The organism is Pseudomonas sp. B20(2017), assembly GCF_002113125.1.
GTDB lineage: Bacteria > Pseudomonadota > Gammaproteobacteria > Pseudomonadales > Pseudomonadaceae > Aquipseudomonas.
The window spans coordinates 112,637-169,379 of record NZ_NEJP01000002.1 but is presented as its reverse complement, the minus strand read 5'-3'; the positions used below and the strand labels follow the sequence as shown (position 1 = coordinate 169,379).

Below are 56,743 nucleotides of genomic sequence, written 5' to 3'. Positions count from 1 at the left end.
CTACCGACGCAGTGGTAAACGTCGACAAGCTGACGTATGCCGGTAACCTTGAGTCGTTGGCCGACGTCAGCGGAAGCGATCGTTATGCGTTCGAGCGCGTCGATATCTGCGACCGTGATCAGATTGATCGCGTACTGCGTGAACATCAACCGGATGCAATCATGCATCTGGCCGCAGAGTCCCATGTGGATCGCTCGATCTCCGGTCCTTCGGAGTTTATTCAGACCAACATCATCGGCACTTATACCTTGCTGGAAGCTGCGCGCCATTACTGGGCAGCGCTGGATGATGCCCGCAAGACCGCTTTTCGCTTCCACCATATTTCGACGGATGAAGTTTACGGTGATCTGGAAGGTCCGGAGGATCTCTTTACGGAAACCACCCCGTATCAGCCAAGCTCGCCGTACTCGGCCAGTAAAGCCAGCTCCGATCACCTGGTTCGTGCCTGGGCCCGTACATATGGTCTGCCGACTCTGGTCACCAACTGCTCGAATAACTATGGTCCTTGCCACTTCCCTGAGAAGTTGATCCCGTTGATCATTCTCAATGCGCTGGAAGGCAAGCCACTGCCGGTCTATGGCAAAGGCAATCAGGTTCGTGATTGGTTGTATGTCGAAGATCACGCCCGTGCCTTGTACAAAGTCGTGACCGAAGGTGTCATCGGTGAGACGTACAACATCGGTGGTCATAACGAAAAGCAAAACATCGAAGTCGTTCACACCCTGTGTGCACTGCTTGATGAGTTGCGCCCGGACTCGGCGCACCGTCCGCACGCGGGCCTGATCACCTATGTGCAGGATCGTCCTGGTCATGATCAGCGTTACGCTATCGATGCCAGCAAAATTCAGCGCGAGCTAGGCTGGACACCGGAAGAAACCTTCGACACCGGTATCCGTAAAACCGTTGAGTGGTATCTGAGCAACACTGAGTGGGTAGCGCACGTGAAGAGCGGTGCCTATCAGCAATGGATTGATCAGAATTACGCGGATCGCTCGGGCAAGGCATGAAAATTCTCCTGCTTGGGAAAAACGGCCAAGTCGGCTGGGAGCTTCAACGCTCCTTGGCATCTCTGGGCGAGTTGATCGCCTTGGACCGTCACCCGGTGGACGGTCTGAGTGGCGACCTTTGCGATCTGGATGCGCTGCGTGCGACGATCCGTCAGGTGAAGCCAGACGTAATCGTCAATGCTGCAGCCTACACGGCAGTAGACAAGGCAGAATCGGAGACCGAGCTGGCGGATCGTGTGAACGCTCAGGCTAGTGGTGTCATGGCCGAAGAGGCAGCGTCGTTGGGCGCATGGCTGATTCACTACTCGACTGACTATGTCTTCAGTGGTGAAGGTGTGCGGCCTTGGCAGGAGACTGACGCTGTTGCACCGGTTAATTATTACGGTTCAAGCAAGCTGGCTGGAGAACAGGCGATAACATCCTCAGGCTGCAAGTATCTGATTCTGCGGACCAGTTGGGTCTACGGCGCGCGCGGCAACAACTTCGCCAAGACCATGCTGCGCCTTGCCAAGGATCGAGAAACGCTGAGCGTGATCGCCGATCAGATTGGTGCTCCAACGGGCGCTGATCTGATTGCTGACGTGACTGCTCTGGCCATCGCCAAGGTCCAGCAGCGCCCAGAACTGGTGGGCATTTACCATCTTGCAGCCGCCGGCCAAGTGTCTTGGCACGGTTATGCCAGCCATGTCATTCAGTGGGCCAAGGCGAATGGTGAAGAGCTTGCGGTTACAGCCGTCAATCCGATCAGCACCGTTGATTATCCGACACCGGCGCGCCGTCCTCTGAACTCTCGGCTGGATACTCAAAAACTGCGCGACAATTTTTCTCTACACTTGCCGGATTGGCAAAGTGGTGTAACCCGAATGCTTAGGGAAGTTCTGAACAAATGACCACGACAAATCGTAAAGGCATCATTCTCGCCGGTGGCTCGGGCACGCGCCTGCATCCGTTGACTCTGGGCGTGTCGAAACAAATGCTGCCGATCTACGACAAGCCGATGATTTTTTATCCGTTGTCGGTACTGATGCTGGCGGGTATGCGCGAGATCTTGATCATCTCCACGCCGGATGATTTGCCGTGCTTCCGCAAGCTGCTGGGTGACGGTAGCCAGTACGGCATCGAATTGACTTACGCCGAGCAGCCTAGCCCGGATGGTCTGGCTCAGGCGTTCATTATCGGTGAAGAGTTTATTGGCGAAGATCCTTGCTGCCTGATCCTGGGTGACAACATCTTCTACGGACAACATTTCTCGGACAACTTGCGCTCTGCAACCGAACAAAAGAGTGGCGCGACAGTTTTCGGCTACCACGTTTCCGATCCCGAGCGTTTCGGCGTAGTTGAGTTTGATGCTACCGGTCGAGCGCTGAGCATTGAAGAGAAGCCGCTGAAACCGAAGTCCAACTACGCGGTTACCGGCCTGTACTTTTACGATAACGACGTTGTCGGGATTGCGAAGAGCATCAAGCCCTCTGAACGTGGCGAGCTGGAAATTACCGACGTGAACCGTGCTTACCTTGAGCGTAAGTCGCTCAACGTCGAGATGCTTGGCCGCGGATTCGCTTGGCTGGATACCGGTACTCACGATTCGCTGCTTGAGGCCAGCCACTTCGTGCATACGATCGAACAGCGCCAAGGTCTGAAGGTCGCCTGTCTGGAAGAAATCGCTTATCACAACAGCTGGATCACCGCCGAGCAACTGGGGCGCCAGGCTGATGCGCTCAAGAAGACCGGTTATGGTCAGTACTTGCAGAAGCTGCTGGATGCGTCTTCTCACTAAAGGTGTTTTTTGACCTTTTCGGCGGCAACGCTCGAACAGCTTTTGACAGGACAGGTATGCCAGTTAAACATCCCAAGGTTGCAGTTTTACTGGCTGCCTTCAACGGAATGCAATGGATCGAAGAACAGATAACCTCGATTCTTGAGCAGTCCGCTGTTGATGTGAAAGTGTTTATCAGCATTGATCCGTCAACGGACGGAACTGAAGCCTGGTGCGCTGAATACGCCGCTGTTCATTCGAATGTCGTGGTGTTGCCGCCTGCAGGCAGCTTCGGTGGTGCTTCGCGGAATTTTTTCAGACTGATTCGCGACGTTGACTTTGATGGATTCGATTTAATTGCATTTGCTGATCAGGATGATATCTGGAGTGGCAACAAGCTGCGGCGAGCGCATGAGAAACTCGGTGAGCTGAAGGCGGATGGTTATTCGAGTAACGTCGTCGCATTTTGGGGTTGCGGTAAGACTCATTTGATCGATAAGGCGCAGCCCCAGGTTGCTTGGGACTATCTGTTCGAAGCGGCGGGGCCTGGTTGCACTTATGTCTTCAGTCATCGACTTGCGGCCAATCTCAAGGCGGCAGTGGTTGCCCATTGGCAACAATTGCAGGACGTCAGTCTGCATGATTGGTACTGTTATGCGTTTGCCCGAAGCAATGGTTTTCGCTGGTTCACGGATCCTGTGCCTTCAATGCAGTACCGCCAGCATGAAAGCAATCAAGTTGGCGCGAACATCGGAATCAATTCCCTAGCGGTACGCTATAAAACCATTCACGACGGATGGTGGTTTTCTCAAGTGCAACTGATTGCTGCACTAGTTGATAAGCATCAGGATCCTTTCGTTTGGTCCTGGTTCCGTTTGGGGCGCTTGCAGTTGATTAAACTCTCTTTGAGCGCCTGGAACTGTCGGCGACGTGTACGTGACAAGGTATTCTTTTTCCTGATTTGCTGGGCAACGGCGATCGTAGGGAAAAAGGTTAGATGAATTCCCCGAACGTATTGGTGACGGGGGCCTCTGGTTTTGTCGGTGAGGCCGTCATCCTCAGATTGCTCCTGGATCGCAAGTTCACACCCGTCGCTGCGGTTCGCAGTGTCTCGCGGTTGGCGGGGCTTTGTCGGGTATTGCACTGTCCGCTCGGAGAGCGCTCACAGGTGCCGGACCTCAAAGGCATTCAGGTGGTGGTTCATTGTGCAGCGCGCGTCCATGTAATGAACGAAGACGCGCAGGATGCATTGACTGAGTTTCGCAAAGTCAATGTGGAAGGTACTGTTGCATTGGCCCTCAAGGCGGCTGCCGCAGGTGTTACGCGTTTCATTTTTATCAGTTCGATAAAGGTGAATGGTGAGCGTACTGTCTGTGGATCACCCTTCAAGTTTGATGACGATCCTGCTCCTCATGATCCTTATGGGCGCTCCAAACACGAAGCGGAACAGCGGTTGCGTGAAATCGGCCAGCAAACGGGGATGGAGGTGGTGATCATCCGGCCGCCGCTGGTCTATGGTCCAGGGGTGCGCGCCAATTTTTTAAGCATGATGGACTGGCTGAACAAGGGCGTGCCACTGCCTTTGGGAAGTGTCGAGAACAGCAGAAGCCTGGTTTCGCTAAGCAACCTGGTGGATTTGATTGTCGTTTGTATCGATCACCCAGCCGCACCAGATAATACTTTTCTGGTCAGTGATGGTGTGAGCGTTTCCACCACCCGGTTGCTGCAAATTATAAACAGAGCGCTTGGCCGCCCCGCATTGTTGATACCGGTTCCGGTGTGGGCGTTGAAAGCCTTGCTCACGCTGCTCGGGAAAAGTCTGATCGCCCAGCGACTCTTCGATTCTCTCGAGGTTGATATTGCCAGGACGCAGTCTGTTCTCGGATGGTCGCCTCCCGTGAGTGTGGATCGCGCAATACTGCAGACGGTCAGACACTATCTGGATACTCAAATAAAATGATTTTTTGCGTGTTGTTACTTTCAGTGTTCTTCGTTTCGCTACTGCTGACGTATGCCTTGCGCCGGTATGCCCTGGCCAACAGTTTGATCGATATTCCAAACGCTCGAAGCTCTCACACCCTGCCAACGCCGCGAGGCGGCGGGGTGGCAATAGTCGTGTCTTTCCTGCTGATGCTGCCCGTGTCTTGCTACTTGCTGCTGATCGACTTGCCGACGATGCTCGGCTTATCGGGAGCGGGAGCCTTGGTTGCGGTGTTGGGTTTTGCGGATGACCACGGACACATTGCGGCCAAATGGCGGCTCTTGGGGCATTTTTTGGCTGCAGGCTGGGCGTTGTATTGGCTCGGTTCTGGAGCGCAGATATCACTATTCGGTTGGCTGCTCGACTGGAAGTGGTTTACCGGCGTGTTTTTTTCGATCTATCTGGTCTGGTTGCTCAATCTGTATAACTTTATGGACGGCATTGATGGGCTGGCAAGCGTCGAGGCTATCTCTGTCTGCCTGGCAGCCTGTCTTGTGTATTGGCTGAGCGGATATCAAATTCTGGCCTGGACTCCATTGCTGCTGGTGGCTGCTGTCTCGGGTTTTCTTTGCTGGAATTTTCCTCCAGCCCGAATTTTCATGGGCGATGCCGGCAGTGGCTTCCTCGGGTTGACCATCGGTTTGTTGGCAATAATCGCTTGCGCAAAGGCCCCCGACTTATTGTGGTGCTGGCTCATACTGCTGGGGGTGTTCATTGTTGATGCTACCTGGACACTTCTGCGGCGATTGCTTCGTGGCGATAAAGTCTACGAAGCGCATCGCAGTCATGCCTATCAATATGCTTCTCGACAATATGGTAGCCACAAGACTGTGGTTTTCGGTGTCTTGGCGATTAACCTGTTATGGCTGACGCCGCTCGCGATTATGGCGGCAATCGGGTTAATTCCGGGGGTTGTGGCCCTGCTGATTGCTTACCTGCCGCTGGTGTTTGCTGCCAAAAAATATAACGCCGGCGTGATGGAAATTCAGCAAAGCCAGCAATGAGCCCGATCTGAAAGTTTATCGACTATAGCTGCAGATTTGCCGTTTGTTCGAATATCGTATCGGTTGCTGAAGGTAAGCTGTTCAGCGATCAGGTTGTAAAAGTTACAGGCAGGCTTGGGCAGGCTTGCGGTCAAGCGGTGTAAAGTCTAAGTTCTCAAAAAATTGAAAAATCGTTTTATAGGATAAATTGTTCGGTATGAGGTCTTCGAAGAAATCATTTATTTCCCGCTGCCTGTCTAGCCTGCGTGAGTTGCTTTCGAACCCCAAAGCGGTTCTTCGGCCGCTTTATCAGAAATTTCCTTTTCTAGCGAGTGTGCGGGTCCGAGTAGGGCTGTTTTCACGAAAAGTTCGATTGTGGCTATTTTCACTCATCGATTCCAAGAATAATGTCAATGCCCTCCAGGCGTTGGCGCAGCGTCGCTTTTCCCACGTATTGCCCTCTTCTGATTGTGTTGAGCGTCCGGCGATAGATATATCTATCGTTACTTACAATAGCTCCAAGTGGGTCGACGGCTTCTTCGATTCTTTGAAAGCGCAAAGTTATCCTTGTGAAAAGCTGAATCTCTATTTTGTAGACAATGGCTCTTCGGATAATACCGTCGAAGAGCTTGAACGTTGGAAGATCGGTTGCGGTAACCTGTTTGGCGGTTTTAATATTATTCGTGGCGACAATATAGGCTTTGGCGCCGGGCATGATCGAGCAATCTCCATAGGTACTGCCGATTATTTTCTAGTGAGTAACATCGATATTCATTTTTCGGTGGAAGCCTTAGAACAAGTTGTGACCTCTGCTTTGGCGTCAGGGCAGGACGATGTCGCATCGTGGGAAATGAGGCAGGCTCCTTTCGAGCATCCAAAGTACTACGATCCGGTAACCCTCGAAACGAACTGGTCGTCACATGCCTGCATCCTGATCAGGCGAGCCGCTTATGTGCAGGTTGGGGGTTATGAAAGTCAGATATTCATGTATGGAGAGGATGTCGAATTATCCTACCGTTTCAGGTCATACGGTTATCGGCTGAAATACTGCCCTGGCGCCGTGGTTTACCACTACACCTATGAACATGAAAATCAGGTAAAGCCGATTCAATACGTTGGTAGCACTTTGGCCAATGCTTATCTGCGCCTGCGTTACGGCAACTGGATCGATAAGGTGGGCGGGCTTGCACTGCAGTTTTTATTGATCCTCAGGCCGGAGGTGTATCCTGGGTCTCGGCGCGATGTAATGGGCAGTGTCCTGCGCATGATAAGAAAAGCGCCACATTTTCTTGGGGGAAAAGGTCGACAAAGTGGTGTCAGTTTTCCTTTCAGGGGATTTGATTATGAAATGATCAGGGACGGGGCGTTCTGGCGCGTGGGTGAGCCTCTCGTCGAGCAGCCGTTAGTGACGATCGTCACGCGTACTTACCAGAAGCGTGACGAGTTTCTACGACAGTCGATCATGTCGGTACTCAATCAAACCTACCGCAATATCGAGTTGATTGTGGTGGAAGATGGTGGGGTAACGATGAAGCCGCTTGTGGACAATACGCCGATCTCGGCGGGGCGCAGCGTTCGATTTTTCGGCCTGGACAAGGTAGGGCGCTCGGTGACGGGTAACTACGGCCTGGAAATGGCCACGGGCAAATACTGCATGTTTCTCGACGATGACGACCTGCTTTTTTCTGATCACGTAGAAGTGCTGGTTGCCGCTCTATTAAAAGATCAAGAGGCTGTTGCAGCTTATTCGCTGGCGATGGAGGTGGGTACTGTCACTGAGAGCAGTGGTCGGTATGTGGAACTCACTCATGAAACGCATGATTCCTTTAGGCAGGAGTTCGATTACGAGACGTTGCTTGATCATAACTACATACCGATTCAATCAATTTTATTTATGCGTGAGTTGTATTTGTCTCGAGGCGGTTTTGAGATTGATATGAGCAATCTTGAAGACTGGAATCTTTGGCTGCGTTATGGTTATAAAAACAAGTTTAGTTATGTTCCAAAAACCACTTCACTGTTCAGGACGCCTGCCCAGTTGGATGTGAGAGTCGCTCGTCACAAGCAACTTCATGAGGCATATTTTCTCGCCAAGAATCGTGCGGTGAAGTCTTGCGAAAATTATCGTTGATTATCGCTCCGTTGGATTTAGTTGTTTTGAAAAAAGCCGCCTGTTCAGGCGGTTTTTTCACTTATTGATCGCTGAAAACGAAAGAAATTAAAGTTTTCCAGCGCGCTGCCGATGGGGTTCTGGCCCTTATTCGGGTCGTGCCGGGCGCGTTTTTTTTCTTCCGATTATGTGAGCTGCAGGCGGCAGGAAGTCTGGCAGATGTTCTGCGTTTCCATGAGCTCCGCGCTCGCGTCTGACGGACGCGCTCCAAGGGAAAACCCGTGTTTCTCCGTCGTATTGAATGATATCATCCGACAAAATATTGACCGCCGTGTCGCAGATCAATCGCGTGATTCCCACTTCCGGGGCGTGCCAGTCATGCCTCGCTCCGGCATGAGACACAGCCATGTCATCGGTGCCATCTGTTGGCTGCGGTGGATGCTTCACTTATGTGTGGCCGTGGCTTCACTTGCTGCGGTTGTGCAGTCATGCAGTTTTGAAGGAAGCGCCCGTTTTGCCACGCTCTCTTTTCAACGAGGCTCCTCGTACGCTGGAAATCACCCGTCCTGATTTTTGCGACCCATCGAGATCTGCGTGGTTTTGTAAAGGAAATGCTTCCTCTCATGAATGGAACTCCCTGAAAATGTTCGACAATGCGCCGACCTGCCTCAAGCCTTGCGCAGAGGAACGCGGTTTTTTTCACAGAAGCTTTGGCTTTTCCTCCTTGGGTATGATCCCAACGCTCGCGGCTCGTGATGCGTGCCGACCTGCATTTTTTTTTGCTGAGGTTTTTGCTTGATGCGCCAGTTTTCTGCCAACCCATTGGAAATGTTCGCCAGCCTCTGGCGCAATACCGCTCTGATTAAAGCGTCGACAATACGGGAGGTGCTGGGCAGGTACCGCGGCTCGGCGATGGGGTTGCTCTGGTCGTTTTTTAACCCGCTGTTGATGCTTGCGGTTTACACATTCGTATTCAGTGCAGTGCTTCGTGCCCGCTGGAGTGTGGACAGTGATTCGAAGACTGAGTTTGCTCTCATCTTGTTTGCGGGCTTGATCATTTTCAATCTGTTTTCCGAATGCATTAATCGGGCACCGGGTTTGATTCTCGGCAAGGTCAACTTCGTCAAGAAGGTGGTTTATCCTCTTGAAATCCTGCCAGTGGTGGTTTTGGGATCTGCGTTGTTTCACGCGGCCATTAGCCTTGGCGTCTGGTTCATCGCTTATGCAATATTTTTCGGCATGCCACATGCGACTGTGTTGTACCTGCCACTGATCGTGATCCCTTTTGTAATGTTTATCATGGGGGTCAGTTGGGCCTTGGCGTCGCTGGGAGTTTATTTGCGCGACGTGTCCCAATTCATCGGTATCTTGACGACTGTTCTAATGTTCCTGAGTCCTATCTTCTATCCTGCGACCGCGCTTCCCGAGGCATACCGTCATTTGCTCTACCTCAATCCGCTGACCCCCGCGATTGAGATGACACGCGATGTCTTGTTCTGGGGGAAACTGCCGAATTTCGAGATATTGGGAATCTATTGGATCGCCACTACTTGCATTGCCTGGCTAGGCTTTGCCTGGTTCCAGAAAACACGTAAAGGATTTGCTGATGTCCTCTGAAGTCGCGATTAAGGTTGAGAACCTGAGCAAGTGCTACGAAATTTATGATCAGCCGCGTGACCGGCTGAAGCAGTTTATCGTGCCTCGTCTCCAGGCAACGGCGCGCATGCAGCCAAGTCGGTTTTACCGAGAGTTCTGGGCTTTGCGCGACGTTTCCTTCGAAGTGAAGAGGGGGGAAACAGTCGGGATCATCGGTTGCAATGGCAGTGGCAAATCCACCCTGCTGCAGATGATTTGTGGCACCTTGAACCCCACGACCGGCACCGTTCAGACCCACGGACGCATTGCTGCCTTGCTTGAGCTGGGATCGGGATTCGATCCCGAGTTTACCGGGCGTGACAACGTTTACATGAATGCTGCTGTGCTTGGGCTTGCCCGGGAAGAGATCGATCAGCGGTTCGACGAAATTGCGGCCTTTGCGGATATCGGCGAGTTTATCGAACAGCCAGTAAAAAGTTATTCAAGCGGTATGGTCGTGCGATTGGCGTTTGCCGTTCAAGCGATGATTGATCCGGATATCTTTATTGTTGATGAGGCGCTCGCGGTCGGCGATGAAAAATTTCAGCGCAAGTGCTTTGCGCGAATGGAAGAGCTGAAAAGCAGGGGTACGTCCATATTGTTTGTTTCGCACTCGGCATCGAGCATCATCGAGTTGTGCGACAGAACCCTGTTGCTCGACCACGGTGTCAGGCTGATGTACGGTGCAGCCCCGCAAGCGGTCAGAGCATACCAAAAGCTGATTTATGCTCCTCAAGCAGAGTACAAACGGCTGGTTGAGGCTTATTTGGTAGCGGACAAGACTGGAGAAAATGTCGATCTCCAGAAAACGGTCGAGAAGCGTCCCGCCTCCCCCACGCAGGTATCGAGTGACTCGTTCGATTCCGGGCTGGTGCCTGAGACTACTGCGGTCTATCCGACTCAAGGGGCGGAAATCACCTCATTCTCCATCCTTGATGCCGACGGACAACAAGTGAACGTGTTAAAGGCGGGAAGTCCTTACCAGGTCCAGGTGGCCGGTCATTTCACCGACAGTCTTGACGCGACCTACTGGGGCATTCATATACGAAATGTTTCGGGTGCCGTCGTAACCGGCCAGCGCTTCCCTGAGGATGGAACCTATTTCGAGCCTGTCGCTGCGGGTAGCGACTTTAACGTCAAATTCTCTTTCCAGATGAATTTACTGCCGGGTGTTTATTTTGTGGGTGGCGGGGTCTGGTCAAATCAGGAACCGAACTGCGCTCACAGGATTATGGATGCAATCATGTTTAGAGTTGTATCCGAGGACAAGCTCAATTCCTTTGGTTATGTGGATTTGATGACGTGCGCACCTCATGCGCAAGTCGGTGGAAAAGCTACGATTTGATGATCGGCCGGCGGCTGAAGGAACCAGCCGTTCGCCCGATTCGAAGTTACGAGTCAAACGCGGTGTTGTTGACTTGTGTAATGGAATAATGGACTTGGAAGTTTGATGCTGCGCTGCAGCATATTCATAAGGTTTATGACGTAAATGCTAAATATCAGTGATTGGCCACCAAGTGACGAAGCCGCAGTATTTAACTATCTCCGCTGGAGTGGCTATCGTTCGGAGCAGCACAAGCTCTTTTACGTAAGCACCCCGAAAGTTGCATGTACATCCCTTAAATGGTGGTTTGCTTCGCTGGTAGGCTGCTCGAAGGCGCTTAGCGAGATCACTGATAGTGCTGAAAGCAACCCGGATCAACTCGTCCACGAGATGCACAGGGTTGCGCCGCATGTTACAGGGCTTGCTCCCGCCGAGCTGCGTGAAGCCCTGACGTCGGACTCGTATTTTCGTTTCGCTGTGGTGAGAAACCCTTACAAGCGAATTTTTTCGGCGTGGCAGTCGAAGTTGCTGTTGCAGGAACCACAGCAGGTTGGGCCTTATCTTCAGCGTGATTTTTATCACCAGCCGCTCAGAGACGCTAATGATATTGCCTTGGCATTTGAGGGCTTTCTTGAGCATCTTGCCAGTCAGGAAGCGCCAACCTACTGGGACCAGCATTGGACGCCTCAGGTCATGTTGCTGCGTCCTGATCTAATCAGCTACACCGTACTGGCCAAAATTGAAGAGGCTCCTCGGCTTAGTAAAGCGTTGGCCGAGCACTTGGGTGAATTTATTCCCGACCCCTTCGCCGACCGTCGTGCAAATGAAAGTCTGATTCCCTATCTTCCCGAGTTCGTGACAGAGCGCAGTGCCAGTTTGATCCGGACTTTGTACGCCGAGGATTTTGCGGTATTGGGTTACGACACCGAGCCGCCGAAAGCCAAGGAAACGTTTACGAATGATGAATTGATGCTTGCTTTGCGAGCGATCAAGCTAATCAGAGGGCGCCACCAATCCCTCGGCGAACGCAGCGCACGTATTGTTGCCCTGGGTCAGACGGTGGCCACGCTTGAGGCGAAAATCGGTTCGCTGGACGCTTACGCCGCTGAAAGTGCAACGCAGATCACCGAATTTCGTCTTGTTGCGGAAAAACGTGAGGCCGAAATCGACAAGCTCACCCGCCAGATCGACAACCTGAAGACTCAGCTTGTTGTGGGTGAGGAAGAGATTGCCAGGATTCAGCTGCAAAAAGATGCTGAAGTGGCTGCCGCCCGACAAGAGCTGCAGAAAGCCTATGAGTCTCGCTCATGGCGGGTAACGTTGCCACTGCGCAGAAGCGGTGTGCTGGCTCGTCGGACATTGCGCCGGTTGAGCAATACCTCACTGGGCAAGGCAATTCAGGTCCTGAGAGAACGTCGCGCGCGGGGTGATGACTCCGCTATCAGTCTGTTGGGCGCCAGTGAGCTGTTTGATAAGAGCTACTACCTTACACAGAATCCTGACGTTAAAGATCAGGGCGTCGATCCACTCTTGCACTATCTTAATGATGGGTGGAAGGAGGGGCGTAACCCTTCCGCTTTGTTCAGTAACGAAAAATACCTCCGAGACTATCCGGATGTTGCCGCTGCTGCTGTAAATCCGCTGGTTCACTATCTGAGCAACGGCCGGTTGGAAGGGCGCTCTATCGCTGGCCATGTCCGTACCTGGACGCGGAAAAAACGTGTAGAGGCAGAGGCCAGGCCTATTGTTTTCCAACAGGTCTCTCCGGAAATCATTGCGGCACAAGCTGAAGCCATCAGAAATTCTGGAATGTTTGATGCCGATTATTATCTGGCGATGTATCCAGAGCTGAAGAAACTCAACCTGGATCCGATTCGCCACTATTGCGGATTCGGCTGGTATGAAGGAAAAAACCCTTCCGATGATTTTGATACTGTTGGCTATCTTGAGACGTATAAGGATATCCAGGCAGCTAATATAAATCCGTTCTGGCACTACGTTGTTTCGGGTGCTTCGGAGCAGCGGATTACGGTGCCTGGTGCGGTCATTCGTTATGAAGATGACGTCCGTTTCGGTTTTTCCGGGAGCAGCATTAAACTTTTTGCTCTATATGTTTTGCCGCATTGGGACAAGTTGCGCGACGCGCGTTCTTCTTCCAAGGGTGGGGCTCAGTTGCTGCCGAATGACTATCTCGGATTTTATGATCCACTCGACAGCGAGGTGTTGGAAAAACAAGTCCGTTTGGCCAAAAGTCACGGGCTTTACGGCTTTTGTTTCCAATGGGATAGTCCTGCTGGTGCTGATTGTCCACAACAGCCTGTGGAAGTATTTCTCGATCACAAGAACATTGACTTCCAATTTTGCGTCCGAATTTCAGCGCAAGAAGAAAACTTGCCTGCTCGTCTGCGAGAAGCTGTTCGTGATCGGCGATATCTGCGTGTCGAAGGGCGTCCGGTGGTTGTTGTCGAATGCTCGACACCCAACAATTTCGAGGCGCTCATCGACTTACGCGATCGACTTTCCCAGCTATACATCAAGGCCTATCTGATTGCTCAATCGGCACAGGTTGACGATGGCATCTGGAACGAAAAACTGTCTCAGCTATGCGATGCCGTTCTGGACCTGCCTGTGGAGCCTCTCAAGGGTGAAATCGGCACTTTTTCGCCACAACAGAAGAACGGGATTGCCGCTGTTCCCTATTCGGTCATAGTGGCGAATGGCATCACGCGAGGGGAAAATGCCCAGTCGCGCTCTTTCCCTGTTTTCAACGGTATTACTCTGGCCAGGGATGAGTCTGCATACGCTGCAAAGTCGCCGCTGGTGTACACACGCTTTTGTGCTCGCGAGTACCGTCGCTGGCTGGATGCTGCGATCACCAGTACCAAGACCAGGCACTCGAAGGATCGGCAGCTGGTGTTCGTCAATGCCTGGAACGACTGGAGTCGCGGGCTGTTTCTGGAACCTGACAGAGTTGCAGGTTTTGGTCGCGTCAATGAGACAAGTCGCGGCTTGCTGGCAATCAAGTCGAAGACGTTAATGCCTAAAGTTTCGGTGATTGTGCCGAATTATAACCATGAGCGTTTTCTGCGTAAGCGTCTGGACAGTATCTATGGCCAAACCTACCGGAATTTTGAAGTCATCTTGATGGATGACTGTTCGTCTGACGAAAGCCGCTCGGTATTGAACGAGTATGCGCAAAAGTTCCCAGATGTAACGACCACATTGTTCAATGACACCAATTCCGGTGGTGTTTTCAGACAATGGTCCAAAGGTATCAAAGCGGCGACCGGCGATCTCGTGTGGGTTGCCGAGAGCGACGATTACTGCGATGAAAACTTTCTTCAGGCACTTGTGCGTTGTTTTGATGATGAAGCAGTCATGCTCGCCTACGCTCGCTGCGAGTTTGTCACCAGCGATGAAGTCGTTCAGGAAGGCGAATTCCATAAGTACGTGAGTGACCTGGAGTGCGCAGAGAAGTGGGCGGAATCGTATGTAGATACTGCTCACAATGAAGTGCGCTACGCATTGGGGATCAAAAATACGATTCCTAATGCCAGCGGTGTTGTATTCAAACGTCCTGTAGATCTGCCTTTGCTCGATGATGAAGAGTGGCTGTCCATGCGAGTGGCTGGCGACTGGGTTTTTTACCTTCATCTGATTCGCGGTGGCAAGGTTGCCTATTCGGTAGACGGTACCAACTTTTTCCGTCGTTACGTTGGCAGCGCTGCCCAGCAGACCTATCAGCGAGAGGTCTTTTATCGAGAACTCGGTATCGCCAGCCGCACCGTACAGGCGTTGTACAACGTACCGCTTTCGGTGCTCGAGCTTTGTGAGGAAAGTAGTCGGCGACTTTACGACATCAACGTCAACAACTCTCAAGAGGAGTTCTACGCCTGGTATGGTCGCGATGCTATTTTTGCGGCGCGTGCCAACCGAACTCCGAACATTATGGTGTCAACCATTGGTTTCTACCCGGGTGGCGCGGAAATTCTGCCAATACGCCTGGCGAACGAATTCAAGCGTCAAGGATACTCGGTGATCCTGCTGAGTGCCGGCCTGACGGCGCGCGAGGACGGGGTTCGCCGTATGTTGCGCGCGGATGTACCGCTGGTCGAAACAAATGATCTTGATGAGGTCAAGTCGCTAATCAGCGAGTTTGGTATCGAAGCCTTGAATAGTCATCAATGGCATATTCAGAAGTATCCGATAAGCCTGCCTGGAGTGTTTTCGCAGTTAGGCTCTCATGTTGCATCGTTGCACGGCATGATTGAGCACGGCGACGCTTTCGCGGTGACTGAGGAGCAACTCAAAGCGGCAAATCGAGAGGTGACTACCTGGGTTTATACCGCTGAGAAGAATATTGGTCCGTTCGTGAATTTCTCGCTATATGAGGAAGACTCCGGGCGTTTCATCAAAGTGCCTAATGGCCTTCAGCCTCCTACCGTCGTGCCAGTCGAGCGTGAGCAGTTGGGCATTGCGCAGGACGCTTTCGTACTTTGCTGCGTCAGTCGGGCAATACCTGACAAAGGCTGGGACGAAGCCATTGAGGCCGTAACCCTGGCGCGCGCGCTTTCGGGAGTGGACATACGTTTATTACTGGTCGGTAACGGGCCTGTGTATGACGAATATTGCCGCGTTGGCGTACCTGACTTTGTCTGCCTGACCGGATTCAGCAAGGACTCGGTCGGACATTACGCGGCGGCCGACATGGGCATTATGCTGACCAAATTCAAGTCCGAGAGCTTTCCTCTGACTATCGTTGACTGTCTCTTCGCGGGTAAGCCCTACATCGCGTCCGAAGTCGGCGACATTCGAAACATGCTGACAATTGGAGATCAGATCGCCGGTGAGGTGATCGCCCTTGAAGATTGGGAAGTACCGATCGAGCAGGCTGCAAAAGTGATCGCCGGTTTTGCTAGCGACAACGCAAAGTACCGCGAGGCGTTCGGGCGGGTGAAAGAGGTTTCCAATCGCTATCGAATCGATGCGGTCGCGGCGCAGTACGTTCGTTTGTTCGAGCGCGATATCAAAGCCCGACAGGAGTGACCAGGCTGGTTGCGAGTCTGTACCGGTTCGCCGTCAGATTTTCAGACGACGTTGGGAGAATTGAGGCCAGCATGCGGGGGCTTGGGTCAAGGGCAGTCAGGCCCAGGCCCGTCATGCGCAACCTCACCTGCGAGTTGCTTTGTTCTGCCTGGGTTGTCACTGCTACATTTTTTATTTGCAGCGCTTTGAACGGGCTGATCTGCGCAGTGCTTGGCCAGCTGCTCACTCCCAAGCAAATCAAGCCTCTAAAGCATTGGAGACTACATTGAACACATCCGAGAACACCTCGACATCCTCAGGATTGCGGACGTTGGTATTGGGCGGTCGCGGCTTCATCGGTACCCACCTGATAGAGGCATTGCTGGAGCAGGGGCATGCTGTGCGCTGCTTTGATCGGCCTAACGTTGTGGCGCTTGGTGAATCGCACACAGCGGATACACGTTTCGAGTTGTATGAAGGCGACTTCACCAGTGAGGCCGATATAACCGAAGCGTTAAGAGACTGTGATGTCTGTTACCACCTTGTGTCGACGACGTTGCCTAAATCATCGAACGCAGACCCAGTGTTTGATATTGAGAGTAATCTCGTGGGAACCATTCGCTTGTTGAACCTCGCCGTCGAGGCCGGTATCAAGAAGATCGTTTTCGTGTCATCGGGAGGAACCGTTTACGGTGATCCCCTGCAGGTGCCGATTCCCGAAACGCATCCTACTGATCCTGCGTGTTCGTACGGGATTGCGAAATTGGCAATCGAGAAATATCTGGCACTTTTTCATCGCCTGCATGGCCTTGATTACACCGTCTTGCGATTGGCCAATCCGTATGGAGAAGGGCAGCGAACCCATTCCAGCCAAGGTGCTGTCGCAGTTTTTCTGGGTAAAGTCCTGCGCGGTGAACCCATTGAAATCTGGGGCGATGGGTCGGTGGTTCGTGACTACATTCATGTCGCTGATGTTGTGCAAGCCTTGCTGGCGTCTATTGAGTGCTCTGCCGATGAACACGTGTTCAATATTGGCTCTGGTCATGGGCACAGTTTGAATGAGTTGCTGGATGCGATTGAAAAGATTACGGGACGTGAGGCGAATCGGCAGTACATGGCCGCCCGAGGGTTTGACGTGCCTGTGAGTGTTTTGTGCATCGAGCGAGCCAAGCGTTCGTTGGGATGGACGCCTGCCGTCACCTTCGAGCAGGGGCTCGAGCGGTTTGTGCAATGGCTGGAAGAGAGCCCATCCTCAAGAATTGCGTGAGAGGCGTGCGCCGATTCGCGGCTGCTGTCAGCTAATCGAACAAACCCGTTGAGTGATCAACGGGTTTTTTTATTCCTGCGAAGAAATGTTCTCACTAGATTACCAATGAATGAGGTGTTTTCAGCAGGGGGCGCGATGGCAGTTTCTGGTTCAGCAGCAAGTTGTTTGTCGGTTTTGCTGTGCAGCAGCACAGGCTTTAGAAGGGGTTCTATCATCTTCGCGTGCGCTGTCTGATCATAGTGATGGTCGTTGGGGTCCGGGTTGCGTAGGGTTTCTTTAAGCTGACCCAACTCATCAGTGGAAAGCTCATCAAAGTTCAGGTGGCTTATGCCTGTTTTAAGGCAAAAATTTTCCATGAGCGAGTTGAACTCTTTAGTCAGTTGCGTCCGTTGGGACAGGGAAGCGGTTACTTCTTTTCGCAAGTTGGCAACATCTCCCCACTGCATGTCGTCACGGATAGTCGGAAGAGGAGTGCTGATGCAGATCACTTGAAATTTCTTCGCTATATCCCGCAGCAGGTTTTGGTAATTGCCAACGGCTTGCGCCAACATTTGCTCGACGGAGCTGCCATATTTTTGTGCCCGGTACCAAATTACAAACCCTGTATCGACCTCACCCAGCATTACGATGACTGTGTTTGCGGTGGTGGCTTGCAGTGCGGCGAGATATTGCGGCATGGCTTGAGTGACGGCATTCGGATTCTTCAATCCGGATACCGTAGCTCCGCCGACGGATATGACCTCGAAGGAATGTTCGGGAAACAAGCCTCTCATTTGTTCGGAGCTGAAAACCAAAGCGTGAGAGTCGCCGAGCACGAGTACAGAGTTCATTGTCCGTTTGGATCCTGATGGAGTTTCTTAGAGATCAACCTGAAGCAGCCGGCTTAGAGAGGGACTCGATCCAGGGTACGCGCACGTAACGTTTGGGCGTCAATGTGCTGGCGTTCCCTGGGGGCGTGGCAGGCTCAAGGTTGTTTGAATTTACCGGATATCCGTCTGGCCAGTGCGCTCGCGTGCACGCGCAGTTCGGGAACTGCGGTGGCTTCCCACAGTTCGGCTTTGAGCATCGGCCCGACATAACTAAGCCACGAGGATGGGTTGCCGTTTTTGCTTTGTACGCAGAGATGCTCATTGACGAGCAAGCCCAAGCCAAGGTCGTCGACAGTTATCAGCCCGTCGCTGATCAATTGCTGGATCAGCGATTCATCAATCAGGTTCGGATTGGAGTTCGGTCCTGTGCAATTGATGATACGATCAATCTGCAGTTTCTCTACATCATGACGACCGCGTCGCTGTAAGGTGATCAGCGTTTTTCCATCGCCTGTCTCAATCGAGCGGATACGCCCGGCGATGGGAATGATTTTTTTGCGGTTGACTGCGTCCGCAAAAAAATCATGGGTTTGCGGTGCTACGCGATGGCGGTGAACATCCCAATAGGGTTGCAGGTGGCGAAGAAACCGTCTGCGCTCCTTCGTCTGCAGGCGCATCCACAGTCGAGAGGTAATCGGGCGAATAGCAGCTACAACATCGCGCCAGTTTAGTCCGAGCGCTTTCCCCGCTTCAACTTGCGCCTTGAGGGTTCGCAAGTAACTCAAGACCGTCGGTTCAGCATTGAGCATTTCATCGCGCCAAGACGTCGGTGGCTGCTGCCCGCTCTTGTGAGCCCGGTGTGACAGTGGCATTAGTCCGCGGCGCGAGAGCAGGTATATCTGACCTGCATCGCTGACTTTTCCAAGACTTGAGACCACGTCAAGTGCAGTCAGGCCACTTCCGATCAGTAGAACCGATTCACTTTGCTTGTCCGAGTCGGTCACTGATCCAGCCCACGGATTGGCGACGTAGTACGGCGATTCGAGCAGGCTCGTCAGTGCTGCCGGCGTACGCGGCGGGAAGTGGCCGAATGCCAAAATGACCTGATCGGCCAAGACCGTCTTGCCTCCAGACAGTTTTATCTGAGCACCTTGCTCCTGGGGTTTGAGTGACACGACTTCTGCGCAGATACGTTCAACCGCAATATGGCTTTTGGTATCTCTTTCGGCACTTTCCAGTAGCGAAGCAAGATAATCGCCATACAGTTTTCTGGATACAAACGAACTGGAGGTCGTATCGGGAATGAGAGCCTGGCAGTAGTTCAGAAACGAGTCTGGATCATCGACGAGCGCGCTCATATTGCCTGCCGGGACATTCAGCAGGTGTTTTGAACTGCTGGTGCCATACGCCAAGCCCCGCGCAACTGCGCCAGATCTATTGATGATGATCAGTCGAGTGTCTTCGGGGGCGGAACGCAGAAACTCGATGGCGGCAACCGTTCCACTGAAGCCTGCGCCAATAATGACTAGGGTTTTCATTGGTTCGATTGCTTGTTGATAAAGTCGATGATGCGCCGGGCTGCAGTCGGAAGATCATCTTCCAGAGTGTTGATTTTGATCTGCGGGTTTTCCGGCGGCTCATAGGCCGAGTCGATGCCGGTGAAGTTGGCGATCAATCCCTGGCGAGCTTTTTTGTACAGACCCTTTGGATCCCGGCGTTCGCACTCATTGAGTGGGGTGTCAATGAACACCTCGATGAAATTTTCCGCACCGATGACTTCTCGAGCCAAGGCGCGGTCACGTTTGAACGGAGATATGAAAGCGGTGATAACGATCAATCCGGCATCGATGAAAAGCTTGGAGACTTCGGAGATGCGACGTATGTTTTCGATGCGATCCTTGTCGCTGAATCCGAGGTCATGGCAAAGACCCAACCGGACGTTGTCGCCGTCGAGCAGATAGGTGTGTCGGCCTTCATTGCACAGCGCCAGCTCCAAAGCGTTGGCAACGGATGATTTACCCGCTCCGCTAAGCCCAGTAAGCCAAATAACGGTAGGTCGCTGGTTTTTGATAATGCTGCGACGCTCGGCATCCACGGCGGTTGTGTGAGCTACAAGATTTTCGGACATGATTTCTCATTAAGCACTGAAAATTGGAAAATGATGTTCGCTGGATGGGAAGACCTTCACGAGTAATGGGATTTCCGTCTCCTGCTCTCCTTGCCAGTGCCTCGGTCGATGCAATGGATTGACCGCGAAGGGATTCGCAAGTCTGAGAGCACTTTACATTTTCGGTAGTTGGGGGATTGTAGCCATGCGCTGGGTAAATTGCTCGCGCAGAATCGGTTGGACTTGGCGGGCGCAGTGTTATCGACGCAGCTGTTGGATCAACTATTCAGCTGATCCTTCAGGTATTGGGAGTAGAATGCCAACCTCGACTGCTGAAGGAGGGAGCTACGTGCTCCAGTGCGTGAATGGATAAGGTGCGGACGGTCTTACTGGGTCTGCCTCGCAAGCAAAAGCGTTTGCTGCAGGTGATTACCGACGTGGTGTTGGTTTGGGTCGCTTTATGGCTCTCTTTCATCGTGCGTTTGGGCGTCGATGATATGTATAACCCGATCGATGCTCATATATGGCTGTTCGCATGCGCGCCAGTTATTGCGATTCCGTTTTTTATACGTTTTGGCATGTACCGTGCTGTCATGCGCTACTTCGGTAACGATGCGCTTATTGCAATCGTAAAGGCTGTCAGTCTTTCTTCATTGATATTGGCCGTGGTCGTTTTCTGGTACAGCAATCATGAGTCCGTAGTACCGCGTTCGATCATCTTCAACTATTGGTGGTTGAGCATGGTCATCATCGGTGGCCTGCGGCTGTGCCTAAGGCAATATTTCATGGGCGACTGGTTCACTGCCGCGCAGCATGTGCCTTTCACCAACCGTGACGATGGGCTGACCAAAGTGGCTATCTACGGTGCCGGAGTCGCTGGTAATCAGCTGGTTGCAGCGCTGCGCATGGGGCGAGTCATGCGTCCGGTGGCATTTATCGATGACGATCCCGGTATATCCGACCGTTCGATTTCCGGGCTGCAAGTGTATAAGCCCAAACACATTCAACAAATGATCGATGTCACCGGGGCTCAGGAAATCCTTTTGGCCCTGCCATCGTCCACCCGGGCGCGACGTCGGGAGATCTTGAATCTTCTTGAAGGTTTTCCACTGCATGTGCGAAGCGTGCCCAATTTCACCGATCTTGCCAGCGGTCGAGTCAAAGTTGAGGATATTCAGGAAGTTGATATTGCCGACTTGCTGGGCCGCGATTCCGTGCCTGCGCAACCCGACCTGCTAGCCCGGTGCATCAGCGGCAAAACTGTCATGGTCACTGGGGCGGGGGGGTCGATTGGTTCGGAACTTTGTCGGCAGATCTTTGCGCTTCGGCCAACGACCCTGATTTTGTTCGAACACAGTGAGTTCAATCTTTACAACATCTTGTCGGAACTGGAACAGCGTGCTTCTCGGCAATCGGTGCCGGTCAGGTTGCTGCCGATCCTAGGATCAATTCGCCACCAGGATAAATTGCTGGACGTCATGAAAACCTGGAAGGTCGAGACGGTTTACCATGCTGCGGCCTACAAGCATGTGCCGATGGTGGAGCACAACATTGCTGAAGGTGTGCTGAACAATGTAATCGGCACGCTTAATACCGCTCAGGCTGCCTTGCAGTCCGGTGTTTCAAATTTTGTGCTGATTTCCACGGATAAAGCTGTCCGTCCAACAAACATTATGGGCAGCACCAAGCGCCTTGCGGAATTGACGCTTCAAGCCCTTAGCCGCGAGTTGGCTCCGGTTCTGTTCGGCGACAAAGCCAATGTGTCCCGGGTGAATAAAACTCGTTTCACCATGGTTCGTTTCGGTAACGTGCTGGGTTCTTCAGGTTCAGTGATTCCACTGTTTCACAGCCAGATCAGAACCGGTGGCCCATTGACCGTCACCCATCCGAAAATCACCCGCTATTTCATGACCATCCCCGAGGCGGCGCAACTGGTTATCCAGGCGGGATCAATGGGGCAGGGCGGCGATGTGTTCGTGCTGGATATGGGCGAACCGGTGAAAATCGTCGAACTGGCAGAAAAAATGATTCATCTGTCAGGCTTGAGTATCCGTTCCGAGCGTAATCCTCACGGTGACATTTCCATAGAGTTCACCGGTTTGCGCCCGGGCGAGAAGCTCTACGAAGAGTTGCTGATCGGCGATAATGTCGCCGCTACCTCGCATCCGATGATCATGACGGCCAACGAAGATCATCTGTCTTGGGATGTGCTGAAGGCGCGATTGCATGAGCTGCTGATTGCCGTCGAGAAAGACGACTACTCCCGCGTTCGCCAGCTATTGCGTGAAACCGTGAGCGGCTACACCCCTGACGGCGAAATCGTTGACTGGATCTACCAGCAACGCCGTCTCGAGCCCTGATTGTTTCACATCCTGTAACGGACACGTTTTTGACAGGTGGCCATCGTGATCTAAGTTTGGGGAGCAGCTTCGGAAAAGCTGCTTTCTCAAATGATGATGGAGCGTCACTTATGCGTAGCAGTTACTTTTACTCCCTGGTTTTTGCCTTGCTCACCAGCGCCTCGATCGCGGCGGTTGCGGCGCCTGTGGTCACAGCTGAACCACCGAAAACCTCACAGGTGATGGATGCTGCATCCGTTTCCAAAGGTGGGAAAGTCGATCTCAACGGGGCAGATGCGGCGACGCTGCAAAAGGAGCTGGCAGGCGTGGGTGAGGCGAAGGCGAATGCCATTGTTGCGTATCGCGAAACAAATGGTCCATTTGCGTCGGTGGATGAACTGCTCGAAGTGAAGGGTATCGGCAAGGCGATTCTGGATCGTAATCGCGACAAGCTGGAAGTGAACTAAGCTGATTGTTCAACGCCAGAGGGCCGGTCATTGACCGGCCCTTTTTGCTTCCAGGTGGAGCACAACGCAGGAGAGCGACAGCCTTTCCGTCGGGGAGTGGAAAATTATGACTATCATATTGTCTTGAGATTATGCCTATAATAATTTCAGTCGCCACTGAAGCCTTCTGCTTTTCAGCGGTCGTTCATTCCTCACGCATCTCAGGAGTATCGTCATGAATTCCCCGAAATCTCAAGGTACGGCGCTGGTCACGGGCGCTTCTTCCGGCATTGGAGCGGTGTACGCCGAGCGATTGGCGGCGCGTGGTTTCGATCTGCTGCTGGTCGCTCGTGACAAGGAGCGTCTGGAATCGGCTGCGAGCAAGCTGCGAGACGCCCACGGCGTTCAGGTTGAAGTGCTCAAGGCCGACCTGACGAAAAAGGATGATGTGATCAAGCTTGAGCAGCGTCTGCGCAGCGATTCCAGTATCAGCCTGCTAGTCAACAACGCTGGCGTTGCGGTCAATGGATTACTGGCCAACGCCGACCCGGACGAGCTGGAAAAACTGATTCAGTTGAACGTTACGACCCTGACCCGACTCGCCGCCTCTGCCGCTGCAGCGTTCACCCAGGCCGGGCGCGGCACGATCATCAACATTGCGTCCGTGGTTGCCCTGTTCCCCGAGCGTTTCAACGCCACCTACAGCGCCAGCAAGGCTTACGTGCTGAGCCTGACTCAATCGCTCAATACCGAACTCGAAGGCACCGGGGTCAAGGTGCAAGCGGTATTGCCCGGTGTGACCCGCACCGAAATCTGGGAGCGCTCCGGTTTTGATACCAGCGGCATTCCGGCGGAAATGGTCATGGAAGCGGGCGAGATGGTCGATGCTGCGTTGTCTGGTCTGGATCAGGGCGAACTGGTCACCATTCCTTCGCTGCCTGATGCGGGCGAGTGGCAAGCCTTTGTTGCCGCGCGTCTGGTGATGGCGCCCAACCTGTCCCACAGTTCGGCGGCCAGCCGTTACAAGTAAACGATTTTCGAGTTACGAGAGGTCAACCCGATATGGATCAGCGTCGAGTAGTTGTCACGGGTATGGGCCTGGTATCGCCCTTGGGAAGCGGCGTCGAAGTCGTCTGGCAGCGCTTGCTGGCCGGGCGTTCGGGATTGCGGAACCTGCCGGAAGCGGTAATTGCCGATCTGCCGACCCGGGTCGGTGGCGTGGTGCCGACGATGGAGGAGGACGCCGAAGCAGGTTTCGACCCGGATCGTGCCACGCCACCCAAAGAACAGAAGAAAATGGACCGCTTCATTCTGTTCGCGATGGAGGCCGCACGGCAGGCGCTTGAACAGGCCGGCTGGCATCCGACCGAATCCCAAGCTCAGGAGCGCACCGCGACCATCATCGGCTCCGGTGTCGGCGGCTTCGGTGCGATTGCCGATGCGGTGCGCACCACCGACAGCCGTGGCCCGCGACGCTTGTCGCCGTTCACCATCCCGTCGTTTCTGGTCAACCTCGCGGCGGGGCATGTCTCGATCCAGCATGGTCTCAAGGGGCCGCTCGGCGCACCGGTTACCGCTTGTGCTGCAGGAGTGCAGGCGATTGGTGACGCGGCGCGATTGATTCGCTCCGGCGAAGCCGATATAGCGGTATGCGGCGGCGCAGAAGCCTGCATCGACCGTGTCAGCCTTGCCGGTTTCGCGGCGGCGCGGGCCTTGTCCAGTGCCTATAACGACACGCCTGAGCGCGCCTCACGTCCGTTCGACAGCGGGCGTGACGGTTTCGTGATGGGCGAGGGCGCCGGTCTGCTGGTTATCGAGTCACTGGACCATGCCTTGGCACGAGGTGCGCAACCGCTGGCCGAACTGGTGGGATATGGCACCAGCGCCGACGCCTATCACCTGACCGCCGGGCCGGAAGACGGCAGCGGTGCGCGGCGGGCGATGACACTGGCGCTGGCCCAGGCCGGCATCACGCCGGGTCAGGTGCAGCATCTGAACGCGCATGCAACTTCGACACCGGTTGGCGATCTGGGTGAACTGGCGGCGATCAAGTCGGTGTTTGGCGCGGAGAAAAAAATCGCGGTGGCGTCAACCAAGTCCGCCACCGGGCATTTACTTGGAGCTGCCGGCGGTCTCGAAGCGATCTTCACGTTGCTGGCGATTCGCGATCAGATCGTTCCGCCAACGCTCAACTTCGACAATCCTGATCCGGCGAGCGAAGGCGTGGACATCGTCCACGGTCAGTCACGGTCGATGCCGATCGAATATGCACTGTCCAACGGATTCGGCTTCGGTGGGGTCAATGCCAGCGTGCTGTTCAAGCGCTGGCAGGCTTAGTCTTCCGACCTTTTGAGATGTTCGCGGGTGACGTCGAGGATCTGCTGCGCAAATTCAGGATCCGCGACACTGCGTGACAGCAGGAGCGCCCCGGCCAGTGTCGCCATTATGACGATGCTGCGCTCGGCGGCGTTCTCGCCTTCAAGGGTGCCTTCGATTTGGTCCAGGCGAGCCTTGAGCACTTCATCGCTGGTCGGGCTCGGCTGCCCGCGTAGCCCCAGTTCCGAAGAAATGGTCAACAGCGGGCAGCCTTCATGAGGTGAGGTCTGGTGCCATTCGGAGAGGTACGTATCGATGAAGGCTTCCAGTGGTTTTTCCTGGGCGAACAGCTCCTCGCACAAGCCCGCAACCTGATCGCCAGCCGCTTGCAGGGCTTTTTCAACCAACTCGTCCTTCGATTTGAAATGCGAATAAAAGCCGCCATGGGTCAAGCCCAGCGCCTTCATCAGTGGCTGCAGGCCAGTCGCACCAATACCGTCCTTGCGAAATCGTTCGGACGCTTCCTTGATGATGCGCTGATGGGTCTGGGCTTTATGATCCTGCGAGTAACGCATTTAAACTCTCCGCAACAAGACCGCCATCTTAACCAATGCAAATTGAATGGTGACTGTACTTCTACTTCTAAAAAGCCTGCCGATGAATCCAACAAGTTCGTAACAACCATAAACGGTTGGCACGGATAGTGGTTGCAGCTTGCAAAGTTGCCATCACTTGAGGAGCAGGAGAATCATGTACAAAGACTACCCGGCCGCCTATCAGGTCAGCAAAGGCTCGGCGTTACAGGTCAATACACCTTTCTACGAACGGATTCGCGACCGCAAGGACGGGCGCACGCTGATCGAACAATTCGAAGTACCGATCCGCACCGGGCGTGCCTGGCATGTTCCGGCAGGGCATGTGTTTCGTGTCACCACACCGGTCGGGCCCCAGGTGGGCGATTTCAATGTGTGGAACGCACACGATCCGCGTGAGCGGATGTGGGCGGCGCGCACCCGGCAACTACAGGGCGCGCATGTCAGCACCCACGATCGCCTCTGGTCGAACCTGCCTTTTCTGCGACCTCTGGTGACCATCACCGATGACAGCCTCGCCGACTATGGCATCGACGAGCACGGCGGGCGCCTGCACGATTTGCTCGGCACGCGCTGCGATCCTTATGTGAACAAAATGCTCACCGGCGAGGATTTCCATCATCACTGCCATTCCAACCTGACCCGCGCCGTGTTGCCCCATGGCCTGACCGAGTTCGATGTGCATGACGTGCTGAACATCTTCCAGTGCACCGGCCTGAATCACGATGACCTGTATTTCATGAAGGCCTGCCCGGCACAGAAGGGCGATTACCTGGAGTTCTTCGCCGAAATCGACTTGCTGTGCGCGTTGTCGACCTGTCCGGGTGGTGACTTGTCTTTGGCGATGTGGGGGCCGGACGCACAGGATCCGCTGACCGTGTGCCGCCCGCTCGGGGTGGAAATCTATCGTCTGGACGATGCGCTGCTCGAAGGCTGGAGCCAGCCGGAACGTGCGGCGTACAAAGGCCTGCATGGCTTGCACATTGCCAAGGCTGACTGGGAAAAGTAATCACCACAAAAAACAAACCCCGCCGAATTCAGGCGGGGTTTTTCGTTCAGCGGTCCCGCGCGTCCTTGATGTCCGCTTCGGCATTGCGTTCAGCGACGCGCTTGCGTTGTTCATCGGTCAGTTCGACCTTGTTGGCGGTGTCACGCAACATCATCAGACCGCCGACGATCGAGCCGATTGCAACGACCAGAATCAACCAGGCATACCAGGGCATAACGGCTCTCCTTAAAGACAGGTCGACGGGCGAGGGTTTCGCCGTGCAACGCTGCATACCACTTTGAGCGAAGTGCATTCGCAGTGGTTCCATTCTAGGCCGGTTATGCCCCTGGCGGTTTACAGTCCGGTGAGCATGGCGTCTGCCGGGGCGTTGGCGCGCAATTGGCCGGTCAACAGGAAGTAGCCGAAACCGACTGCCATGAAGCCGAGAAAGATCAGCCCGATCAGCGCATTGAACCAGGCCATCGCCACCAGGCACACCACGGCCAGCACCAGTGCAATCATGGGAACGAGCGGATAGCACGGAGCCCGGAAGGTACGTTCGAGATTCGGTTCGCTGCGGCGCAGTTTGAACAGGCTGAGCATGCTCATGATGTACATCACGATCGCGCCGAACACCGCCATGGTGATCATCGCGGCGGTGAGGGTCATGCCGCCGAGGTTGATCAGGCCGTCACTGTAGATCGCCGCGATACCGATCACTCCGCCGGCGATGATCGCCCGGTGCGGGGTCTGGAAGCGCGACAGCTTTGCCAGCGAGGCGGGCAGGTAACCGGCGCGGGCGAGGGCGAAGAATTGCCGCGAGTAGCCGAGAATGATCCCGTGGAAACTCGCCACCAGCCCGAACAGACCGATCCACACCAGCATGTGCAGCCAGCCGGAGTTGTCACCGACCACGGTTTTCATTGCCTGAGGCAGCGGGTCGTTGATGTTCGACAGGATGCGCCAGTCGCCGACGCCGCCGGCGAAGAACATCACGCCCATGGCCAGCAACACCAGGGTCAGAATACCGCTGATGTAGGCCTTGGGAATCGTGCGTTTCGGGTCCTTGGCTTCTTCGGCCGCCATGGCTGCGCCTTCGATGGCGAGGAAAAACCAGATCGCAAACGGAATCGCCGCGAACATCCCGGCAATCGCAGGAGCACCGAAGATGTCCGAGCCGGCCCAGCCATTGAGCGCAAAGTTGCTGAAACTGAACGCCGGGGCGACCACGCCCATGAACACCAATAGCTCGGCGACGGCCAGGACGCAGACGATCAACTCGAAGGTCGCGGCCAGTTTCACGCCAAGAATATTCAGACCCATGAACACGATGTACGCGCCGACCGCCGCGTGTTTCGGATCAAGTGCCGGGAACTGCACGTTCAGGTACGCGCCAATCGCCAGGGCAATCGCCGGCGGGGCGAAGACGAATTCGATCAGCGTCGCCAGTCCGGCGATCAACCCACCTTTCTCACCGAAGGCGCGGCGACTGTAGGCGAACGGCCCGCCCGCGTGGGGGATCGCCGTGGTCAATTCGGTGAAGCTGAAGATGAAGCAGGTGTACATGGTCGCGACCATAAATGACGTCACCAGAAAGCCCAGTGTCCCCGCGACGCCCCAGCCATAACTCCAGCCGAAATACTCCCCGGAAATCACCAGCCCCACCGCGATGCCCCACAGGTGCAACGTGCCCAGCGTGGGTTTGAGTTGTGTGTTCATGCGTTTGCTCCCTGAACGGTTTGGAAAGCTCGGGGAAGGTCGTGTGCAGTGGGCGTGCCATTTTGTATTGGTGGGTCGTAATAGGCTGAAAGCTGTCGTATCGGGGATGTTCGCGGCGCAATGCCCACAAAATTGTGCGCCAGTTGGGTGCGATGCTGTTTGTGCTGCCGTCTTCGCGGGCAAGCCCGCTCCCACATTTTGAAATGCGCTTGTCCAAACAACGCATACCCCTGTGGGAGCGGGCTTGCTCGCGAAGAGGCCCGGCCTGACGGCGCAAAAGAGTTGCTGTAACGCCCGCGTAAACCCACTCTTTACGCTTTCTTTATGCCCTGCACACACCCTCGCTCTCGTTCCTTTACAGCCTCCTTTCCGACAATGCCTCCAATCGCGGCAATACGCCGTAACACGGAGATCTTCCATGAGCGTTCTGGACGGGGTGTCACTGCTGCTGGCAGTGGGGCTGTTCATTTATCTGTTGGTTGCGCTGTTGCGCGCGGATCGGACTTAGGAGCGGCTATGCACAGTTATGACTATTGGCTGATCCTCGCATTCTTCGCGGTGGTCTTGCTGCCGGCGCCGTTCCTCGGGCGCTTCTACTACAAGGTGATGGAGGGTCAGCGCACCTGGCTGACGCCGATTCTCGGCCCGGTCGAACGCGGCTGTTACCGCATTGCCGGGGTCAATCCGCAGGACGAACAGAGCTGGCAGAAATACACGCTGGCGCTGCTGGCATTCAACCTCGCTGGTTTTCTGCTGCTGTTCGCGATCCTGCTGTTTCAGGATCACCTGCCGCTGAACCCGCAAAACCTGCCGGGCCAGGAGTGGACCCTCGCGTTCAACACCGCCGTCAGCTTCATGACCAACACCAACTGGCAGGCCTACAGCGGCGAAGCGTCGCTCAGCTACCTGAGCCAGATGGTCGGCCTCACCGTGCAGAACTTCGTCAGTGCCGCCACCGGCCTCGCTGTGCTGGTTGCGCTGTGCCGTGGCATTGGGCGCAAGTCCACCAAAACCCTCGGCAACTTCTGGGTCGACATGACCCGCGCCACTCTCTACGGCCTGCTGCCGCTGTGCCTGCTGCTGGCGCTGTACCTGGTGTGGCAGGGCGTGCCGCAGACCTTCGCGCAATACGTGAATGCTGTGACGATGCAGGGCGTTGACCAAGTCATCCCGCTCGGCCCGGCCGCCAGCCAGATTGCGATCAAGCAACTGGGCACCAACGGCGGTGGTTTCTTCGGCGTCAACTCGGCGCACCCGTTTGAGAACCCGACCGCGTGGAGCAACCTGTTCGAAGTCGCGTCGATCATCCTGATCCCGGTGGCGCTGGTATTCACCTTCGGGCACTACGTGAAGGATCTGCGTCAGAGCCGCGCCATCATCGGCTGCATGCTCGCGCTGTTCATCATCGGCGGCGCCACTTCGCTGTGGGCCGAGTACCAGCCAAACCCTGCCTTGAACAACGTCGCCGTCGAACAGACTGCACCGCTGGAAGGCAAGGAAGCGCGCTTCGGCACTACGGCCACCGTGCTCTGGTCGGTGACCACCACCGCGGCGTCGAACGGTTCGGTCAACGGCACGCATGACAGCCTCAACCCGCTCACCGGCATGGTCGCGCTGGTCAACATGATGGTCGGCGAAGTGATCTTCGGCGGCGTCGGCGCGGGCCTCTACGGCATGTTGCTGAACGTGCTGATCGCGGTATTCCTCGCCGGCCTGATGATCGGCCGCACCCCGGAATACCTCGGCAAGAAACTCCAGGCCCGTGAAGTGCAACTGCTTGTCGTCACCCTGCTGGTGATGCCGGTTGGCGTGCTGGTGCTGGGCGCGATTGCCGCGAGCCTGCCGGGTCCGGTGGCGGCGGTGAGCAATCCCGGCCCGCACGGTTTCAGTCAATTGCTCTACGCCTACACCTCGGCCAGTGCCAACAACGGTTCGGCGTTCGGCGGCTTCGGCGCCAACACTGCGTTCCACAATCTGATGCTCGGCCTGGGCATGTTGATCGGCCGCTTCGGCTACATCCTCCCGGTACTGGCTTTGGCCGGCAGCCTGGCGATGAAGAAAACCGCACCGATCGGCCAGAACAGCTTCCCGACCCACGGCCCGCTGTTCGTGACCCTGTTGACCGTGACCATTTTGCTGGTGGGCGGCCTGACCTTCTTGCCGACCCTGGCGCTCGGCCCGATTGCCGAACACCTGAGCATGGGCTTCTAAGGAATCCATCATGAATATGCATGTTCCAGCTTCAAAACCAGCGGCAGCTGCCAAGTCGGCAGAAGCTCCGAAAACCGCGATCAGCGCCCTGTGGCGTCCGGCGCTGGTGCAAGCCTTCGTCAAGCTCGACCCGCGCCAGTTGCAGCGCTCGCCGGTGATGCTGGTGGTGGAACTCACGGCGATCCTGACCACCGTGCTGTGTTTCATTCCCGACAGCAGCGTGCCGACTTTCGTTGCCGCACAAATCGCCCTGTGGCTGTGGTTCACCGTGCTGTTCGCCAACTTCGCCGAAGCGCTCGCCGAAGGTCGCGGCAAGGCCCGCGCCGACAGCCTCAAGGCTGGCAGCGAAGGCCTCAGCGCCCGACGCAAACTGGCCAACGGCAGCTTCCAGGTCGTGCCGGCCACCAGCCTGCGCAAGGGCGATGTGGTGCGCGTCGAAGCCGGGGAAATGATCCCCGGTGATGCCGAGGTCATCGAAGGCATCGCGGCCGTTAACGAAGCCGCAATTACCGGTGAATCCGCGCCGGTGATTCGTGAGTCCGGCGGCGACCGTTCCGCCGTCACCGGCAACACCCGGCTGGTGTCCGACTGGTTGCTGGTGAAGATCACCGCCAACCCCGGTGAATCGACCCTCGACCGCATGATTGCGCTGGTCGAAGGTGCCAAACGCCAGAAGACCCCGAACGAAGTGGCGCTGGACATCCTGCTGATCGGCCTGACCCTGATCTTTCTGCTGGTGGTCGTGACCCTGCAGCCGTTCGCCCACTTCGCCAACGGCAGCCTGCCGCTGGTGTTTCTGGTGGCGTTATTGGTCACGCTGATTCCGACCACCATTGGCGGTCTGCTGTCGGCGATCGGTATTGCCGGGATGGATCGTCTGGTGCGCCTGAACGTGATCGCCAAGTCCGGTCGCGCGGTGGAGGCGGCGGGTGACGTGCATGTTTTGCTGCTGGACAAGACCGGCACCATCACTTTCGGCAACCGTCGTTGCAGCGCGGTCTATGCGGCGCCGGGCGTGAATGCCCGTGAGCTGGCCGAAGGCGCGCTGTTTGCCTCGCTGGCCGACGAAACTGCCGAAGGCAAGTCCATCGTCGAGTACCTGCGCGGCACCAATCCACAGCCGGAACCTTCGCCGGAAACCCTGACCGCCGTACCGTTCAGTGCGGAAACCCGCTTGTCCGGTGTCGACTATCAGGGCCGTGTATTCCGCAAGGGCGCGGTGGATTCGCTGCTGGCCTTCCTCGGTCAACAACGCAAGGATCTGGCCCCGGCGCTGTCCCGGGAAATCGACAAGATCGCCCAGAGCGGCGGGACCCCGTTGCTGGTCTGCGCCGACGGCAAACTGCTCGGTGCGATCCACCTGAAAGACGTGGTCAAGCCGGGCATCCGCGAGCGTTTCGCCGAGCTGCGCAAGCTGGGGATCCGCACGGTGATGGTCACCGGCGACAACCCGCTGACTGCCGCCGCGATTGCCGCTGAAGCAGGCGTCGACGACGTACTGGCCGAAGCTACACCGGAGAAAAAACTGGCGCGCATCCGTCACGAGCAGAACGATGGTCGGCTGGTCGCGATGTGCGGCGACGGCGCCAACGATGCCCCGGCGCTGGCCCAGGCTGACGTCGGCATGGCGATGAACGACGGCACGCAAGCCGCGCGCGAAGCGGCCAACATGGTCGACCTCGACAGCGACCCGACCAAGCTGCTGGACGTGGTGCAGATCGGCAAGGAATTGCTGGTGACCCGTGGTGCGCTGACGACCTTTTCCATCGCCAACGACGTGGCCAAGTACTTTGCGATCCTGCCGGCGCTGTTTGCCGCGATCTACCCGCAACTGGGCGTGCTGAACATCATGCAGTTGAGCAGTCCGCAGAGCGCGATCCTGTCGGCCATCGTCTTCAATGCTCTGATCATCGTCGTGCTGATTCCGCTGGCCCTGCGCGGTGTGCGGGTGCAGGCGGCGAGTGCGGCGGCGTTGCTGCGTCGCAATCTGCTGATCTATGGCCTGGGCGGGATTCTGGTGCCGTTTGTGGGGATCAAGGCGATCGACATGCTGTTGACGGCGTTGCATCTGGTTTGAATCTGAACAGCGGTGTGCCGGGCACACCGCTTCAAGCACGAATTCGAGGATTTCGAAATGTCCACAATGATCCGTCCGGCCCTGAGCCTGCTGGTGCTGATGACCCTGGTCACCGGCGTTGCCTATCCACTGGTGGTGACCGGGGTTGCCCAGGTCGCCTTCCCCGAGCAGGCCAACGGCAGCCTGGTGCGCGATGCCGAAGGCAAGGTGCGCGGCTCGTCGCTGATCGCTCAGGATTTTGTCGGCGATGCCTGGTTTCATCCACGTCCTTCGGCCGGTGCCTTTGCCACCGTGTCGAGCAGCGCGAGCAACCTGTCGCCGAGCAACCCGGCGCTGGCCACTCGGGTGATCGATGACGCCAACAAGCTGCAGGTGCCCGGTCAGGGCCCGGTGCCGCTGGCGCTGTTGACCACCTCCGGCAGCGGTCTCGATCCGCACTTGCCACCGGCGGCGATTGCCTATCAACTGGCGCGTGTTGCGGCAGCGCGTAATTTGCCGGTAGCGACTTTGCAGCAACTGCTCGACGCGCACATCGAACAGCCGTTGGTGGGCCCGCCAGTGGTGAATGTGCTGGCGCTGAACACGGCGCTGGAAAAGTTGTAATGGATGGGACGCAGAGCGTCCCGGGCTGCATTCCCACGCAGACGGTTCGACGCCTCGACGTGGGAACGATCACAGGAAGAGAGAGCTTCAAGCATGAGTGACTCCGGCCGCGCCGACGCGCTGTTAGCAGACTTGCCCCGTGACGGACGCGGCCGGCTCAAGGTTTTCCTCGGCGCTGCGCCGGGCGTGGGCAAGACCTACGCGATGTTGCAGGCCGCCCACAGCCAGTTGCGCCAAGGCGTGAAAGTCATCGCCGGGGTGGTCGAAACCCACGGCCGCGCTGAAACCGAAGCGCTGCTTGGCGGCCTGCCGCAACTGCCGCTGGTGCGCTCGGAATACCGCGGCGTGACGCTTGAAGAAATGGACCTCGACGGCCTGCTCGCCGCCAATCCGAAGCTTGTGCTGGTCGACGAACTCGCTCACAGCAACGCCCCCGGCAGTCGCCACGCCAAACGCTGGCAGGACATTCAGGAACTGCTCGCCGCCGGTATCGATGTCTACACCACAGTCAACGTCCAGCATCTGGAAAGTCTCAACGATCAGGTGCGCGGCATCACCGGCGTGCAGGTGCGCGAAACCCTGCCGGACTGGGTGCTGCAAGAAGCCTACGAACTGCTGCTGATCGACCTGCCGCCCCGGGAGTTGCTCGAGCGTCTGCGCGAAGGCAAGGTCTACGTGCCGGAGCAGGCCCGCGCGGCGATCGATGCATTTTTCACCCAGACCAACCTCACTGCGCTGCGTGAACTGGCGATGCAAACCGCTGCCGCGCAGGTGGATAACGATCTCGCTCAGGGCTATCGCCAGCTCGGTCAAGCCGCGCCGGCGGTGCGCGGGCGCTTGCTGGTCGGGGTCGATGGCGATGCTCAGGCCGAACGGCTGGTGCGTCACGCCAGTCGGGTCGCCCAGCGGCGACATCTGCCATGGAGTCTGGTGCACGTCGATAACGGCAGCGTGCGCGACGAGCAATCGCGCCTGCGCCTGCAAAGCGCCCAGCAACTGGCCGAACGCCTCGGCGGCGAAGTGGTGCTGTTGCGGGCCGGCGAAGTGGCGAAAACCCTGATCCAGCATGCGGCTGAACGAAGGGCGAGTCTGGTGCTGGTCGGCCAGTCCCGGCCGCGTCTGCGCAGGCGCCTGTTCGGCGGTGGGTTGGCGGCGCGTTTGCTGCGTCAGGCTCATGGCTTGGAAATCAACGTGCTGGACAGTGACCAGGAACAGCATCAACCGCGCCCGCGGGTAGCGCCGACGCTGGTGTGGTTCGACTATGCGCTGGCGCTGGTCGCCACGCTGTTGGCCAGTGCGCTGGCGTGGGCGGTGTCCAGCGTGCTGCCGTTGCCGAACATTTCGCTGGTGTTCCTTGCGGCGGTGCTCCTGGTGGCGGTGCGCAGCAGTCTCGGCCCGGCGCTGGCCTGTGCGGCGCTGTCGTTTCTGACCTACGACTTTCTGTTCATCCCGCCGAATTTCTCCTTCAGCATCCAGCGCGAAGAGGACGTGCTGACGTTGCTGTTCTTCCTGCTGATGGCGGCGCTCACCGGCAATCTCGCGGCGCGTCAGCGGCGGCAATTGCAGGCGCTGCGCGATACCCAGGAAGAGACCACCGAACTGCTCGACCTGTCGCGCAAACTCACCGCCGCCACCGACCGCCAGGCCGTGGTCAGCGCCGCCGCGCAACACCTCAATGGCTGGAGCGATCTGCAACTGTGCCTGCTCAATCGCGACGGGCAGGGCGGCTGGAAAGTTGAAACCGGCGGACCGTTGCAGTTCACCGAATCCGAACGCGCCGCCGCCGACTGGGCCTGGCAACACGATCAACCGGCGGGCATGGGCACCGGCACGTTGCCATTCGGTCGATGGTGGTGGTGGCCGCTGTCGGTGGAGGACGGACCGCTGGCGCTGCTCGGGGTGTGCGCCAAAGAGGGCCGGACCTTGAGCGGCCAGCGTCGTCGTTTGCTGACCGCGTTGAGCCAGCCGCTGGCCCAGGCTCTGGCCCGGGCGCAATTGGCCGATGATCTGGAAGCCGCGCGCCTGCACGGTGAAACCGAACAACTGCGCAGCGCCTTGCTAGCCTCGGTGTCCCACGATCTGCGCACGCCGCTGACCTCGATGCGCGGCAGCATCGACAGCCTGCTGGCCCTCGGCGAAGCGATCCCGCTGGAGGATCGCCGCGAGCTGCTCGAAGGCACTCGCGATGAAGCTGAACGTCTCGACCGTTACATCCAGAACCTGCTGGACATGACCCGTCTCGGCCACGGCGCCCTGAAGCTGGCGCGGGACTGGGTGTCGCCGGCGGACATCGTCGGCAGTGCGCTCAATCGTCTGCGGGCGGTGTTGTCGTCGTTGCAAGTGAGCACCGATGTACCGGCCGAGTTGCCGCTGTTGTACGTGCATGCCGCGTTGATTGAGCAGGCGCTGGTCAACGTGCTGGAAAACGCCGCCCGATTCTCGCCGTCCCACGGCCGTCTGCAATTGCGCGCCGGGGCGGATGACAGCGAAGTGTTTTTCTCGGTCAGTGATGAAGGGCCGGGGATTCCGGTCGATGAGCGAGCGAAAATTTTCGATATGTTCTACACCGCCGCCCGAGGTGATCGTGGCGGGCAGGGCACGGGGCTCGGGTTGGCGATCTGTCAGGGTATGGTCGGCGCCCATGGCGGGCGGATCAGTGTCGGCGACGGCATCGACGGACGCGGCACCTGCATCACCCTGCACCTGCCGTTGCAGACGCAACCGGGGATGGACGGTGAAGCCTGATCCGTGCTGCGCTACTCTCTTGCAACTCTTTTGTGTTGATGTGAATTCATGAGCCAGACCGCGACCATTTTGGTCATCGATGACGAACCGCAGATCCGCAAGTTCCTGCGCATCAGCCTCGCGTCCCAAGGCTACAAAGTGCTGGAGGCCGGCACTGGCGCCGAGGGCCTGGCCCAGGCGGCGCTGAACAAACCCGATCTGCTGGTGCTCGACCTAGGCCTGCCGGACATGGACGGCCAGCAAGTGCTGCGCGAGTTTCGCGAATGGGCCACGGCACCGGTGCTGGTGCTGTCGGTGCGCGCCAGCGAAGGGCAGAAAGTCCAGGCACTGGATGGCGGCGCCAATGACTACGTGACCAAGCCGTTCGGCATTCAGGAATTTCTCGCCCGGGTGCGCGCGTTGCTGCGTCAGGCACCGGCCGGCGAAGCGCAGCAGGCTGCATTGAATTTCGGCCCGCTGACCGTGGACCTGGCCTATCGCCGGGTGCTGCTCGACGGCGTCGAAGTCGCCCTGACCCGCAAGGAATACGCCGTGCTGGCGCAACTGGCGCGGCATCCAGGGCGGGTGATTACCCAGCAACAATTGCTCAAGGATATCTGGGGGCCGACTCACACCGAAGACAGTCACTATCTGCGGATCGTGGTCGGGCATCTGCGGCAAAAACTGGCGGACGATCCGACCCGGCCCCGGTTCATCGTGACCGAGGCCGGCGTCGGTTATCGCTTGTTGAGCGAGAGCAGCTTTTAGTTCTGCTCGCTCTCATAGCGGTCGAGGGTATCCCGGGCGATCTCGCGACCCAGCGCGATCAGTTCCGGCGCCTTGTAGAACTCGAAGAACCTGCACACCCGCTTCGGCACGTTGATCAGGATGTCCGGCGGATAGCCAGCGATCTTGTACTGCGCCAGCGAGGTCTGCATCACCTCGAAACTCTGGTTGATCAGGTCGAGCAATGACGCGGGCCCGACGTTATCGATGATGAACGAACCGGTGGCGGATTTCGGTGCGCCGTCACGTTCGGGGGCGGCGGCCGGTTGCTGAGTTTCCGGTTCGGCGCCTTCGACCCACGGATTGATGTCCGCCGCTTCGGCACGCAGCGCCTCCTGTTCCAGCATCAGCAGTTGCTCGGCCTGTTTGCGGCGGAACGGCATCTTCGAGCCCAGCGAATTGATCAGGCTGTCGAAGCGCGTGCGAAACGCGGCGGGGCGCTGGATCACCGGCAGTTTGTAATGGCGCTGGTTGGTCGAGTTGAGATTGACTGCGATGATCAGGTCGCAGTGGCTCGACACCACCGGCACGATCGGCAACGGGTTGAGAATGCCGCCATCCACCAGCATCCGGTTGCCCTGCATCACCGGGGTGAACAGGCTGGGAATCGCCGCCGAGGCGCGCATCGCCTGATGCAAGCAGCCTTCCTGGAACCAGATTTCCTGCTGGTTGGTGAGGTCGGCGGCGACCGCCGTGTAGGGCATGCGCAGGTCTTCAATATTGATCTCGCCGACGATTTTGCGGATCTGACCGAAGACTTTTTCGCCACGAATCGCGCCGAGGCGGAAGCTGACGTCCACCAGGCGCAGCACGTCGAGGTAATCCAGGCTTTCGATCCAGTTGCGGTACTCGTCGAGCTTGCCGGCGGCGTAGATTCCGCCGACCACGGCCCCCATTGAACAGCCGGCAATACAACTGATGTCATAGCCCCGTCGTTCGATCTCTTCAATGACCCCGATATGGGCATAGCCCCGGGCGCCACCGGAGCCCAGCACCAGTGCGACACGTTTTTTCATCCGACTTCCTCCCGGCAAGGTTTCACAATGCACCCATTGAGGGCCGGGCTTCAATCGCCGGGGTCGCTCGGGGCGGCCATGGCGTCGTTTTTTCGATACTTCATGACCCGTCGGCGCTATCTTTTGCAGTGCGGTGCAATTGCGGGGTACAAGGCACTTTTTCGCTGCCTTACCGTCTTACCTGCACGACTGTTGACCTATCTTTGAGGTGTGAGTGATGAAAGCCTGGATCTGTGTGCCGTTGATGGCGCTGGCATTGGCCGGTTGCGCCGGCAAGACCGCTTATCGCGACAGCTGCGGCAGCCAGCTCGACGCGGCGTGGCATGAACTGGACCTGGCGAAGGCCGAAGGGTTTGCCGGCACCGTCAGCTATTCCAAGGCGCTGTCGCTGTTGACGGCGGCCAAGACTCAGCAGCAATTCGAGGGTTTCGAAGGCTGCACCAAGAAGGCCGAAAAGGCGCGTTTCTACATTCGCGAATCCCGCGCCGGACGCTAAGCTGCTGACGTGGCGCAAGGGCAGGTGTCTTGCGCCAGTGCACACTCGTGCAAAGCCATTGAATTCAGGAGCAAGCGATGTCTGCGTTGGTTGATCGGCTGGCGGCCCATGTCCTGAGCCTGGAAATGCGGCTGTTGGCCTGTCAGGCGCGTTTGACCGCACTGACTGATCCTGAGGCGCTGCATGATTTGCGAACTACCGTGCGCCGTTTGCGCAGCCTGCTGCGACCGTTGCGCGGTTTGCCCGGTGTCGAGCAACTGGAAGATGCGGCGGCTGCGGTGGGGCAACTGACCACGCCATGGCGCGACCGCGAGGTGCTGGCGGCGTATCTCCTCGAACATGGTCAGCCTGAAGCCGCGCAGCGGCGCATGGCGCAGATGGCCGAGGCTTACCCGACGCTGGCGGCCAGCGCCGAAGTGGCATCGCTGTTGATGATCCTCGATGCATTTCCGCGTTTTCTGCGCGCGTCCCAGCGCCAGGGATTGCTCAAGCGTCTGGACAAACGCATCGAAAAACGCCTGGGCAAACAATGGAAGAATCTCGACGTGGCGTTGCACGACCCAGCCCACGACCGCCATCGCCTGCGCCTGCTGATCAAGCGCGTGCGATACGGCATTGAGGCTTACCCGGAACTCGATCGTCTGCCCGAAGCCGCATTACCTCGTTTGAAATCCGCACAAGGCGCCCTTGGTGACTGGCACGATTGCTGGCAATGGCTGGCGCGCGCCGAGCAGGAGCCGGATCTGCAACCTTGCGTCGCCTCCTGGCAGGCGACCATGGCCAAGGCCGAAATCAAGGCCGACCGGGTGCTGGAAAAACTCAGCGCGACCTGCTTCAAGTCCTGAATTTTCCACAAGACCGCATGTGGGAGCGAGCCTGCTCGCGATTAGGGCTGAACAGTCACCAATGAAGTGACTGATACACCGCTATCGCGAGCAGGCTCGCTCCCACACTAAACGGCCTATCTGTCAGTCTCTTTGACCGGAATGGACGCTGCGCCGCTCTGCCGCGCTGGTTAAGATCCGGTCATTCCCTTTTTCGTGTCCGAGGTTTCCATGCGCTTTTGCGATCTGATCGATGCTGTCCGTCGTCAACCGGAGGTCACGATTCCGGCGGAGTGGGGCCAGGGCCGGGCGAGTTTTGGCGGGTTGGTTGCTGCACTGCAATTTGAAGTGATGCGCACCAGGGTGCCGACCGATCGGCCGGTGCGTTCGCTGGCGATCACCTTTGTCGGCCCGGTCGAGCCCGAAGTGCCGGTGAGCTTTGAAGTCGAACTGCTGCGCGAAGGCAAAGCGGTCAGCCAGGTGCTGGGGCGCGCCGTGCAGAACGGTCAGGTGGTGACGATGGTGCAAGGCAGCTTCGGGGCTTCGCGGCCGTCGGAAGTGGCGGTTGAAGCGTATCCGGCACCCGAGATGAAACACTGGGACGACTGCCAGGAACTGCCGTACATCAAAGGCGTAACCCCCGAGTTCATGCGCCATCTGGCGATGCGCTGGAGTGTCGGCGGCATGCCGTTCACCGGCATTCAGTCGCGGCTGATGGGCGGCTGGGTGCGTTTGCGTGGGGATGTGAAGGAAGAGCCAGTCAACGAGGCGCATCTGCTGGCGCTGGTCGATGCCTGGCCGCCTGCGCTGTTGCCCTATCTGAAGAAACCGGCACCAGGCAGCACGCTGACCTGGACCATCGAATTCGTTCAGCCGTTACTGGATTTGAGCACGCTGGACTGGTGCCAATACTTGGCAGACATCGAGTATGCGGCTGACGGTTACGGCCATGTCGCCGCCAAGCTGTGGAGCGCGAAGGGGGAACTGATTGCCATGAGTCGGCAGACGGTGACGATCTTCGCCTGATTCAATGGCGGCGATGGCGTTCACGCCAGGCGCGAAACCAACCGCCACTGAGGAAGAACCGCGGAAACGTCAGGAACTGCTCGACCAGCAGACGCGAAACGGCGTCCTTGCGATCACTGAACGGTTCGGAGGCTTGCGCCTCCAGGCTGTGACCGTGACGCTGCAGACCCAGCGCCGCAATGATGCCGATCACGCCGATCGCCACGCTGGCCAGACTCAGGCTGAACACGCCCGAGACGATCAACAGAAACGCGACAATGAACAGCGGCACGGCAATCAGGTGCAGCACCAGGTTGGTCGGGTGCTGATGGTTGTTCGGGTACGCGCGCCATTGCCACGCAGGAAGGTTGGGGTGACGTTTGCCCATGTTGCTGCTCCTCGATCCATGTTCAGTACATGGTTGAAGAATAGGCCCGGGCAGCCAGGGCGGCGAATCAAGGTTGGCTATTGAACTGATAGGCGTCATCGCTGGATTCGATGTTGTCCGGACTGACGCCTTCGCGAGCAAGCTCGCTCCCACAGACTTTTTGGTTGAATCCCGATTTTGTGAGCGCCGTTAGGCCCTGTGGGAGCGAGCTTGCTCGCGAAGGGGGGTCAGAGTTTCAGCTGACCGATTGCCTTGTTCAATTCCCCGGCCAGCGTCGCCAACTCGTTACTGGTGGTCGCCGAATCCACGGTCTGTTGCACGGTGTTTTCGGTGACATCGCGAATGCTCACCACCGCGCGGTTCATCTCTTCGGCCACCTGACTTTGCTGTTCCGCCGCCACCGCAATCTGCGTGTTGCTTTCGCGCATCTGCGCCACCGCCCCGGTGATTTCCGCCAATGCTTCGCCGGCCTCTTGCGCCTGTTGCACGCAGTCGTCGGCCTTGTACGAACTCTCCTGCATGAAGTCCACCGCGTCACGGGTGCCGGCCTGCAACGCCGACACCATCGTGGTGATTTCATCGGTGGAGGTCTGCACGCGTTTGGCGAGGTTACGCACCTCGTCTGCGACCACCGCAAACCCGCGGCCCATTTCCCCGGCACGGGCTGCTTCGATGGCGGCGTTAAGTGCCAGCAAATTGGTTTGCTCGGCGATGCTGTGGATCACGCTGACTACGCCGTTGATCTTCTGGCTGTCCTCGGCCAGACGCTGGATCATCTCGGCGGTCTGCTGCACGCCGCTGGACAGCCCGGCAATCGAAGTCTGTACCCGGCTCACCACTTGCTGGCCGCTGCCAGCCAGGCCGTCGGCGGTCTGCGACAGGTCGCGAGTGGCGCCGGCGTGCTGGGCGATGTGGTAGACGGTCGCGGTCATTTCGTTGATCGCCGTGGCGGCCTGATCGGTTTCACTTTGCTGGCCGAGCATGCCGTGACGCACTTCGTTCATGCTCGAAGCCAGTCGCGCGGCACCGACGTCGAGTTGCCGGGCGGTGTTGGCCACGGTGGTCACCACTCGCTGATAACCGGCCTGCATCGCGTTGAACGCATTGGCCATCTGCCCGACTTCATCCTTGCAGGCCAGCGGCACCCGAGCGGCGAGGTCGCCGGTTTTCTCCACGTGCAGCATTACGTCCTTGAGGGTGTTGAGCTGGCTGAGCAGAAAGCGGATCAGCAACTGTGAAGCGCCAAGCATCGCCAGCATCAGGATGAACACCGCCACCGCATAGTTGGCGAAGCGTTCGCTGAACACCTGGCTGAGGCTGGGGGTGTAGGCGATCACGGCGACCTGCTGACCATCGGCACGGCTGAAGACCTCGGCACCGAGCAGCGGATTTTCGCCAAATAACGGTAAATGACTGATCTCGATCCAGCCGTTGCTGTCGGTGATCTCCAGCAGCGGCTGATCGTTGAGGCGCGGCGCTTCACCGCGTTTGAAGGTCAGTACCTGATCGGATTTGGGCAAGGCTTGCCCGGCCGGCCACGCCTTGAGCAATTGCGCCTGGGCCTGGGCCGAGGTTTGCGCGGCGTGGCTGCGGGCCTGTTGTTCGAGCTGTACGGCGTACAGCACTAACAACAAAGTGGTGACAAAGGCGACCGCGTTCACCGCCCAGAATTTGTATTTCAGCGAGATATTGCTAAGCCAGGCACCCATGGAGGTCTTCTCTGATAGCGGAAACAGTTTTGGCAAGGTGCCATTATTGTGCCGCTACGCAGGTGTCCGGATCTTGATGTGCATCAACAAGTGATGCATTGGCCTCGGCTAGGGCAGGGTAGGTAAACCGTAGAACGCCCGGGCGCAGGCGGTGGTGTGGGCCGCCAGATCTTCCTCGGTTTCGCCTCGATGCAATGCGACTTCGCGCAGCACTTCAGTGAGATACGCCGGCTCGTTGCGCCCGTTCTTCGGCTTTGGCCGCAATGTGCGTGGCAACAGATAGGGCGCATCGCTTTCCAGCATCAGGCGACCGCGCTTGATCTCCTTCACAAGCGGATGCAAATGCGTGCCGCGACGCTCGTCGCAGATCCAGCCGGTGATGCCGATGTGCAGATCCAGATCGAGATAGCTGAACAGTGCTTTCTGCTCGCCGGTGAAGCAATGCACCACGGCGGCAGGCAACCGGTCGCGGAAGTCACGGAGGATTTCCAGCAGGCGCTGGCTAGCGTCACGTTCATGCAGGAACACCGGCAATTGCAGTTCGGCAGCCAGCGCCAGATGTCCTTCGAGGACTTTTTCCTGCTGCGGGCGCGGCGAGAAATCGCGGTTGAAATCCAGCCCGCATTCGCCCACCGCCACCACGTTCGATTCCTGCAGCAAGCTGCGCAGACGCTTTGCGCTGTCGGCATTCCAGTCGCTGGCCGAATGCGGGTGAATGCCGGCGGTGGCGAACAGTCGTTGGCCGTCCGGATCCAGTTGCTGGCACAGCTCCAACGCCTGTTCGCTGCCCTCGACGCTGGTGCCGGTCAGCACCAGTTGGCAGACCCCGGCAGCATAGGCGCGGTCGAGCACGGCCTGGTGTTTGTCGGCGAAACTGGGGTTGGTCAGGTTGACGCCGATATCGATGAGTTGCATGGTGCTACCTCGGGCCGAAGGCCGGAAAGCATATCAGAGCTGTAGATTTATAAGAAAAGCCAAGAACTACAACGGCTTATGGCTGTCTGTTGAGGCCGCGAGGCAACGCGGGTTGGCAGAATTGCCATCACTGTGCCAGTCTCTCGCACTTTATCAGCGCTCCAGGCGCTCTGTTTTCGTCGGTGTTTTGCGACCGCTCAGCGGTGAAAACGCCCCGTATTCTTTCCGGAGAGTGGATGGTTCGTCCCTCGGTTTTGTTCCTGCTGTGTGGTTCGTTGCTGCTGCCGATGACGGCGGTCGCGCGCCTGCCCGGGCCGTTGCAAGCCGTGCCGGCCGCCAAGGTCCGCGACCTGACCGAAATTCGCAGCAGTCGCGTGTTGCGGGTGCTGGTCAACCAGAGCCGCAACAGTTCCGGCGAAGTCCAGGGCCAGGCCATCGGCATCGAATACCACCGCCTGCGCGCTTTCGAGCAATACCTCAATGGTCACGCCCGCGACGGCCAGGAAATCACCCTCAAGATCATCCCCAAAGCCAAGGATCAACTGCTCGGCGCGCTGCAGCGCGGCGAGGGCGATCTTGTTGCGCCCGGCGAACTGCTCGAGTTGCAACCGGGCTACGCGGTCGCCAGCAGCGAGCCGATTGCCAGCAACGTGCCGCTGGTGTTGGTCGGCATCAAGGGCGAGAAGCGCTACACCAAGGTCGAACAACTGGCCGGCAAAACCCTGGCATTGCCCACCGGCAGTGCGGCAGGGGAGGCGGTGAGTCAGCTCAACCAGAAGCTGGCGCTACACAAACTGGCGCCGATCAAGATCGAATGGGTCGATCCGACGCTGGCGGTCGAAGATGTGCTGGAAATGGTCCAAGGCGGTATCTTTCACCTGACCATCGTCGAGCAACCGATTGCCGAGCGTTGGGGCAAGATCCTGCCCAAGCTGCGTTTTGATCGTCAGGTGATAATCAGCGAGCCGGGCGAGGAATACTGGTTCGTGCGGCGTGACGCATCAATGTTGCGGGCGAGCATCGACCGTTTCCTGACCGGCTATAAGAAGCCGGCGAACGAAGATGCGGCCTTCCTGCGGATCTACCGCCGTCTCTATCAAGTGCACTATCCGTTGGCCAAGGCCGATCGCCAGCGCCTGGAAAAACTGCGCCCGACCCTGCAGAAGCACGCCGAAGCGCAAAACATGGACTGGCTCAACCTGGCAGCGCTGGCCTTCAAGGAGTCGGCGCTACAGCCCAACGCGCGAAGCGGCAGCGGCCCGACCGGGCTGATGCAGATCACGCCGTCCGCCGCGCAGCGGGTCGGTGTGAACAATATCCAGAATCTCGATGCGAATGTGCAGGCCGGGGCCAAGTACCTGGCGATGATCCGTCGCAAGTTCTTCAACAGCCCCAAGCTCAACGAGCGCGAGCGGATGGCGTTCACTCTGGCTGCCTACAACATCGGCCCGGAGCGGGTGCAAGGCATGCGTGCAGAAGCGCGGCGTCGCGGCCTGAATCCCAACCAATGGTTCTTCCAGGTCGAGCGCATCGCCATGGAGCAGGTGGGAATGGGAGCCGTCAGCTATGTTAATAGCGTGAACAAGTATTACTTGGCGTTCGACCGGGAGCGGGAGTCGTTGGAGCCCGCAGGGCAAAAAGTGGTCTCACGCAAATGATCTAATAAGTTGATTGTTATGGCGGATTTTTTGCGCTTTTAACATGAAATTAACTGATTAATATAGCGGCCAACCAACAAGCACTTCTGACCACAAGGAAACGCAACATGAGCTCTCTGATCAACAAGGTCCTATTCACCCGCGCCGGCTACGGTCTGACCATTCTGCGCATTGCCGTCGGTGTGATCTTCGCCGCCCACGGTTCGCAGAAACTCTTCGGCCTCTTCGGTGGCTACGGTCTGGCAGGCACCGCGCAGTACATGGAAAGCATCGGCCTGACCCCCGGTTACTTGATGGCTACCCTGGCCGGCGGCACCGAGTTCTTCGCAGGCCTGGCATTGATCATCGGCTTGCTGGTTCGTCCGGCGGCACTGGGGCTGACCTTCCTGTCGCTGGTGGCCATTTTCACTGTGCACATCAGCAACGGTCTGTTCATGGCCAACAATGGTTACGAGTTCGCCCTGGCTCTGCTCGGTGGCAGCCTCGCGGTACTGATCGAAGGCGCCGGCAAGCTCTCGGTGGACCGCGCCATCGCCGGTTGAACGCTCTGGCTCAAGCAAAAGGCCCGCATTCTGCGGGCCTTTTTTGTTGCGGCTGATTCTTGACACTGGCCGGTCACGTTCTCTAGGATGCCGCTCATGCGCCGATTTAAACAGCTACTTGCGGGGCGCCAGGTGACTATTCTTCAGTTGCCGTCAGAAGCCGGAACAGGGCTTCGAAATACCGCTAAAGCGCTGGTTCGGTGTTGCCTCTCACCTGCCATGCAGACTTTTGAGGCAGAGACACGACACGATGAATGCACTACGCCCTCCAGCACGTCCCGCGCCGATCACGGCACACATCACCCAGCGCAATCCGAAAATCCTGCTTGGCGGCAAACATCAGCCGACGCTGTTGCGTTATCTCGATGGCTGGCCACGTCGCAGCGGTGGTCCTGCCGCATTCCTGATTCAGTTCGTTGAAGACGGTGAGTCGCTGACGCGTTTTGCCAATGACAGTTTCGATCTGGCCGTCATTCAGGCCCCGAGCCTTGAAGAGGCGCCGGAAATGATTCGTCAACTGACCCGCGTCGCACGCCAGGGCCTGATCACCCGGCGCTGAGCGTCAGGGATATTCGATCGCCACGATGTAGACGAACTGTTCGCCGGTCGGCGTCTGGACCCGCACTTCAGCATCCAGCGCCTTGCCGACCAGGGCGCGGGCCAGCGGTGAGTCGATGCTGATCAGGCCGAGTTTCAGGTCCAGTTCGTCCGGGCCGACGATGCGATAGCGCGACTGTTTGCCGTCCTCGTCTTCGATGGTCACCCACGCGCCGAAGTAGACCTTGTTCGGATCACTCGGTTTTTCGCTGACCACTTTCAACGCTTCAAGGCGTTTGGTGAGAAAGCGCACGCGACTGTCGATCTCGCGCAGCATCTTCTTGCCGTAGGTGTACTCGGCATTTTCCGAACGATCACCCTGAGCCGCCGCCTCGCTGACCGATTGCGTCACCTGCGGACGGCGCACATGCCACAGCTCATGGAATTCGGCGCGCATCCGCGCTTCACCCTCGGGGGTGATCAGCGCGGTGCCGGCGGTGCGGGGAGGGCGATAACGGCTCATGGCAACTTCTTTTGATGGAGATCGCTGGAGTCTATCAACCCTCGCGCAACACTGTCAGCGGGCTGGCGTTGAGCGCACGCCGCGTGCCGAACACTCCGGCGCCACCAATCAGCGCCGCGCCGATCAACGGCAACAGCATCAACCACGGATGGGGATGCCACGGCAGGTCGAAGGCGAAGCGATACAGCACCAGACTCACCACTTCCGAACCGATCGCCGCGAGCAATCCGCTGACCGCGCCGAGCAAGCCGAACTCGATCCGTCGCGCCTTGATCAGCAACTGCCGCTCGGCACCCAGCGCACGCAACAACGCGCCCTGGCGAATGCGTTCATCCAACGTTGCCTGCAACCCGGAAAACAGCACCGCCATCCCCGCCGCCAATACAAACAACAACACATACTCCACCGCCAGGGTGACCTGGGCGAGGATGCTGCGCAGCTGTTCGAGCAAGGCTTCGACCTGCAGGATGGTCACCGCCGGGAACGCTCGCGACAGCTCGACAATCTGCTGATCGTGACCGGGTGCCAGATAGAAGCTGGTCAGGTAAGTCGCTGGCAGATCCTTCAGGGTGCCTGGCTGGAAGATCATGAAGAAGTTCGGCTGGAAGTTGTCCCAGTTGATCTCCCGCAGGCTGGTGACCTTCGCTTCGCGATTGACCCCGCCCACGCTGAACACCATGTGATCGCCCAGTTTGAGCTTGAGGCTTTCGGCCACCTTGCCTTCCACCGATACGCCCGGAACGTCATCCGAAGGTTGGCCGGTCCACCACGAACCGGCGGTGATCTTGTTGCCCGCCGGCAGATCCGCCGCCCAGGTCAGGCTCAGGTCGCGCTGGATCGCGCGGTCGCCGGCCGAATCCTTGCTGACAATCTGCTGCACCGCTTCGCCATTGATGCTGATCAGCCGCCCCGGCACCACCGGGTACAACGGCGCGGCCTGGGCCGAGACATTGATCAGGTGATCGGTGAAGGCCTGTTTGTCCGCCGGCAGGATGTTCAGGGCGAAATAGTTAGGTGCGTTTTTCGGCAACTGGTTTTGCCAGGTGTCGAGCAGTTCGCCGCGCAGTAGGGCGATCAACGCCATGGACAGCAGGATCAGCCCGAAGGCCAATGACTGGCCGGCGGCCGCCAAAGGATGGCGCAACAACTGACCCAACCCGAGACGCCACGGCAGGGACGCGCGTGCGAGCAGGCGACGCAGGCTTTGCAACAGCAACAGCAGCAAGCCACCGAGCACCAGCGCAGCGACCACTCCGCCGCCGAGCAGGGCGAACGTCAGCAGCAGGTCGAGGCTCAGGCGCCACATGATCAACCCGAGCGCGCCGAGTGCCGCGCCGTAGACCATCCAGGTGCTCGATGGAATCGGCAGCATGTCCCGGCGCAATACCCGCAATGGCGGCACGCGTCCCAGTGCGGCGAGCGGTGGCAGGGCGAAACCGGCCAGTGCCACCAGTCCGGTGCCGATTCCGGCCAGCGCCGGCAGCAAGCCGCCCGGCGGAACGTCGGTCGGCAGCAGATCATGCAGCAGCGCGAACAATCCCAATTGCGCGAGCCAGCCGAGCAGGGCGCCGCTGAGGCTGGCGAGCAGGCCAAGCACGGTCAGTTGCAGACTGAACAGCACCAGGGTTTCCCGGCGCGACAGACCCAGGCAGCGGAGCAGGGCGCTGGCATCGAAACGCCGGCTGGCGAAACGGTTGGCCGACAGCGCCACCGCGACACCGGCCAGAAGAACGGCGACCAGACTGGCCATGTTCAGATAGCGTTCGGCCTTGCCCAGTGCACCGCCGATCTGCCGGTTGCCGTCGCGGGCATCCTGAATCCGCTGGTTGGCGGCAAGGCCCGGTTTGATCAGTTGGCGATAGGTTTCCAGCGCCTGCGGCTCACCGCGCCACAGTTCGCGGTAGCTCACCCGGCTGCCAGGTTGCACCACGCCGGTCGCGGCGAGGTCGTCGAGGTTGATCAGCACCCGTGGCGTCAGGCTGTAGAAGTTACCGGCGCGATCCGGTTCGTAAGTCAGTACTCGCGTCAGTTTCAATGTCTTCATGCCGACATCGATGCTGTCGCCGATTTTCAGGTCCAGCGCTGTCAGCAGGCGCGCCTCGACCCAGGCTTCACCGGGCTGTGGCTCGCCTCCGGCTTCCTCTGTCGCGTAAGGGGCGGAGGCGCTTTTCAGTTCGCCGCGCAGCGGATAGGCGCGGTCGACGGCCTTGATGCTCGACAGTTGAATACCGTTGTCCGTGGCGATGACGCTGGAAAATTCGACAATCTGCGCATGATCGAGGCGCAGCTCTGTGCCGCTCCTGATCTGTTCCTCTCGTGCAGGGGAACTGCCTTCCAGAACCAGATCCGCGCCGAGAAACTCAGTGGCGCGCAGCATCATCGCGCCGTTGAGGCGGGCGCCGAAATAGCCGATCGCGGTACTCGCCGCCACCGCCACTACCAGGGCGAAAAACAGCACCCGCAGTTCACCGGCGCGGGCATCGCGCATCAGTTGGCGCAGGGCGAGACTGAACAGACGCAACAGCGGCAGACGTGCCATCAAGGCTCCAGAGGGGCGACCAACAGGCCGGCTTCAAGACGGATCAGGCGCCGGCAACGATGGGCCAGGCGTTCGTCGTGGGTCACCAGCACCAGGGTGGTGCCGCGTTCCTTGTTCAATTCGAACAGCAAGTCGCTGATGCGCTCGCCGGTGTGGCTGTCGAGATTGCCGGTGGGTTCGTCGGCGAACAGCACGTCCGGCTCGGCGGCGAAGGCCCGGGCAATCGCGACGCGCTGTTGTTCGCCACCGGAGAGCTGGCGCGGCGAGTGAGTCAGGCGCTGGCCGAGGCCGACCCGTTGCAGCAGTTCGGTGGCGCGGCTTCGAGCGTCTTTGCGGCCGTCGAGCTCCAGCGGCAGCATGACGTTTTCCAGCGCGTTGAGGCTGTCGAGCAATTGGAACGATTGAAAGACGAAGCCCACGTGTTCGGCCCGAATGCGTGCGCGCTGGTCTTCATCGAGATTGCTCAGGCCTTGCCCGGCGAGGGTTACTTCGCCGCTGCTTGGCAGATCAAGGCCGGCGAGCAGGCCGAGCAGGGTGGACTTGCCGGAACCGGAGGCGCCGACGATGGCCAGGCTGTCGCCCTTGTTCAGTTCCAGGCTGAGTTCGTGCAGGATGGTCAGTTCACCTTCCGCGCTGGGAACCACTTTGCTAAGGTTCTTCGCGGTGAGAATGCTTGCGCCCATGGAGAATCCGATGCGTGTGTGGTTTTTGAGTGCTGGCCTGGCCTTGATGTGCATGGCCCAGAACGCAGCGGCGGGTACAGTCCTGATCGTTGGCGATAGTATCAGCGCCGGTTTCGGACTGGATACCCGGCTGGGGTGGGTGTCGTTGCTCGAACAGCGGCTCAAGACCGAAGGGTTTGACGACAAAGTGGTCAATGCGTCCATCAGTGGCGACACCAGTGCCGGAGGCCAGGCGCGGCTGCCTGCGCTGCTTGCAGAGCACAAACCGGAACTGGTGATCCTCGAATTGGGCGGCAACGATGGCCTGCGCGGAATGCCGCCCACGCAATTGCAACAAAATCTTGCTTCGATGATCGACAGCTCCCGGCAGAGCGGTGCCAAGGTGCTGTTGCTCGGCATGCAATTGCCGCCCAACTACGGCAAGCGCTACACCGATGCCTTTGCCGAGGTTTACGGCAAACTCGCCGAGGAGAAAAAAATCCCGCTGGTGCCATTTTTCCTCGACGGCGTGGGCGGGCATCCGGACCTGATGCAGGCCGACGGTCTGCACCCGGCAGCCGGGGCTCAGGGCAAGTTGCTGGAAAATGTCTGGCCGACGCTAAAACCGCTGCTATGAGGCTTTTCTAGCGGCAGGCTTTCGGCTAATGTGGCGCCCCCTTATTTGGAGCCCCCGATGCCGCGTCCTGCCTGGTCCCTGTTTGCCTACCAACTGATCGAGCCTGACGAACAGCTGGATCTGTTCGCCTGCCAGGAAGTGCGGGTGCATCTGGTGACCCGTCAACTGGAGCTCGGTGGCTCGGCAGACCGTACCCTGTGCGGCAGCCTTCTGCCGGCGCAACCGCGCTGGTCGAGCGTGGATCGCCGGGTGTTCCAGGATCAACGCCTGTGTTCGCTGTGTCGGGCGATTCTGGAATCGCAGAAACGCGGCACCTCGCCGATCTGGCCTGAGTTGCGTTTCGAGCTCTAAGCGCAACCATTCTTTTGAATGCAGTTTGGCCGGGCAGCCGCTTCAATCATGAAGAGTGATGCCAGCCCATCGGCGCATCTCCCCGAATTCCCTGGGCGCGGTGTACAATCGCGCTCTTATACCCTTGTCGATCTTGCGAAGGATTCTCCGGATGTTGCCGCGTTTTCCTGCCGTCACCCGCTGCCTGTCTCTTGCCGCCCTGTGTGTGGCCGGCCCCGTTGCCGCACTGGAGTTTCCCCTGCCACCGCCCGGTGAGGACATCATCGGCCAGGTGCAGGTGATCAAGGCCAAGTACGAAGACACCTTTGCCGATCTGGGCACCACCTACGATCTGGGCTATTCGGAAATGGTCGCGGCCAACCCGGGCGTCGATGCCTGGTTGCCGGGGGCCGGCACCGAAATCGTTCTGCCAACCCGCTTCATTCTGCCGCCAGGCCCGCGTGAAGGCATCGTGATCAACCTGGCCGAATACCGGCTCTACTACTACCCGAAAGGCCGGAACGTGGTGTACACCTTCCCGCTAGGTATCGGTCGTGAAGGCTGGGGCTCGCCGATTGCCCACACCACGATCACCGCGAAAACACCGAACCCGACCTGGACGCCGCCGGCTTCGATCAAGGCCGAACACGCCGCTGACGGCGATCCGCTGCCGAACGTTGTTCCGGCCGGTCCGGACAACCCGCTGGGGCCATTCAAGTTCACTCTGGGCACGCCGGGCTACCTGATCCACGGCTCGAACAAGAAATTCGGCATCGGCATGCGCACCAGCCACGGCTGCTTCCGCATGTTCAACAACAACGTGCTGGAAATGGCCAGCATGGTGCCGGTGGGGACTTCGGTACGAATTCTCAACGATGCTTACAAGTTCGGTCGCAGTGGCGGCAAGATCTATCTGGAAGCGCACACGCCGATCGACGACAAGGGCAATCCGTCGGTGGTCGACAAGCACACCTCTGTGATCAACGCGATGCTCAAGCGTGAAGACATCACCAACAACCTGCGCATGAATTGGGATGTGGTGCGTGATGTGGTGGCGGCCGAAGATGGCCTGCCAACCGAAATCGGCACGCCGGGAACGGCGGCACCGATGGTTTCCAGCACGCCAGTAGATCTGCAGCAGTAAGCTCGAACAAAAAGCCCGCCGATGCATGTGCGTCGGCGGGCTTTTTTGTGCCTGCAGAAAACCGCAGGCACAAAAAAGCCGACCCGAAAAACGGGTCGGCTTGATAACAATCCCGAAGGACTATTACTTGCGGCTAGCTTTTTCCAGCATGCGCAGAGCACGCTCGTTAGCTTCGTCAGCAGTCTGTTGTGCTTTTTGAGCAGCAGCCAGAGCTTCATCAGCTTTACGGTAAGCTTCGTCTGCACGAGCCTGGGCGCGAGCAGCTGCGTCTTCAGTAGCGGTCAGACGTGCTTCGGTTTCTTTCGATGCGCTGCTGCAACCGGTAGCCAGAACTGCGGCCAGAGCCAGAGCAGAGAATTTCAGAACGTTGTTCATCGTGTTCCCCTTCAAGGACTTTCAATTAAGTGGCTGTCTCCTCCGATTGAGGAAATAGCCGGCGTACATACTACCCATTACTTGTAGTAAGTAAACTGACGTGAGGCAAGAAGCAAAAAAAATTGTAGGCGTTGATTCTTTTTCGAGCAACTTTTAACTGCGTTGTATAAAAAATATCCAGCTGGAAGCCGCGAGATGAGCGAGTTAATGAGAAAAAGTTCCCGTTGCTGCACGCTGTTTTGCAGGTAGTGGCTAAAGTCTGCCTATATGGATTCGTCCACACTTTTGTTGCGAATTTGCGCAGCGCCTCGCATATCTTTGTCCATGTTGAGGTGACTTTAAAACAGGGGGCTCGTCTTAAGTCTCAACATCCGGCGATGTTCAGCCTTTCGGCTCGGGAAGATCGTCTCCCGAACCGGCCCTGAGTCCACCGGAACTGCCCTGTCGATCAGCATGTTGACGAGCGTACCTTGAGCATTTTTGCCAATGGTGCCTACTATTTGATACGTGCTCGGGTTGCGCGAGATCGGTGCGGTTCTTCTCGGTGTCCATCAGGCACGGGGTGGCGTAGTTGTTCCTTCGCCGGGAAAACATCGGTAAGGTAGGGGTCAGAATCAAAGACCCGCGAGGAGTAGTGATGAGCGAGGCGTTGTCCATCCACCATGACCAGGCTGGTCATCAGTTCGAGACCAATGTGGACGGTCATCGTGCCTACCTGACCTATATGGATCTGGGGAAACAGACCCTGGATATCTACCGCACCTTCGTGCCCAACGCCCTGCGTGGCCGGGGCATCGCGGCAGCTCTGACCGAGCGTGCGTTGCAGTACGCCGATGAAATGGGCTACACGGTCATTCCATCGTGCTCCTACGTGGAGCGTTACATGGAGCGTCATCAGCGGCGCACCGCCAAGATCTGACTGACCTCACCGCACACACAAAAACGCCGGGCAATGCCCGGCGTTTTTTTATGCCTGCGAAACGGCTGTCAGCCGCGCTGACGTTTCGGCAGTACATCCTTGAGCTTGGCGTGCATGCTGCGCAAGGTGTTTTCGGTAGCGGACCAGTCGATGCAGGCATCGGTGATCGACACGCCGTATTGCAGGTCGGCGAGGTCTTTCGGGATCGCCTGGCAGCCCCAGTTCAGGTGACTTTCGACCATCAGGCCGATGATCGACTGGTTGCCTTCGAGGATCTGGTTGGCAACGTTCTCCATCACCAGCGGTTGCAGGGCCGGATCCTTGTTGGAGTTGGCGTGGCTGCAGTCGACCATGATGTTCGGCTTGATCTTCGCCTTGTTCAGCGCCTGCTCGCACAGGGCGACGCTGACCGAATCGTAGTTCGGCTTGCCGTTACCGCCACGCAGCACCACGTGACCGTAGGCGTTGCCTTTGGTAGTGACGATCGACACGCCACCTTCCTGGTTGATACCCAGGAAGCGGTGCGGGCTGGAGACCGACTGCAAGGCGTTGATCGCCACGGTCAGGCCGCCGTCGGTGCCGTTCTTGAAGCCGACCGCTGAGGACAGGCCGGAAGCCATCTCGCGGTGAGTCTGGGATTCGGTGGTGCGTGCGCCGATGGCCGACCAGCTGATCAGGTCCTGCAGGTACTGCGGGGAGATCGGGTCGAGGGCTTCGGTCGCGGTCGGCAGGCCTTTTTCGGCCAAGTCCAGCAGCAACTGGCGACCGATGTGCAGACCGTCCTGAATCTTGAACGAGTCATCCAGGTACGGGTCGTTGATCAGGCCTTTCCAGCCGACGGTGGTCCGTGGCTTTTCGAAATACACGCGCATGACCAGATACAGGGTGTCCGAGACTTCTGCCGCCAGCACCTTCAGGCGATCGGCATATTCGTGGGCAGCTTTGATGTCGTGGATCGAGCAGGGGCCGATCACCACGAACAGACGATGGTCGGTGCCATCAAGAATGTTGCGGATGACTTCGCGACCCTTGGTGACGGTGCGCAGGGCAGCGTCGCTCAATGGGATATCACGCTTGAGCTGATCGGGAGTGATCAGGGTCTCGTTGGAGGCGACGTTCAGGTCGTTGATCGGTAAATCAGCCATCGTTTACTCGTCAGGTCACGGGTGCCGGCCGCCAGCGATCCCCGCGCGGCGGACGGAGCACAGCAGATTTAAGCGCGTCGGGGAGCGGAACCTTATCGCGTTAGGCGCCTGCTAGACAATGGGCAAGTAACTGTTCAGTCCAGCACAGGTTGCGCGAAAGCCTTGCGAACGGTGTCGTGAGAGAACTCGTCGGCGTGTTGTTCGACCCATTGCAGGGCCAGGGCCTGAATATCCTGGAGATCGTCGTGGGTATCGTTGAGTCGGCAATAGCGTTCGATCTGACACACCTGTTCACCCATTCGCGCGCTGAACAGCGTCTGTTCGTCGGTGAAGGCGATGCCCACCAGATAGCCTTTTTTACGTCGCAGGCACCAGGCCACGTAGCCCGGATAACAGATGTCGGCGTTGAGGGTCGGCATGCGCACCTGCAAGGCGGTGCCATGGCGCCAGGCACGGTGGTAATTGCAAGCGATGCCGCCGAGGCTGATAGTGTGCAGCCGTTGACGCGAAATACACTCCGGTGTGAGCAAGGTCAATTCAACGGGCACATCATCCGGATGAGGAATAAACCGTCCCATGAGCACAGACTCCCTGTGTCGGCCATTTGACATTGTTTCCCCAGTATAGTGGTCGAATCGCAGCTGACCGATTTTGACGCCGACCAACGGCTGCTGGCGATGAACGGCGTTTCGCTGGTGATCTTCACCAGTGTCGGCTGCGCCAGTTGCCGCTATGCCCGCGAAGTGTTGCCGGGGCTCGATCTGGCCGTCGATCGCGTGTGCTGGATCGATGCCGGCGACAACGGCGGACTGGTCGAGCGTTATCAGGTCTTTCATTTGCCGGCGCTCTTTGTGGTGCGCAACGGCGAGTTCTTTGGGGCAGTGCACACGCGCCTGAATGCCGATGAGCTGAACGCAGCCGTGGCGCAGGCGCTGGGTCGAATTGCAGAGGAGTTGCCGTGATGGGAGCAGTGAACAAACCGGTGGTGGGGATTATCGGCACCGGCGCCATCGGAGGGTTCTACGGGGTGATGCTGGCCCGGGCCGGATTCGATGTGCATTTTTTGTTGCGCAGTGAATTTTCCGCCGTCGCCGAGCGCGGCTTGCAGGTGGACAGTGCCGTGCATGGCGCATTGACGCTGAACCCGGTGCAGGCCTATTCGTCGGCAGAAGACATGCCGCCCTGCGACTGGCTGCTGGTCGGCGCCAAGACCACCAGCAATGCCGGGCTGGCGCCGTCGATCATTCAGGCGGCGAAACCCGACGCGAAAGTGCTGGTGCTGCAAAACGGCCTCGACGTCGAAGACAGCTTGCGGGCGTTGCTGCCCGATTCCCTGCATTTGCTGGGCGGTTTGTGCCTGATCTGCGTCCACCGCGAAGGGCCAGGGCAGATCACCCACCAGGCGCTGGGGGCGGTGAACGTCGGTTATCACAGCGGCCCGGCACCGGATGAGGCGGCGCGCATGGCGATCGTCGAGGAGGGCGCCGGCCTGTTCCGGGCCGCCGGTCTCGACTCCCAGGCGATGCCGAACCTGCATCAGGCGCGCTGGCAGAAACTGGTGTGGAACATTCCCTACAACGGGCTTTCGGTGTTGCTCGGTGCCAGCACCACGCCGTTGATGGCCGACACTGACAGCCGCGCCTTGATCCAGGCGCTGATGGCTGAAGTGGTGCAGGGCGCCAAGGCCTGCGGTCACGACATGCCGCCCGGTTACGCCGAATACCTGTTCATGATGACCGAGAAAATGCCCGACTATTGGCCCAGCATGTACCACGACTTTTTGCACAAACGACCGCTGGAGCTGGAGGCGATCTACGCTCGTCCTCTGGCGGCGGCAAAAGCGGCAGGCTGCGAGTTGCCGCGAATCGAATCGTTGTATCGCACATTGAGCTTTATCGACCGGCGTAACATTTAAACCGGTCGCACTGGGGGAAAGGCATGGCCAAGAACATCGATGACAAACTGGTGCTGGCGATCTCGTCCCGTGCCCTGTTCGACCTGAGCGAAAGCCACAAGGTGTATGAGTCGAGTGGCGTGGAAGCCTACCGGCAATATCAGATCGATCACGAAGACGAAATCCTCGCGCCGGGCGATGCCTTTCCGCTGGTGGAAAAACTGCTCAACCTCAACAGTCGCCTCGGCCGCGCCCGGGTCGAGGTGATTCTGGTGTCGCGCAACAGCGCCGATACCGGCCTGCGCGTTTTCAACTCTATTGGTCATTACGGTCTGGCCATCTCTCGCGCCGCATTCGTCGGCGGGCGCAGTCCTTATCCGTACCTGAAGGCTTTTGGTTGCGACCTGTTTCTCTCCACCCACGCCGAAGATGTGCGCGCTGCGCTGGATGCCGGTTTTGCAGCGGCGACCATTCTGTCCGGCGGCGCCAGTCGCGCGGCCAGCGATGAATTGCGCATCGCCTTCGACGGTGACGCGGTGCTGTTTTCTGACGAGTCGGAGCGCGTCTATCAATCCGGTGGCCTCGAAGCTTTCCAGGCCAAGGAGCGTGAATCCGCTCGCGAACCGTTGCGCGGCGGGCCGTTCAAGGGCTTTCTTGCGGCGCTCAATCTGTTGCAGCG

51 protein-coding genes (2 of these 51 cut by a window edge) are annotated in these 56,743 nt (G+C 58.0%); 35 read left to right on the top strand and 16 right to left on the bottom strand.

The window, feature by feature from the left end:
- From rfbB to CAF63_RS03755, 11 genes are all read left to right on the top strand, one after another.
- A protein-coding gene (rfbB, locus tag CAF63_RS03805; protein WP_085683472.1) for a dTDP-glucose 4,6-dehydratase crosses the window boundary here: on the top strand, window positions 1-1,007 show its 3' portion. It extends 70 nt beyond the left edge of the window; the window shows 1,007 of its 1,077 coding nt (coding positions 71-1,077); the start codon falls outside the window, past its left edge; the stop codon is at window positions 1,005-1,007.
- On the top strand, window positions 1,004-1,897 hold the full coding sequence (gene rfbD / locus CAF63_RS03800; protein WP_085683471.1) for a dTDP-4-dehydrorhamnose reductase: 894 nt from the start codon (window positions 1,004-1,006) through the stop codon (window positions 1,895-1,897). Before rfbB ends, rfbD begins: the two co-directional genes overlap by 4 nt.
- Window positions 1,894-2,784 carry a glucose-1-phosphate thymidylyltransferase RfbA gene (rfbA, locus tag CAF63_RS03795; protein WP_085683470.1) on the top strand — a complete coding sequence of 297 codons (891 nt, stop codon included), beginning with the start codon at window positions 1,894-1,896 and terminating at the stop codon, window positions 2,782-2,784. Before rfbD ends, rfbA begins: the two co-directional genes overlap by 4 nt.
- Window positions 2,785-2,840: 56 nt before the next feature.
- Entirely contained in the window at window positions 2,841-3,764 is a 924-nt protein-coding gene (locus tag CAF63_RS03790; RefSeq protein ID WP_085683469.1) for a glycosyltransferase, read from the top strand.
- Window positions 3,761-4,723, top strand: coding sequence for an SDR family oxidoreductase (locus tag CAF63_RS03785; protein WP_085683468.1), 963 nt, complete (start codon window positions 3,761-3,763; stop codon window positions 4,721-4,723). Before CAF63_RS03790 ends, CAF63_RS03785 begins: the two co-directional genes overlap by 4 nt.
- Complete coding sequence (locus CAF63_RS03780) at window positions 4,720-5,748, top strand: glycosyltransferase family 4 protein (protein WP_085683467.1); 1,029 nt, start codon at window positions 4,720-4,722, stop codon at window positions 5,746-5,748. The genes CAF63_RS03785 and CAF63_RS03780 overlap by 4 nt, the downstream gene beginning before the upstream one ends.
- Window positions 5,749-5,944: 196 nt before the next feature.
- On the top strand, window positions 5,945-7,858 hold the full coding sequence (locus tag CAF63_RS03775; RefSeq protein WP_085683466.1) for a glycosyltransferase family 2 protein: 1,914 nt from the start codon (window positions 5,945-5,947) through the stop codon (window positions 7,856-7,858).
- Window positions 7,859-8,635: 777 nt separating this feature from the next.
- Window positions 8,636-9,454, top strand: a complete 819-nt coding sequence (locus CAF63_RS03770) for an ABC transporter permease (protein WP_085683465.1) — start codon at window positions 8,636-8,638, stop codon at window positions 9,452-9,454.
- A complete protein-coding gene (locus tag CAF63_RS03765; RefSeq protein WP_085683464.1) occupies window positions 9,444-10,817 on the top strand; it encodes an ABC transporter ATP-binding protein in 1,374 nt (457 codons plus the stop codon). Before CAF63_RS03770 ends, CAF63_RS03765 begins: the two co-directional genes overlap by 11 nt.
- Before the next feature lie 144 nt (window positions 10,818-10,961).
- Window positions 10,962-15,842: a glycoside hydrolase family 99-like domain-containing protein gene (locus tag CAF63_RS03760; protein WP_085683463.1), complete on the top strand. Its 4,881-nt coding sequence runs from the start codon at window positions 10,962-10,964 to the stop codon at window positions 15,840-15,842.
- Window positions 15,843-16,107: 265 nt separating this feature from the next.
- Window positions 16,108-17,088: an NAD-dependent epimerase/dehydratase family protein gene (locus tag CAF63_RS03755; protein ID WP_085683462.1), complete on the top strand. Its 981-nt coding sequence runs from the start codon at window positions 16,108-16,110 to the stop codon at window positions 17,086-17,088.
- Window positions 17,089-17,144: 56 nt separating this feature from the next.
- Here the strand turns inward: CAF63_RS03755 and CAF63_RS03750 are convergent, their stop codons facing one another.
- From CAF63_RS03750 to cysC, 3 genes are all read right to left on the bottom strand, one after another.
- Window positions 17,145-17,918, bottom strand: a complete 774-nt coding sequence (locus CAF63_RS03750; RefSeq protein ID WP_178081260.1) for an SGNH/GDSL hydrolase family protein — start codon at window positions 17,916-17,918, stop codon at window positions 17,145-17,147.
- A 134-nt stretch (window positions 17,919-18,052) separates the two neighbouring features.
- Window positions 18,053-19,435 (bottom strand): FAD/NAD(P)-binding protein, encoded by a 1,383-nt coding sequence (locus CAF63_RS03745; RefSeq protein ID WP_085683461.1) that lies wholly within the window; start codon window positions 19,433-19,435, stop codon window positions 18,053-18,055.
- A complete protein-coding gene (gene cysC / locus CAF63_RS03740) occupies window positions 19,432-20,025 on the bottom strand; it encodes an adenylyl-sulfate kinase (protein WP_085683460.1) in 594 nt (197 codons plus the stop codon). The genes CAF63_RS03745 and cysC overlap by 4 nt, the downstream gene beginning before the upstream one ends.
- 344 nt (window positions 20,026-20,369) lie before the next feature.
- Between cysC and CAF63_RS03735 the strand changes: the two genes are divergently transcribed.
- The 4 genes from CAF63_RS03735 (at window position 20,370) to fabF (ending at window position 25,126) form a co-directional block, all read left to right on the top strand.
- Window positions 20,370-22,364 (top strand): nucleoside-diphosphate sugar epimerase/dehydratase, encoded by a 1,995-nt coding sequence (locus tag CAF63_RS03735; RefSeq protein WP_085683459.1) that lies wholly within the window; start codon window positions 20,370-20,372, stop codon window positions 22,362-22,364.
- A 110-nt stretch (window positions 22,365-22,474) separates the two neighbouring features.
- The gene (locus CAF63_RS03730; protein WP_085683458.1) at window positions 22,475-22,810 is read left to right on the top strand and encodes a helix-hairpin-helix domain-containing protein; all 336 of its coding nucleotides are present in this window, start codon (window positions 22,475-22,477) and stop codon (window positions 22,808-22,810) included.
- Between the two features lie 214 nt (window positions 22,811-23,024).
- A complete protein-coding gene (locus tag CAF63_RS03725; protein ID WP_085683457.1) occupies window positions 23,025-23,819 on the top strand; it encodes an SDR family oxidoreductase in 795 nt (264 codons plus the stop codon).
- A 32-nt stretch (window positions 23,820-23,851) separates the two neighbouring features.
- Window positions 23,852-25,126: a beta-ketoacyl-ACP synthase II gene (gene fabF / locus CAF63_RS03720; RefSeq protein WP_085683456.1), complete on the top strand. Its 1,275-nt coding sequence runs from the start codon at window positions 23,852-23,854 to the stop codon at window positions 25,124-25,126.
- Here fabF and CAF63_RS03715 read toward each other — a convergent pair.
- The gene (locus tag CAF63_RS03715; protein WP_007950936.1) at window positions 25,123-25,680 is read right to left on the bottom strand and encodes a TetR/AcrR family transcriptional regulator; all 558 of its coding nucleotides are present in this window, start codon (window positions 25,678-25,680) and stop codon (window positions 25,123-25,125) included. The two genes, fabF and CAF63_RS03715, sit on opposite strands and share 4 nt — an antisense overlap.
- A gap of 175 nt (window positions 25,681-25,855) precedes the next feature.
- Here CAF63_RS03715 and CAF63_RS03710 point away from each other — a divergent pair, with 175 nt between their 5' ends.
- The gene (locus CAF63_RS03710) at window positions 25,856-26,707 is read left to right on the top strand and encodes a DUF1989 domain-containing protein (protein ID WP_085683455.1); all 852 of its coding nucleotides are present in this window, start codon (window positions 25,856-25,858) and stop codon (window positions 26,705-26,707) included.
- A 46-nt stretch (window positions 26,708-26,753) separates the two neighbouring features.
- Here the strand turns inward: CAF63_RS03710 and CAF63_RS03705 are convergent, their stop codons facing one another.
- Window positions 26,754-26,921, bottom strand: coding sequence for a DUF2897 family protein (locus CAF63_RS03705; RefSeq protein ID WP_085683454.1), 168 nt, complete (start codon window positions 26,919-26,921; stop codon window positions 26,754-26,756).
- A 119-nt stretch (window positions 26,922-27,040) separates the two neighbouring features.
- A complete protein-coding gene (gene eat / locus CAF63_RS03700) occupies window positions 27,041-28,405 on the bottom strand; it encodes an ethanolamine permease (RefSeq protein WP_085683453.1) in 1,365 nt (454 codons plus the stop codon).
- Window positions 28,406-28,823: 418 nt separating this feature from the next.
- Between eat and kdpF the strand changes: the two genes are divergently transcribed.
- The 6 genes from kdpF to CAF63_RS03670 all read left to right on the top strand — a co-directional run bounded on the left by kdpF (window position 28,824) and on the right by CAF63_RS03670 (window position 36,788).
- Window positions 28,824-28,913: a K(+)-transporting ATPase subunit F gene (gene kdpF, locus CAF63_RS03695; RefSeq protein WP_007950940.1), complete on the top strand. Its 90-nt coding sequence runs from the start codon at window positions 28,824-28,826 to the stop codon at window positions 28,911-28,913.
- 8 nt (window positions 28,914-28,921) lie between these two features.
- Window positions 28,922-30,616 (top strand): potassium-transporting ATPase subunit KdpA, encoded by a 1,695-nt coding sequence (kdpA, locus tag CAF63_RS03690; RefSeq protein ID WP_085683452.1) that lies wholly within the window; start codon window positions 28,922-28,924, stop codon window positions 30,614-30,616.
- A gap of 10 nt (window positions 30,617-30,626) precedes the next feature.
- Window positions 30,627-32,693, top strand: a complete 2,067-nt coding sequence (gene kdpB, locus CAF63_RS03685) for a potassium-transporting ATPase subunit KdpB (RefSeq protein ID WP_085683451.1) — start codon at window positions 30,627-30,629, stop codon at window positions 32,691-32,693.
- Between the two features lie 57 nt (window positions 32,694-32,750).
- Entirely contained in the window at window positions 32,751-33,296 is a 546-nt protein-coding gene (kdpC, locus tag CAF63_RS03680) for a potassium-transporting ATPase subunit KdpC (RefSeq protein ID WP_085683450.1), read from the top strand.
- 93 nt (window positions 33,297-33,389) lie between these two features.
- Entirely contained in the window at window positions 33,390-36,041 is a 2,652-nt protein-coding gene (locus CAF63_RS03675; protein ID WP_085683449.1) for a sensor histidine kinase KdpD, read from the top strand.
- Between the two features lie 48 nt (window positions 36,042-36,089).
- Complete coding sequence (locus CAF63_RS03670; RefSeq protein WP_085683448.1) at window positions 36,090-36,788, top strand: response regulator; 699 nt, start codon at window positions 36,090-36,092, stop codon at window positions 36,786-36,788.
- Here the strand turns inward: CAF63_RS03670 and CAF63_RS03665 are convergent.
- Window positions 36,785-37,822, bottom strand: a complete 1,038-nt coding sequence (locus CAF63_RS03665) for a patatin-like phospholipase family protein (protein WP_085683447.1) — start codon at window positions 37,820-37,822, stop codon at window positions 36,785-36,787. The genes CAF63_RS03670 and CAF63_RS03665 overlap by 4 nt on opposite strands.
- A 217-nt stretch (window positions 37,823-38,039) precedes the next feature.
- Here CAF63_RS03665 and CAF63_RS03660 point away from each other — a divergent pair, with 217 nt between their 5' ends.
- The 3 genes from CAF63_RS03660 (at window position 38,040) to CAF63_RS03650 (ending at window position 40,168) form a co-directional block, all read left to right on the top strand.
- Window positions 38,040-38,318 carry a hypothetical protein gene (locus CAF63_RS03660; RefSeq protein ID WP_007950948.1) on the top strand — a complete coding sequence of 93 codons (279 nt, stop codon included), beginning with the start codon at window positions 38,040-38,042 and terminating at the stop codon, window positions 38,316-38,318.
- A 77-nt stretch (window positions 38,319-38,395) separates the two neighbouring features.
- Window positions 38,396-39,163 (top strand): CHAD domain-containing protein, encoded by a 768-nt coding sequence (locus CAF63_RS03655; RefSeq protein ID WP_085683446.1) that lies wholly within the window; start codon window positions 38,396-38,398, stop codon window positions 39,161-39,163.
- A gap of 210 nt (window positions 39,164-39,373) precedes the next feature.
- A complete protein-coding gene (locus tag CAF63_RS03650; protein WP_085683445.1) occupies window positions 39,374-40,168 on the top strand; it encodes an acyl-CoA thioesterase II in 795 nt (264 codons plus the stop codon).
- 1 nt (window position 40,169) lies between these two features.
- Here CAF63_RS03650 and CAF63_RS03645 read toward each other — a convergent pair whose 3' ends face one another.
- From CAF63_RS03645 to CAF63_RS03635, 3 genes are all read right to left on the bottom strand, one after another.
- A complete protein-coding gene (locus CAF63_RS03645) occupies window positions 40,170-40,535 on the bottom strand; it encodes an Mpo1-like protein (RefSeq protein WP_007950951.1) in 366 nt (121 codons plus the stop codon).
- Between the two features lie 227 nt (window positions 40,536-40,762).
- The gene (locus tag CAF63_RS03640) at window positions 40,763-42,244 is read right to left on the bottom strand and encodes a methyl-accepting chemotaxis protein (RefSeq protein ID WP_085683444.1); all 1,482 of its coding nucleotides are present in this window, start codon (window positions 42,242-42,244) and stop codon (window positions 40,763-40,765) included.
- A 108-nt stretch (window positions 42,245-42,352) separates the two neighbouring features.
- On the bottom strand, window positions 42,353-43,159 hold the full coding sequence (locus CAF63_RS03635; RefSeq protein WP_085683443.1) for a TatD family hydrolase: 807 nt from the start codon (window positions 43,157-43,159) through the stop codon (window positions 42,353-42,355).
- A 236-nt stretch (window positions 43,160-43,395) separates the two neighbouring features.
- Here CAF63_RS03635 and CAF63_RS03630 point away from each other — a divergent pair, with 236 nt between their 5' ends.
- The 3 genes from CAF63_RS03630 to CAF63_RS03620 all read left to right on the top strand — a co-directional run bounded on the left by CAF63_RS03630 (window position 43,396) and on the right by CAF63_RS03620 (window position 45,918).
- Window positions 43,396-44,817, top strand: a complete 1,422-nt coding sequence (locus CAF63_RS03630; protein WP_085683442.1) for a transglycosylase SLT domain-containing protein — start codon at window positions 43,396-43,398, stop codon at window positions 44,815-44,817.
- Window positions 44,818-44,924: 107 nt separating this feature from the next.
- Window positions 44,925-45,359, top strand: a complete 435-nt coding sequence (locus tag CAF63_RS03625; protein WP_007950955.1) for a DoxX family protein — start codon at window positions 44,925-44,927, stop codon at window positions 45,357-45,359.
- A 250-nt stretch (window positions 45,360-45,609) separates the two neighbouring features.
- Entirely contained in the window at window positions 45,610-45,918 is a 309-nt protein-coding gene (locus CAF63_RS03620; RefSeq protein WP_085683441.1) for a hypothetical protein, read from the top strand.
- A 3-nt stretch (window positions 45,919-45,921) separates the two neighbouring features.
- On the opposite strand, the gene greB is transcribed toward CAF63_RS03620, so the two are convergent.
- Genes greB through CAF63_RS03605 form a run of 3 tightly spaced genes read right to left on the bottom strand, consistent with a single transcriptional unit; the run spans window position 45,922 to window position 49,641 of the window.
- Entirely contained in the window at window positions 45,922-46,419 is a 498-nt protein-coding gene (gene greB / locus CAF63_RS03615; protein WP_085683440.1) for a transcription elongation factor GreB, read from the bottom strand.
- 34 nt (window positions 46,420-46,453) lie between these two features.
- On the bottom strand, window positions 46,454-48,958 hold the full coding sequence (locus CAF63_RS03610) for an ABC transporter permease (RefSeq protein WP_085683439.1): 2,505 nt from the start codon (window positions 48,956-48,958) through the stop codon (window positions 46,454-46,456).
- On the bottom strand, window positions 48,958-49,641 hold the full coding sequence (locus CAF63_RS03605) for an ABC transporter ATP-binding protein (protein ID WP_007955651.1): 684 nt from the start codon (window positions 49,639-49,641) through the stop codon (window positions 48,958-48,960). Before CAF63_RS03605 ends, CAF63_RS03610 begins: the two co-directional genes overlap by 1 nt.
- A 10-nt stretch (window positions 49,642-49,651) precedes the next feature.
- Between CAF63_RS03605 and CAF63_RS03600 the strand changes: the two genes are divergently transcribed.
- From CAF63_RS03600 to CAF63_RS03590, 3 genes are all read left to right on the top strand, one after another.
- Window positions 49,652-50,257, top strand: a complete 606-nt coding sequence (locus CAF63_RS03600; RefSeq protein ID WP_007955652.1) for an arylesterase — start codon at window positions 49,652-49,654, stop codon at window positions 50,255-50,257.
- A gap of 57 nt (window positions 50,258-50,314) precedes the next feature.
- Window positions 50,315-50,608 carry a hypothetical protein gene (locus tag CAF63_RS03595; protein WP_003226812.1) on the top strand — a complete coding sequence of 98 codons (294 nt, stop codon included), beginning with the start codon at window positions 50,315-50,317 and terminating at the stop codon, window positions 50,606-50,608.
- Between the two features lie 151 nt (window positions 50,609-50,759).
- The gene (locus CAF63_RS03590) at window positions 50,760-51,731 is read left to right on the top strand and encodes a L,D-transpeptidase family protein (RefSeq protein ID WP_085683438.1); all 972 of its coding nucleotides are present in this window, start codon (window positions 50,760-50,762) and stop codon (window positions 51,729-51,731) included.
- Between the two features lie 123 nt (window positions 51,732-51,854).
- Here CAF63_RS03590 and oprI read toward each other — a convergent pair whose 3' ends face one another.
- The gene (oprI, locus tag CAF63_RS03585; protein ID WP_011335311.1) at window positions 51,855-52,106 is read right to left on the bottom strand and encodes an outer membrane lipoprotei OprI; all 252 of its coding nucleotides are present in this window, start codon (window positions 52,104-52,106) and stop codon (window positions 51,855-51,857) included.
- A gap of 637 nt (window positions 52,107-52,743) precedes the next feature.
- Here oprI and CAF63_RS03580 point away from each other — a divergent pair.
- Window positions 52,744-53,025, top strand: a complete 282-nt coding sequence (locus CAF63_RS03580) for a GNAT family N-acetyltransferase (RefSeq protein ID WP_007955658.1) — start codon at window positions 52,744-52,746, stop codon at window positions 53,023-53,025.
- A gap of 68 nt (window positions 53,026-53,093) precedes the next feature.
- Here CAF63_RS03580 and CAF63_RS03575 read toward each other — a convergent pair whose 3' ends face one another.
- Both CAF63_RS03575 and CAF63_RS03570 read right to left on the bottom strand, forming a co-directional pair.
- The gene (locus CAF63_RS03575; protein WP_011335309.1) at window positions 53,094-54,170 is read right to left on the bottom strand and encodes a 3-deoxy-7-phosphoheptulonate synthase; all 1,077 of its coding nucleotides are present in this window, start codon (window positions 54,168-54,170) and stop codon (window positions 53,094-53,096) included.
- Between the two features lie 134 nt (window positions 54,171-54,304).
- Window positions 54,305-54,748 carry a PilZ domain-containing protein gene (locus CAF63_RS03570; protein WP_085683437.1) on the bottom strand — a complete coding sequence of 148 codons (444 nt, stop codon included), beginning with the start codon at window positions 54,746-54,748 and terminating at the stop codon, window positions 54,305-54,307.
- A 48-nt stretch (window positions 54,749-54,796) separates the two neighbouring features.
- Between CAF63_RS03570 and CAF63_RS03565 the strand changes: the two genes are divergently transcribed.
- The 3 genes in view from CAF63_RS03565 to CAF63_RS03555 are tightly spaced (at most 23 nt apart) and all read left to right on the top strand, a layout consistent with a single transcriptional unit that may run on beyond the window.
- The gene (locus tag CAF63_RS03565) at window positions 54,797-55,132 is read left to right on the top strand and encodes a co-chaperone YbbN (RefSeq protein WP_085683436.1); all 336 of its coding nucleotides are present in this window, start codon (window positions 54,797-54,799) and stop codon (window positions 55,130-55,132) included.
- Window positions 55,129-56,085, top strand: a complete 957-nt coding sequence (locus CAF63_RS03560; RefSeq protein WP_178081259.1) for a putative 2-dehydropantoate 2-reductase — start codon at window positions 55,129-55,131, stop codon at window positions 56,083-56,085. The genes CAF63_RS03565 and CAF63_RS03560 overlap by 4 nt, the downstream gene beginning before the upstream one ends.
- A 23-nt stretch (window positions 56,086-56,108) precedes the next feature.
- Window positions 56,109-56,743, top strand: the 5' portion of a protein-coding gene (locus CAF63_RS03555; protein ID WP_007955682.1) for a 5'-nucleotidase. 271 nt of this gene lie beyond the right edge of the window; only the first 635 of its 906 coding nucleotides appear in the window; its start codon is at window positions 56,109-56,111; the stop codon falls past the right edge of the window.

Bases quoted from the DNA above. Each gene is read 5' to 3' on its own strand.
- rfbD (WP_085683471.1), top strand. From the start codon at position 1,004: ATGAAAATTCTCCTGCTTGGGAAAAACGGCCAAGTCGGCTGGGAGCTT.
- CAF63_RS03675 (WP_085683449.1), top strand. From the start codon at position 33,390: ATGAGTGACTCCGGCCGCGCCGACGCGCTGTTAGCAGACTTGCCCCGT.
- oprI (WP_011335311.1), bottom strand. From the start codon at position 52,106: ATGAACAACGTTCTGAAATTCTCTGCTCTGGCTCTGGCCGCAGTTCTG.
- kdpB (WP_085683451.1), top strand. From the start codon at position 30,627: ATGAATATGCATGTTCCAGCTTCAAAACCAGCGGCAGCTGCCAAGTCG.
- CAF63_RS03665 (WP_085683447.1), bottom strand. From the start codon at position 37,822: ATGAAAAAACGTGTCGCACTGGTGCTGGGCTCCGGTGGCGCCCGGGGC.
- CAF63_RS03630 (WP_085683442.1), top strand. From the start codon at position 43,396: ATGGTTCGTCCCTCGGTTTTGTTCCTGCTGTGTGGTTCGTTGCTGCTG.
- CAF63_RS03735 (WP_085683459.1), top strand. From the start codon at position 20,370: ATGGATAAGGTGCGGACGGTCTTACTGGGTCTGCCTCGCAAGCAAAAG.
- CAF63_RS03765 (WP_085683464.1), top strand. From the start codon at position 9,444: ATGTCCTCTGAAGTCGCGATTAAGGTTGAGAACCTGAGCAAGTGCTAC.
- greB (WP_085683440.1), bottom strand. From the start codon at position 46,419: ATGAGCCGTTATCGCCCTCCCCGCACCGCCGGCACCGCGCTGATCACC.
- CAF63_RS03770 (WP_085683465.1), top strand. From the start codon at position 8,636: ATGCGCCAGTTTTCTGCCAACCCATTGGAAATGTTCGCCAGCCTCTGG.
- CAF63_RS03670 (WP_085683448.1), top strand. From the start codon at position 36,090: ATGAGCCAGACCGCGACCATTTTGGTCATCGATGACGAACCGCAGATC.
- kdpF (WP_007950940.1), top strand. From the start codon at position 28,824: ATGAGCGTTCTGGACGGGGTGTCACTGCTGCTGGCAGTGGGGCTGTTC.
- kdpA (WP_085683452.1), top strand. From the start codon at position 28,922: ATGCACAGTTATGACTATTGGCTGATCCTCGCATTCTTCGCGGTGGTC.
- CAF63_RS03710 (WP_085683455.1), top strand. From the start codon at position 25,856: ATGTACAAAGACTACCCGGCCGCCTATCAGGTCAGCAAAGGCTCGGCG.
- fabF (WP_085683456.1), top strand. From the start codon at position 23,852: ATGGATCAGCGTCGAGTAGTTGTCACGGGTATGGGCCTGGTATCGCCC.
- CAF63_RS03790 (WP_085683469.1), top strand. From the start codon at position 2,841: ATGCCAGTTAAACATCCCAAGGTTGCAGTTTTACTGGCTGCCTTCAAC.
- CAF63_RS03640 (WP_085683444.1), bottom strand. From the start codon at position 42,244: ATGGGTGCCTGGCTTAGCAATATCTCGCTGAAATACAAATTCTGGGCG.
- rfbA (WP_085683470.1), top strand. From the start codon at position 1,894: ATGACCACGACAAATCGTAAAGGCATCATTCTCGCCGGTGGCTCGGGC.
- CAF63_RS03580 (WP_007955658.1), top strand. From the start codon at position 52,744: ATGAGCGAGGCGTTGTCCATCCACCATGACCAGGCTGGTCATCAGTTC.
- CAF63_RS03645 (WP_007950951.1), bottom strand. From the start codon at position 40,535: ATGGGCAAACGTCACCCCAACCTTCCTGCGTGGCAATGGCGCGCGTAC.
- CAF63_RS03635 (WP_085683443.1), bottom strand. From the start codon at position 43,159: ATGCAACTCATCGATATCGGCGTCAACCTGACCAACCCCAGTTTCGCC.
- CAF63_RS03650 (WP_085683445.1), top strand. From the start codon at position 39,374: ATGCGCTTTTGCGATCTGATCGATGCTGTCCGTCGTCAACCGGAGGTC.
- CAF63_RS03610 (WP_085683439.1), bottom strand. From the start codon at position 48,958: ATGGCACGTCTGCCGCTGTTGCGTCTGTTCAGTCTCGCCCTGCGCCAA.
- CAF63_RS03745 (WP_085683461.1), bottom strand. From the start codon at position 19,435: ATGAAAACCCTAGTCATTATTGGCGCAGGCTTCAGTGGAACGGTTGCC.
- CAF63_RS03785 (WP_085683468.1), top strand. From the start codon at position 3,761: ATGAATTCCCCGAACGTATTGGTGACGGGGGCCTCTGGTTTTGTCGGT.
- CAF63_RS03620 (WP_085683441.1), top strand. From the start codon at position 45,610: ATGAATGCACTACGCCCTCCAGCACGTCCCGCGCCGATCACGGCACAC.
- CAF63_RS03780 (WP_085683467.1), top strand. From the start codon at position 4,720: ATGATTTTTTGCGTGTTGTTACTTTCAGTGTTCTTCGTTTCGCTACTG.
- CAF63_RS03605 (WP_007955651.1), bottom strand. From the start codon at position 49,641: ATGGGCGCAAGCATTCTCACCGCGAAGAACCTTAGCAAAGTGGTTCCC.
- CAF63_RS03760 (WP_085683463.1), top strand. From the start codon at position 10,962: ATGCTAAATATCAGTGATTGGCCACCAAGTGACGAAGCCGCAGTATTT.
- CAF63_RS03625 (WP_007950955.1), top strand. From the start codon at position 44,925: ATGAGCTCTCTGATCAACAAGGTCCTATTCACCCGCGCCGGCTACGGT.
- CAF63_RS03600 (WP_007955652.1), top strand. From the start codon at position 49,652: ATGCGTGTGTGGTTTTTGAGTGCTGGCCTGGCCTTGATGTGCATGGCC.
- CAF63_RS03595 (WP_003226812.1), top strand. From the start codon at position 50,315: ATGCCGCGTCCTGCCTGGTCCCTGTTTGCCTACCAACTGATCGAGCCT.
- cysC (WP_085683460.1), bottom strand. From the start codon at position 20,025: ATGTCCGAAAATCTTGTAGCTCACACAACCGCCGTGGATGCCGAGCGT.
- CAF63_RS03725 (WP_085683457.1), top strand. From the start codon at position 23,025: ATGAATTCCCCGAAATCTCAAGGTACGGCGCTGGTCACGGGCGCTTCT.
- eat (WP_085683453.1), bottom strand. From the start codon at position 28,405: ATGAACACACAACTCAAACCCACGCTGGGCACGTTGCACCTGTGGGGC.
- CAF63_RS03705 (WP_085683454.1), bottom strand. From the start codon at position 26,921: ATGCCCTGGTATGCCTGGTTGATTCTGGTCGTTGCAATCGGCTCGATC.
- CAF63_RS03655 (WP_085683446.1), top strand. From the start codon at position 38,396: ATGTCTGCGTTGGTTGATCGGCTGGCGGCCCATGTCCTGAGCCTGGAA.
- CAF63_RS03660 (WP_007950948.1), top strand. From the start codon at position 38,040: ATGAAAGCCTGGATCTGTGTGCCGTTGATGGCGCTGGCATTGGCCGGT.
- CAF63_RS03575 (WP_011335309.1), bottom strand. From the start codon at position 54,170: ATGGCTGATTTACCGATCAACGACCTGAACGTCGCCTCCAACGAGACC.
- CAF63_RS03570 (WP_085683437.1), bottom strand. From the start codon at position 54,748: ATGGGACGGTTTATTCCTCATCCGGATGATGTGCCCGTTGAATTGACC.
- CAF63_RS03715 (WP_007950936.1), bottom strand. From the start codon at position 25,680: ATGCGTTACTCGCAGGATCATAAAGCCCAGACCCATCAGCGCATCATC.
- CAF63_RS03730 (WP_085683458.1), top strand. From the start codon at position 22,475: ATGCGTAGCAGTTACTTTTACTCCCTGGTTTTTGCCTTGCTCACCAGC.
- CAF63_RS03750 (WP_178081260.1), bottom strand. From the start codon at position 17,918: ATGAACTCTGTACTCGTGCTCGGCGACTCTCACGCTTTGGTTTTCAGC.
- kdpC (WP_085683450.1), top strand. From the start codon at position 32,751: ATGTCCACAATGATCCGTCCGGCCCTGAGCCTGCTGGTGCTGATGACC.
- CAF63_RS03775 (WP_085683466.1), top strand. From the start codon at position 5,945: ATGAGGTCTTCGAAGAAATCATTTATTTCCCGCTGCCTGTCTAGCCTG.
- CAF63_RS03590 (WP_085683438.1), top strand. From the start codon at position 50,760: ATGTTGCCGCGTTTTCCTGCCGTCACCCGCTGCCTGTCTCTTGCCGCC.